Here is a 56,513-nt window from a genome sequence, read left to right as displayed (position 1 = left end):
ACGCCATGGAGCAAGCGGCACCGAATGCCCGTGAGCGTTTGTCAGCATTTTTTCGCGCGTCGTTCTCGGCCGAACTGCTGGATCCGCAACTGCTGGATGCCTGGCTGGCATTCTGGGGTGCGGTAAAGACCGCCGAAGCGATCAACCTCGCCCATGAGCATTCCTATGGCGAATATCGCAGCGAATTGCGCCAGGTGCTCTACGATCTGGCTCGGCAAGAGGGCTGGGAAGCCTTCGATGCCGACCTTGCCGCCATCAGCCTGAGCGCGCTGCTCGACGGCTTGTGGCTGGAGTCGGGACTCAACCCCGGCACCTTTACCCCGAGCCAGGGCATCCAGATCTGCGAAGCCTGGGTCGACGGTTTGCAGGCGGGCGGGCGCCAGCGTTTCCGGCTGCAGACAGAGGGCTGTTGATCGTTCGTTCAGCAATGGCTACTCTCTGCCGCTGAAGCTGGAAAACTCTAATAAGAAACGCGCCCTTCGGGCATATGCAGGACACCAAGCGATGACTCCTCGGGTACTGATCGTCGACGACGATCCGCTGATTCGCGAACTCCTTCACGCCTATCTTTCCCAGGAAGGCTATGACGTACACTGCGCCGCGACGGCGGAACTGGCCGAAACCTTTCTGGCGACCAACGCTGTCGACCTGGTGATGCTGGACATCCGCCTTCCGGGCAAGGATGGCCTGACCCTGACCCGCGAGCTGCGGGTGCGCTCGGAAGTCGGGATCATCCTGATTACCGGGCGCAACGACGAAATCGATCGCATCGTCGGCCTCGAATGCGGCGCCGATGACTACGTGATCAAACCCCTCAATCCACGTGAACTGGTGTCTCGGACGAAGAACCTGGTGCGTCGGGTTCGCCATGCCCAGCTGCAGCAGTCGACACCGGCACCGGTGCAGCCACGTCAGGTCAAACAGTTCGCTGCCTGGGGATTGGATACCGATCGCCGGCGCTTGATCGATCATGCCGGTGGCGAAACCTTACTGACCCATGGTGAATTCCAGTTGCTCAGTGTGTTTCTGCGCAACAGCGGGCATACCCTGAGCCGCGATCAGTTGATGGATCAGATCCGCAACCGTGAATGGGTGCCCAACGACCGCTCCATCGACGTGCTGGTCGGGCGCTTGCGGCGCAAGTTGCATGACGATCCCGCCGAGCCGCAATTGATCATTACCATCCATGGTGCCGGCTATCTGTTCACCGCCAGCGTGGCTGCCTGAATTCTATGTGGCGGCTGCTCTGGTTACTTCTGGCACTGGCGGGCACAACGGCTGTGGCGAGCGAGAAAATTCGTTATTGCGATTATCCGGTCTACCCGCCGATTTCCTGGAGCGACGGCAAGCAGGTGCGCGGCCTGGCGCCCAGCGTGGTGAAGAGGTTATTTGGCAACCTGGGCTACGAGGTCGAGATCGTCGTGCTGGGCAACTGGAAGCGCTGCCTGCTGGATGCCGCCGAAGGCCTGGTCGACGTGGTCCTGGCCTACAGCACGGCGCAGCGTGAACAGAGCATGCGCTTCTCGACGGTGCCGGTATTGCGCGAAGAGGTTGCGGTGTTCATCAACCGCCAGCACCCGGTGAAGTTCGAACGGCTTGAAGACCTCGGCAATTACCGCGGCGGCCTGCTGTTTGGCGAAAGCTATGGCCTGGACTTCGATCGCTTCGTCGCCCGGCACGGCAATATCGAATGGGTGTCCGACAGTCGCCAGAACTTCGGCAAGCTGATTCGCGGCAGGATCGACTTCATCACCCAGGAGCGGCGCACCGGGCAGCTGCTTGTGGAAAACCTGCCGGGCGCCGCGGACATCATGGCCTTGCCCAATTCATTGAGCGTCGACTATTTGCGGATCGCCGTATCGCGTCGTTCTGCGCTGGCCGAGCGCATGCCGGCGATCGACGCCGAACTGCAGCGGATGGTCGACGCGGGCGAGATCGAACGCTGGCTCAACGAAAGCGAAGCCACCTATCGCGACATGATCAAACTGCCGGCGGACGCACAATGAGCCGCGCCAGTCCTGGCGGCCTGTTACGGCGCTTGCTGCTGTTCATTCTGCTGTTCAGCCTGTGCTTCACCATCCTCGCCAGCACCGTGCAGCTGTATTTCGAGTACCGCCGTGAAATGCGCGATATCGATTCGCGCATGGAGTTGATCCGCGCGGGCTACCTGGCAAGCCTGGAGCGCAGCCTTTGGGATCTCAATCAGGAGCAGTTGAATGTGCAACTACGCGGCCTGGTGGACTTTTCCGATGTGGCCCGGGTGCGTTTGCGCAGCCCGGATTTCGACCTGCTGCAAGGCAGCGCCGCGCCGGTCGGCCCGCTGCGCATTGAGCGTTTCCAGCTGAATTATCAGCCACCGGCCGGGCCGTCACGGCATTTGGGTGAGCTGGAAGTCAGTATCGACCTGGGCGCGGTGTATCGCCGGTTGTACGCCACCGGGCTGACCAGCCTGTTATGGATGAGCGTGTTCCTCTGCGGTCTGGCGGTGGCGCTGTCGGGGTTATTTTACCGGCTGGTGACCCGGCACTTGCAGGTCATGGCCGACTTTGCCCGGCGCATCGCCGCCGGTGACTGGCACGAGCCATTGCGCCTGGACAAAAGCAGCACCGGCAGCGAAGACGAAATCGATACCGTGGCCCACGCCCTGGATGACATGCGCCGGGCGATTCTCAGGGATATCGACCGCCGCGAAGGCGACCGCCTGGCACTGCAGGACAAACGCGACGAATTGCAGAAAATGGTCGAGCGGCGCACGGCCAGTCTGTTGCGCGCCAAGGAGGAGGCCGAAGCGGCCAACCTCGCCAAGTCGCGCTTCCTCGCGACCATGAGCCATGAACTGCGTACTCCACTCAACGGCATTCTCGGCATGGCCCAATTGCTGCGCGGCGCCAGCCTCGACGAACGCGATGGCAAACGCCTGGAAGCGCTGTACAAAGCCGGCGAAGGTCTGCTGGCGATTCTCAACGAAGTGCTGTATTTCGCCCGGCTGGAGGAGGGCGAAAGCCATCCGGAGCGGGTCGACTTCTCTCTCAGGCAACTGCTCGATGAGGTGCTCACGCTGCTTGAACCGCGAGTGCTGAGCAATGGCACGCAACTGCATTGTCGGGTTGATCCGCGGGTCGTCGATCGTTGCCATGGCGCCGAACAGTTTTTGCGTCAGGTGCTGAGCAATCTAATGGCCAACGCCATCAAGTTCACCGAGGCCGGACAGATTACCGTCGAAGTCGTGCTACTGGCGGCGGGCGACCAGCCCGCAGGGCAACGCCTGCGGTTCAGCGTGACCGACAATGGCATCGGTATCGCTGCGTCGGTACAGGAAAAGATCTTCGAGCGTTTCACCCAGGCCAGCGAAGACGTGACCCAGCGTTATGGCGGTACCGGGCTGGGATTGGCCATCAGCAAACACCTGGTGCAGTTGCTCGGCGGGCGCATCGGAGTCGACAGCAAGGAGGGGCAGGGCAGTTGCTTCTGGTTCGAGTTGACCCTGCAACCGGCCCTGGTCGCTGCCAATCTCGCGCCTGCCAGTGCGCCGACTCAGGCTCTGAACATTCTGGTGGTCGAAGATGTGGCGTTGAATCGCGAGGTGGTCAGTGGCCTGCTGGAACGCGACGGACATCGCGTCAGCCTCGCGGAAGATGCCGAGCAAGCCCTGGAACTCTGCCACAGGCAGTCCTTCGAGTTGATCCTGCTCGATGTGCACCTGCCGGGTTTGAGTGGCGTCGAACTGTGCAAGCTGATCCGCAGCGCACCGGGACCTAATCGACACAGTCGCATTCTCGCCCTGACCGCCAGTGTGCAGCCGGCATTGGTTCGCGGCTACCTGGATGTCGGTATGCAGGGCATTCTCGCCAAGCCGCTGAAGCTGGAAAACCTGCGCCAGGCATTGGCCGGTGAATCACCCATGCCCGAACCTGCGCCGGATACTCATGTGAGGGGCTGGCAACTGATGGACTGGCAGTTACTGCACACCCATCGCAGCTTGCTCGGCGAGCAGAAACTGCAGGGCCTGCTGGGAGTGTTGCGCGACTCGATTGCCCAGCACCGCGTGGCGCTTACTGAGGCGATTGAAGCCGGTGACTGTACCGAGGTTGCGCATTTGGCCCACCGTTTGGCCGGGAGCAGCGATTCATTGGGCTTTCGCGCCTTGGCCGAAGTCTTGCGAGCCCTCGAGGAGGCTGCATTGAGCAACGATACTGCGGCGGTACAGGCACTGGTGCCCCGATTCCATGGGGTGTTGCAGGATTCGCAAGGGGTGCTGGCGGACGTGTTGAGCGCCTGACATACAAAATCGTTACGACTTTTTACAACTTTGATCTTCAGCTTCAACGCGAACTTACATGGCTTTCCAATAATCGGCACAACCGCGCCGGACGCGGTCTTCGAAGCTTATTGGAGATAATAATAATGAACTGCCGTAAAGCTGATCTTTCCCCGCGTGATGACCTCCTGTCATCCGCCGCGCACCTTTCCCAGTCTTGAGAGGTGCCGTCATGAGCGATTCTATCGAACCTAAAGGCATACAGCTGACCCGTGCCTTGAAAAGCCGACACATTTTCATGCTGTCGCTGGGCGGGGTCATCGGCACCGGGCTGTTCATGGGCTCGGGCGTCACTATCAACCAGGGCGGTCCGATGGGGGCAATTCTGGCTTATCTGGTGGCCGGCTTCCTGATGTACCTGGTGATGGTCTGCCTCGGCGAGCTGTCGGTGCAGATGCCGGTGTCCGGCTCGTTCCAGACCCATGCCACAAAGTACATCGGACCGGCCACCGGTTTCATGATCGGCTGGGTGTACTGGATGAGCTGGGCGACCACGGTCGGCCTGGAATTCACCGCGGCGGGCATGTTGATGGTGCGCTGGTTCCCGGACATCCCTATCTGGTATTGGTCGGCACTCTTTGTGGTGGTGTTGTTTGGGCTGAACGCCCTGGCCACTCGCGCTTTCGGTGAAGCGGAATACTGGTTTTCCGGGATCAAGGTGGCGGCGATCCTCGGCTTTATCATCGTTGGCGTACTGGTGATTTTCGGCGCGATCCCACTGACCAGCGGCGCCCCGGCGCCGATGATGACCAACCTGATCGGCGACTCGCTGTTCCCCAACGGTCTGTCGGCGGTGTTCGCGGTGATGATGACCGTGGTCTATGCCTTTCAGGGCTGTGAAATCATGGGGGTTGCCGCTGGCGAAACCGACCAGCCGGAGAAGAGCATCCCCAAGGCGGTGCGCAACGTGGTGTTCCGGGTGCTGATCTTCTATGTGCTGGCCATCGTGGTGCTGTCGGCCATTGTCCCATGGCAACAGGCCGGCTTGATGGAAAGTCCGTTCGTGCAGGTGTTCGACATGGTCGGCATTCCTTACGCCGCCGACCTGATGAACTTCGTGATCCTCACCGCGATTCTCTCGGTGGGTAACTCCGGCCTGTACGCCTCGACGCGGATCCTCTGGGCGATGTCGAAAACCGGCATGGCCCCGAAAAGCCTCTCGCCCTTGAGTTCTCGCGGGGTGCCATTGCGGGCGCTGAGCATCACCCTGTGCTTTGCCCTGGTGTCGCTGCTGACCAGCTTCATTGCCGCCGACACCCTGTTCATGGTGCTGATGGCTGTCAGCGGCATGGCCGGTACCGTGACCTGGATCGTGATCGCCCTGGCGCAATACAAATTCCGTCGCGCCTACCTCAGGGAAGGCGGCAAGCTCAGTGATCTTAAATATCGCGCACCCTGGTTTCCGTTCCTGCCGCTGCTGTGCATCGCCCTGTGCTGCTCGCTGTTCGTGTTCCTGGCGCTGGACGAGACGCAGCGTCCGTCGCTGTATTGGGGCTTTGGCTTTATCGCCATTTGCTACGGTGCTTACTTCGTGACCAATGGCAAACGCCAGGCGGCAATGGCGCAGACACTGCCGACGGTCTAAGCCTGCAAATAAAAAAACACTGTAGGAGCGAGCTTGCTCGCGATGGACTTGAAGTTGACGCGTTTCCTCAGGCAGCACGCGTTAACGTTAACGACCATCGCGAGCAAGCTCGCTCCTACATTGGATCTCCTCGACCTCAAGACCCTCGCAAATAGCCTCGTATTCAGTTGTTCAAAGATGTAACAACTTTTCCGGCGGGTATTCGAAATATCTAATTATTCTCTTTTAAAACAATCAGTTATTTAGGTTTTAAGGCTGTTACAGGCGCCCCGGCCGCAGGATTGCCGCCTTACTGAACAGTCGTTTAGTATGGTCGCCATGTCGCTCCCCCCTCATGCCAAACACAACAATTCGAGGACTCGTATGACTACTCAATCTTCTCTGCTCAGTCAGGTCGAAGCAGGCGTTGCCTGGATCACCCTCAACCGTGCGCCACAGCGCAATGCGCTGGACATTCCGACGCTGAAAAGCCTTCACGCCTTGCTCGATCAATTCAACACCGATCCGGCTGTACGGGTGATCGTGCTGACCGGAACCGGTCGCAGTTTCTGCGCCGGTGCCGACCTCGCCGAATGGGCCGAAGCCGAGGCCCGCGGTGCGCTGGAAAGCTACGGCTGGACCGAAACCGCCCACGCCCTGATGAGCCGTCTGTACAGCCTCGATAAACCGACCATTGCCGCGATCAACGGCACCGCCGTCGGCGCCGGGATGGATTTGACCCTGTGCTGCGACTTGCGCCTTGCCGCGCAGTCCGCCCGGTTCAAGGCCGGTTACACCAGCATGGCCTACTCGCCGGATGCCGGTGCCAGCTGGCATCTGCCGCGTCTGATCGGCACCGAGCAGGCCAAGCGCCTGTTGTTCCTCGATGAACTCTGGAGTGCCGATCGCGCCCTGACTGCTGGCCTGGTCAGTGAAGTCTGCGCCGATGAGCAACTGCTGAGCGTGGCCGGCAAACTGGCCGCGCGCCTGGCCAGCGGCCCGACCTTCGCTTTTGCCCAGACCAAGAAGCTGATGCGTGAAGGCGCCCAGCGCAGTCTGCCGGAACAACTGAGCGCGGAACTCGCCGCCGGTTTGCTCTGTGGTCGCAGTCAAGACGGCGCCGAGGCCTTGCGCGCGGCGATGGAAAAACGCCCGCCGGTCTTTATTGGCCAATAAATGCGGCGTCGCAGCCCACGAATAAAACGATTATCGAAGAGCAGGTAGCGTTATGAATTTCCAGCTGACCCAAGAACAAGAAATGTTGGTGGACGCGGTTCGCAGTTTTGTTGCCAAGGAACTGCTGCCCCATGAAGAAGCGGTCGATCGCGCCGATGAAGTTTCCCCGGAGCTCGCCGCACAGATTCGCGGCAAGGCGCTGGCGGCAGGTTTCTATGCCTTCAACATGCCGGAAGAAGTTGGCGGCGGCGGGCTCGACTACCTGTCCCAGGCGCTGATCGAACGCGAACTGTCCAAAGTGTCGTGGGCGCTGCATGTGTTCGTCGCGCGGCCGTCGAAAATCCTCATGGCCTGCACCGGCCAACAGATTCAGGATTATCTGCTGCCGTGCATCCAGGGTGAAAAGATCGACTGTTTCGCGCTCACCGAACCGGGCGCCGGCTCTGACGCCAATGCGATCAAGACCCGTGCCGTGCGCGACGGTGACGACTTTGTGTTGAACGGCAGCAAACACTTCATCAGCCATGCCGGGCACGCCGATTTCGCGATTGTCTTTGCCGTGACCGATACCTACGAACACAACGGTCGCCAACGCAACGCCGTGACCTCGTTCCTGGTCGACCGAGGCACGCCGGGCATGACCATCCGCCGTGGGCCCAAGTGCGTCAGCAACCGCGGTTATCACACCTACGAAATGTTCTTCGACGACTGCCGCGTACCGGCTTCCAAAGTGTTGGGCGAAGTCGGCAAGGGCTGGGAAGTGGCCAACGCCTGGCTGACCGCCGGGCGAGTGATGGTTGCCGCCAACTGTGTCGGTCAGGCCCAGCGGGCGCTGGACGTTTCGCTGCAATGGGCGGCGGATCGCAAACAGTTCGGCCAACCCATCGGCACCTACCAAGGGGTGTCGTTCAAGCTCGCCGACATGGCCACGCAAATCCGCGCTGCCGAACTCTTGACCCTGCACACCGCCTGGAAAATGGATCAGGGCAGCATGACCGACGGCGAAGCCGGCATGGCCAAGTTGTTCGCCAGTGAAGTGCTCGGTCGCGTGGCCGACGAAGCGGTACAGATTTTCGGCGGCATGGGCTTGATGGACGAAGGTCCGGTCGAGCGTATCTGGCGCAACGCCCGGATCGAGCGGATCTGGGAAGGCACCTCGGAGATCCAGCGTCACATTATTTCCCGCGAACTGCTGCGGCCGCTGCTGCGCTGATCGGGTCGGAGAACGGATATGTCCCAACAGATTCGCGACAACCTTAAACGCCTGCTCGCGCCGCGCCACCTGGCATTCATTGGCGGCCGGAGCATGGCCCGTGCTCTCAAGCGCTGTGCCGAGGGCGGTTATCAAGGGCAGATGTGGCTGGTCAATCCGCAGCACGACAGCCTCGAAGGCGTGCCCTGTGTGCCCAGCGTGGCAGAACTGCCGTGCGGGCCGGACGCGGTATTCATTGCCACCAACCGCGAGCTGACCTTGACCTGCGTCGCCGAACTGGCGGCCAAGGACGCGGGCGGGGCGATTTGCTACGCCTCGGGTTTCGCCGAGACCGGCGCTGAAGGTCAGGCGATGCAAGACCAGCTGCTCCAGGCAGCCGGCGACATGGCCTTGCTCGGCCCCAACTGCTATGGCTTGCTCGATTACCTGCACAGCTCGGCCCTGTGGCCGGTGGCCCATGGCGGCAGGACTGTGGAGAGGGGCGTTGCGGTGCTGACCCAGAGCGGCAACTTCGCCTACAACCTGTCCATGAGTGACCGCTCGTTGCCAGTGGCCTATATGGCTTCAGTCGGCAATCAGGCGCAGCTGGGCATCGCCGAGCTGATGGATGTACTGCTCGACGAGCCCCGCGTCACCGCGATCGGCCTGCACCTGGAAGGGCTGAAGAACGTCCCGGGCTTTGCTCGCGCGGCACACAAGGCGCTGGAAAAAGGTATTCCGATCATCGCGCTGAAAACCGGGGTGTCGCAGATCGGCGCCGAATTGGCCCTCAGTCACACCAGCTCCCTGGCCGGTTCCGATGTGTTGTACGACAGCCTGTTCGAGCGCCTCGGGGTGATTCGCGTCAGTGGTCCGGTGAGTTTTGTCGAAACCCTGAAAGCCGCTGCCTGCGGCAATTTACCGGCTGGCAACAGCCTGATCGCTCTGGCCTGTTCCGGTGGCGATGCCGGGTTGATTGCCGACTATGCCGAACGCAACGATCTGAGCCTGCCCAGGCTCGATGAAAGCCAGCGGCTCGAACTGGATCTAGTGCTGCCGAGCTACGCCAATCTGGTCAACCCGCTGGATTTCACCACGGCGATCTGGGGTGACCGCGAAGCGCTGGACAAGATGCTCGACAGTGCCCTGCGTACTGAAGCCGACGCCGCGGTGCTGGTGCTCGATTACCCCTCGCAAGCCACCGGTGAACGCAAGGAATGTGACCTGCTGCTGGAGCTGTATTGCGCGGCGTTGAGCCGTCACGGCAAGAGCGGTTTCGTCACCTCGGCCTTTCCTGAATTGCTGCCGGCCAGCGCCCGCGAGCGTCTGCATGCTCGCGGTGTGGCGGCATTGCAGGGCGTCGAGGATGGCTTGGCGGCGTGGGGCCGAATCGCCGGTTATCAGCGCAAGCGTCAGGCTTTGCTCGCGCTGGGTGAGTCGGCGCTGGTGCCGCTTTGTCCACAGGCGCTGGAAGGCGAGGGGCAACTGCTCGATGAATGGCAATCCAAACAGGCATTGCGCGCCTTTGGCCTGCCGATTCCGCAAGGCTTGCTGAGCACTCCGGGCGAGGCGTTGAACGCAGCGAATTCGCTGGGTTATCCACTGGTGCTCAAGGCGGTCAGCGCCGAACTGCCGCACAAGACCGAAGCCGGAGCCGTGGCACTGAACCTGCGCGATCCGCAAGCCTTGAGCGACGCCCTGGAACAGATGCGCGCTCGGATCGCCGCCTATGCACCGGGGGTCGCATTCGATCAGGTGCTGCTGGAGCGCATGGCAACCCCGCCATTGGCCGAGTTGATCGTGGGTATCAAGCGCGAAACCGGGTTCGGCCTGGCGCTGGTCATCGGTGCCGGCGGGATTCTGGTGGAACTGCTCAAGGACAGCCGCAGCCTGTTGTTGCCGACCACTGACGGGGCCATTCGCAACGCGCTGCTGAGCCTGCGCAGCGCCGCTTTGCTGCAGGGGTTTCGTGGTCGCGAAGTGGCGGATCTGGACGCGCTGGTGGCGGCGATCCGCGCTGTGGCGGACTACGCCTGTGAAAACGCCGGGCAGTTGCTCGAACTCGATGTGAACCCATTGTTGGTCGGTGCCCAAGGCACCACTGCGGTCGATGCGTTGATACGCCTCGGCCAAGCCTGAGGATCTGAGCATGCAAAGCAAAACCTTGACCGGCGGCCAGACCCTGGTGCGCCTGTTGGCCAATTACGGCGTCGACACCGTGTTCGGCATTCCCGGCGTGCATACCCTGGAGCTGTATCGCGGCTTGCCCGGCAGTGGCATTCGCCATGTGCTGACCCGGCACGAGCAAGGGGCCGGTTTCATGGCCGACGGCTATGCGCGGGTCAGCGGCAAGCCGGGGGTGTGCTTCATCATTACCGGGCCCGGCGTGACCAATGCCGCGACCGCGATCGGCCAGGCCTATGCCGACTCGATCCCGATGCTGGTGATTTCCAGCGTCAACCATACGGCCAGTCTTGGCAAAGGCTGGGGCTGCCTGCACGAGACCCAGGACCAGCGCGCCATGACCGCGCCGATCACCGCGTTCTCGGCGGTGGCCTTGAGTGCCGAGGATTTGCCCGAACTGATCGCCCGTGCTTACGCGGTGTTCGACAGCGAGCGTCCGCGCCCGGTGCATATTTCGGTGCCGCTGGATGTGCTGGCCGCGCCCGTCACGCGTGACTGGAGCAATGAAGTAGTGCGCCGTCCGGGACGCGGCGTACCGGCGGCCGAGGTGCTGGATCAGGCGGTGGCGAAACTGCAGGCGGCCCGCCGGCCGATGATCATCGCCGGTGGCGGTGCGCTGAATGCCGCCCAGGCGCTCGAGGCGTTGAGCACACGGCTGGCTGCGCCATTTTTCAGCAGCGTCGCCGGCAAGGGTTTGTTGCCGCCGGATGCACCACTGAATGCGGGTTCCACCCTGTGTGTGGAACCCGGCTGGGAGCTGATCGCCCAGGCCGATGTGGTGCTCGCGGTCGGTACCGAAATGGCCGACACCGATTACTGGCGTGAACGTCTGCCACTGAACGCCGAGCTGCTGCGGGTGGATATCGACTCGCGCAAGTTCAATGATTTCTACCCGTGCGCGGTGGCCTTGCAGGGCGATGCGCAGCAAACGGTCGCTGCCTTGCTGGAACGTCTGCCGGAATCGGCCCGCGATGCGAGCGCTGCCATTCAAGCAGTCGACACCTTGCGTAAAGCGGTCAAGGCCGGGCACGGCACCTTGCAGTCGATCCATCAGGTGATCCTCGACCGGGTCTCGGCCGAATTGCCGGACAACGCCTTTATCAGCAGCGACATGACCCAACTGGCCTACACCGGCAACTACGCCTTCAGCAGCAAGGCGCCGCGCAGTTGGCTGCACCCGACCGGTTACGGCACCTTGGGTTATGGCTTGCCAGCGGGAATCGGCGCCAAGTTCGGCGCGCCAAACCGGCCCGGATTGGTGCTGGTCGGCGACGGTGGTTTTCTCTACACCGCGCAAGAACTGGCGACCGCTGTGGAAGAGCTGGACAGCCCGCTGGTGGTGCTGCTGTGGAACAACGATGCCCTGGGGCAGATCCGCGACGACATGCTCGGCCTGGATATCGAGCCGATTGGTGTGCTGCCGCGTAACCCGGATTTCGCCGCATTGGGCCGGGCCTTTGGTTGCACCGTGACCCAACCCCAGAGCCTGGACGAACTGCAAGCCGACCTGCGTACCGGCTTCAAACGAAACGGCGTGACCCTGATCGAGCTCAAGCACGCCTGTGCGTTGGTCGGTTAAACCATCAATAAGGAATAAACCCCCATGCGTTTTTCCAATCTGACCCAACGAATCGCCGGTGACGGTGCCGCCGCCTGGGAGATTCATTACCGCGCCCTGGCACTTCAGGAACAAGGCCACGACATTCTGTTGCTGTCGGTGGGCGACCCGGATTTCGATACCCCGGTGCCCATTGTGCAAGCGGCCATCGATAGCCTGCTGGCGGGCAATACCCATTACGCCGAAGTGCGCGGCAAGCGTGCCCTGCGCGAGAGCATCGCCAAACGTCATCGGCAACGCAGCGGCCAACCGGTCGATGCCGATCAGGTGGTGGTGCTGGCCGGTGCGCAATGTGCGTTGTTCAGCGTTGCCCAGTGCGTGCTCAATCCCGGCGATGAAGTGATAGTCGCCGAGCCGATGTACGTCACCTATGAAGCAGTGTTCGGTGCCTGCGGCGCGGTGGTGATTCCGGTGCCAGTGCGCTCCGAGAACGGCTTCCGGGTGTTGCCTGAAGACGTTGCCGCGCGCATTACCCCGCGCACTCGGGCGTTGGCGCTCAATAGCCCGCACAACCCGTCCGGCGCCAGCTTGCCGCGCACAACCTGGCAGGCACTGGCTGAGCTGTGCATTGCCCATGATCTGTGGCTGATTTCCGATGAGGTCTACAGCGAGCTGTTGTTCGACGGCGAACACATCAGCCCGGCCAGTCTGCCGGGCATGGCCGAGCGCACCGCGACCCTCAACAGCCTGTCGAAATCCCACGCCATGACCGGCTGGCGCGTCGGCTGGGTGGTCGCGCCACCGTCACTCGCTGGGCATCTGGAAAATCTCGCGCTATGCATGCTCTATGGCTCCCCGGATTTTATTCAGGACGCCGCGGTAGTCGCGCTGGAGACCCAGTTGCCGGAACTCGAAGCCATGCGCCAGGCCTATCGCCAGCGCCGGGATCTGGTCTGCGAATCCCTGGCCGACTGCCCCGGAGTGCGCGCGCTGAAACCCGATGGCGGGATGTTCGTGATGGTCGACATCCGCGAAACCGGGCTCAGCGCCCAGGCCTTCGCCGACCGCCTGCTGGACCGGCACGGAGTATCGGTGCTGGCTGGTGAAGCGTTCGGCCCGAGTGCCGCCGGGCATATTCGCCTGGGGCTGGTACTGGGCACCGAGCCGCTGCGCGATGCCTGCCAGCGGATTGCTCGCTGCGCCAATGAATTGATGGAGATCCGGGTCGATGGGTAATTACAGCAGGCTGTTTATTGACGGCGCCTGGCAAACGCCTTCCGGTCAGGGCCTGGCCGAGGTGATCAATCCGGCCACTGAAACGGTCGCAGGCTCGGTACCGTTGGGCGATGAGCGTGACGTTGAACGTGCCGTGGCCGCGGCACGAAGGGCCTTCGGTGCATGGTCGCGAACTTCGTCCAGCGTGCGTGCGGCTTATATCCGCGCACTGGTCGAGCAGTTGCAGGCGCGGGCAGACGAGATGGCGCAGGTGATCACCGCCGAGCTCGGCATGCCGGTGCAATGGTGTCGCTCGGTGCAGGTCGAGGGGCCGATTGCCGGGTTGGAACAGTACATCGAAATCGCCGGGCTGATGGATGAGGTGCGCGAGGTCGGCAACTCTTTGGTGATTCGCGAACCGGTCGGTGTCTGCGCCTTTATCAATCCGTGGAATTACCCGCTGCACCAGTTGATCGGCAAACTCGCGCCGGCGCTGGCGGCCGGCTGCACGGTGGTGGTCAAGCCGAGTCAGGAAACCCCGTTGCATGCCTTCCTGCTGGCGGAGATGATCGAGGCCATCGGTCTGCCGGCCGGGGTATTCAATCTGGTCAGCGGGCCCGGGTCCAAGGTCGGTGAAGCCTTGGCCAGACACCCGGATGTCGACATGATCTCGTTCACCGGCTCCACCGGCGCCGGCGTCCGCGTGGCCCAGGCGGCAGCCCCTTCGGTCAAGCGGGTCTGTCTGGAGCTGGGAGGCAAGTCACCATTGCTGATCGGCGAAGATGCCGATCTGGCGGCGGCGGTACGCTACGGCGTGCAGGACGTAATGATCAACTCCGGGCAGACCTGCACTGCCTTGACCCGCATGCTGCTACCCGCCAGCCGCTATGCCGAGGCGCTGGAGCTGGCCCTGGCAGAGACGCAAAAGCTGCGCATGGGCGATCCGCTCGACCCGCAGAGCTTCCTTGGCCCGATGTGTTCTGCGGCGCAGCGTCGGACCGTGCGCGACTACATTCAAGTCGGTCAGCAAGAGGGCGCGCGGCTGCTGTGTGGCGGTGAAACGGCTGACGAGTTCGAGCGCGGCTTTTACCTCAAGCCAACACTGTTTGCCGACGTCGACAATCGGATGCGCATCGCCCAGGAGGAAATCTTCGGCCCGGTGCTGTGCCTGATCCCCTATGCGGATGAAGCCCAGGCCATACAAATCGCCAACGACTCGCCGTTCGGCTTGTCCAGCGGCGTATGGGCCGGAACCACTGAGCGTGGGCTCGGGCTGGCGCGGCAGATGCGCGCCGGGCAGTGCTTTATCAACGGCGCGGCGTTCAACTATCAGGCGCCATTTGGCGGCTACAAACAGTCAGGTAATGGTCGCGAGTGGGGTGAAGAAGGGCTGGCCGAGTTTGTCGAAGTGAAGGCGATGCAAGTGTGATCTCGCCATGAGCGTGCGCGGGCCGCAGGCCTTTATGGCGTTGTACCTGGCCACCTTGCTGCTGCAGGTGGCGGCGGGGTTGCTCAATTCCTGGGTCGCCTTGCGCATGGTGGCGCTGGGCAATAGCGGGTTGGTGATTGGCTCGTTGATGGCGGTGAATGCCCTCGGGCTGGTGGTCGGCGGGCTCAGCGGCTACTGGCTGGTAGCCCGCCTGGGTCACGTGCGGGCCTTTGCCTTGTGCGGTGCGCTGGCGATCGCGGCAAGCCTGGGCCATGACTTCAGCAACGGGTTGGCACTCTGGCTGCTGTTACGGTTTCTGGTCGGGCTGGCGCTGATGACCATGTACATCGTGCTGGAAAGCTGGCTCAACGAGCAGGCCCCCAACGGGCAGCGGGGCAGGGTGCTGGCCTGCCGCGGAACAGCGTTACACCGCAGGCCCGGCTACGACCGCTGGGGTTTGTGCGACGAATTCCCCAGGCGCTGTTGACGATCCTGCTGACTGGGCTGCTTTCCGGAGCCTTCCATGGCCTGGCACCGGTTTACGCCAGTCAGCAAGGGCTGGATCCGGGGTCGGCCAGCTCCTATGCCGACCGCATGCACCTGCAATATCGTGGGTGTCCGCCATCCCCCCGTAGCAGCTGCCGCAGGCTGCGATCTTTTGATCTTGGCGATTGTGCTATCCACCGAAAAGATCGCAGCCTGCGCCAGCTGCTATGTATGGGGCCAAATCAAGCTCTATCGCGGTTTTCCAATGGGGTATCAAAGGCCACGAACAACTGGTCGGCGGTGATGCTTCCAAGATCCAGGCGCATGTTGTTTTCCAGCATGGCGAACAGCCGGGTGAACACTTCGAAGACCTTGCAATGGTCTTCCATGCCGGAGAACGGGTTGTCGATTTTCTCGGCGATCAGCGAGCTTTCCTGCACCGCGTCATAGACCTCGCGCAGGGTGATTTCATTCGCGGGCCTGGCCAGGGTCAGCCCGCCCTTGGCGCCGCGCCAGGACTTGAGAATGTCGGCCTTGACCATCTGCGAAACCAGGTTGCGCACCCGTGTCGGGTGGGTCTTTACCCACTTGGCAATCGTTTCGGTGCGCAGCTTCTGCGGTGCGTTGGCGGCAACGAACGACAGGATGTAAGAAGCGGTGATCAATCGGGTCGACTGGCTCATGAGGCGAAAGGCTCCCTGTAAAAACCGGATTATTCCATCGATGAAAAATACCCGTCAGGGCGTGGAATTTACGTTGTGAAGTCGTTAATGTATTTGTTACGGTAACAATTATGAATACTAGCAGCTTCGGTAAATCTTCGAATCATTTTCTCTGCGACTAATCAGGGGCAAATGCAATGAGCGATAACAAAAACAAGATTACTCAAGCAATCCATGACTGCAACCTTCCTCGTCGGGATTTCCTCAAACACAGCGCCGCCGCCGGGCTGGTGGCCGCTGCGTTTTCCATGGGCCTGCCGTTCGGAGCCTTCGCCCAGGAAGCCACGCCCAAGCCGGGTGGCGTGCTGCGCCTTGGCCTGGCGGGTGGCAGCACCACCGACTCGCTGGATCCGGGTTCCTGGAGCGACACCTTCACCTTCGTCGGCTTCTCGGCGGTGTACAACACCCTGAGCGAAATTGCCGTGGATGGTACGGCGATTCCCGAGCTTGCCGAGAGCTGGGAGTCGTCGCCGGATGCGCGGATCTGGACCTTCAAACTGCGTCAGGGCGTGACCTTCCACAACGGTAAGAGCCTGACCGTCGAAGACGTCGTAGCATCGATCAATCACCACTTGGGCGAGAAATCCACCTCGGCGGCCAAGACCGTTCTCGGGGATGTCGCCCAGGTGCGCGCACAGGGCAGCGACTCGGTGGTCTTCGAGCTGCATTCGGGTAACGCCGACTTCTCCTATGTGGTGGCCGATTACCACTTGGTGATCATGCCGAGCAAGGATGGGGTTGCCGATTGGCGAGCCGGGGTCGGCACCGGCGGTTACCGTCTCAAGGCATTTGATCCGGGCGTGCGCATGGCACTGGAACGCAGCCCCGATTACTGGAAACCCGGCCGGGCGCATTTCGCCAGCGCCGAATTGATCGGCATTGCCGACGGCGCGGCGCGGGTCAATGCGCTGGTCACCGGGCAAGTCGATGTGATCAACAAGGTCGACCTGAAAACCGTGGCGCTGCTCAAGCGCAATCCGAATCTGGTGATCGAAGAAACCAAAGGCGCGCAGCACTACACCTTCCCGATGCTGTGCGACAGCCAGGACTTCAAGAACAACGACATCCGCCTGGCGATGAAGCACGCCATCAACCGTGAAACCTTGTTGGCCTCGGTGCTGCACGGCTATGGCCTGGTCGGTAACGATCATCCGATCCAGCCCGGCAGCCGCTTTATCAATACCGCGCTGGAGCAGCGCAGCTATGACCCGGACAAGTCGCGTTTCCACCTGCGCAAGGCCGGCGTCGAGTCGCTCAAGGTCCGCCTGCAAGCGTCCGACGCTGCTTACACCGGTGCGGTGGACGCCTCGGTGTTGTTCAAGGAGCAAGCGCGCCAGGCCGGGATCGATATCGATGTGGTGCGCGAACCGGCGGACGGCTTCTTCTCCAATGTCTGGATGAAGCAACCCTTCACCACCTCGTTCTGGTACAGCAGCCTGACCGCCGACCGCATGTTCAGCATCGGTTACGCCAAGGGTGCTGCCTGGAACGAAACTCACTGGGACAACGGGCGCTTCAACCAGCTGCTGAACGCCGCCCGGGGCGAGATGAACGATCCGCTGCGCCGCGAGATGTACAACGAAATGCAGGCGCTGTGCCGTGACGATGGCGGGGCGATTGTGCCGTTGTTCGCCAGCTCCGTCGCCGCCCGGTCGAACCGCGTCAGCCATGGCGGACTCACCGCGCCTTACGGCGAACTGGATGGCTTGCGGGTCATCGAGCGCTGGTGGCAAGCCTGAGCATCTGATCGTTGATGGCCGGCCTGCACGCAGGTCGGCGATCCCTGCGCCATCTCGGAGGATTCTGCGGTGAATAGTATTTTCAAGCTGCTGTTGCAGCGTCTGGCCCTGGGCCTGTTGTCGCTGTTTGCGGTGTCGGTGATTATTTTTCTGGCGGTCGGCATGCTGCCGGGCGATATCGCCCAGGCCATGCTCGGCCAGTCGGCGACGGCCGAAACCGTGGCGGCCTTCCGTGCCCAATTGGGGCTGGACCTGCCGCCGTTAACCCGCTTCGTGCAGTGGATCTGGCAGCTGCTGCAAGGTGACCTTGGGGTCTCGCTGGCCAACCAGCGGCCGATCGCCGAGCTGATCGGTGCACGGTTGGGCAACACCCTCAGTCTCGCGGCACTGGCGGCGCTGGTTTCAGTTCCATTGGCGCTGGTGCTGGGAATGCTCGCGGCCTTGTATCGCAACAGCTGGTTCGACCGCCTGCTCAATACTACGGCGCTGAGCGCGGTGTCGTTCCCGGAATTCTTCGTCGCCTACCTGCTGATACTACTGTTCGCGGTGAAGCTCAACTGGTTCCCGAGCATTTCCAATCTGGCGCCGGATGCGTCCTTCGGCACGGTGCTGGAACGCTCGGTGCTGCCGGTGGCGACCCTGAGCCTGGTGGTGATCGCGCAGATGATGCGCATGACCCGCGCGTCCTTGATCAATCTGTTGGCCAGCCCCTATATCGAAATGGCCCGGCTCAAGGGTATCAGTCAGTCACGGATTATCTTCCGGCATGCCTTGCCCAACGCGCTGGCGCCGATCGTCAACGTGGTGGCATTGAACCTCGCGTACCTGGTGGTTGGCGTGGTGGTGGTCGAGGTGGTGTTCGTCTATCCGGGCCTCGGTCAGTTGCTGGTGGATTCGGTGGCCAAACGCGATATTCCGGTGGTCCAGGCTTGCAGCCTGATCTTTGCCGCGACCTACATCCTGCTCAATACCACGGCCGATGTGCTGTCCATCGCCAGCAATCCACGCCTGATGCATCCGAAGGGGTAGAACATGAGCCTGCTCAAAGAACTGGCCCGGGCACCGCTGAGTGCGAAGTTCGGGATTCTGGTCATCGTTGTGTACATCCTGGTGGCGCTGTTCGCCCCGGTACTGGCGCCCTATGGCGAAACCGAAGTGGTCGGCGAGGGTTTTGCCCCCTGGAGCGGGCAGTTCCTGCTGGGCACCGATAACCTCGGTCGCGACATGTTCAGCCGGTTGGTGTATGGCGCCCGCAACACCCTGGGCATCGCCTTTCTGACCACGGTGCTGGCGTTTCTGCTCGGTGGCTTGAGCGGCTTGATCGCGGCAATCAAGGGTGGTTGGGTCGATCAAGGCTTGTCGCGGGTGGTGGACATTCTGATGGCCATTCCGCAACTGATTTTCGCCTTGCTGATTCTCAGTGTGGTCGGCACCACGGCCACCTCCCTGGTGCTGGTGATCGCACTGCTGGATGCCACCCGGGTGTTTCGTCTGTCACGGGCGGTGGCGATGAACGTGGTGGTTCAGGACTTCGTCGAGGCGGCGCGGCTGCGGGGCGAGGGCCTGTGGTGGCTGGTGACCCGTGAAGTGTTGCCCAACGCCGCCGCGCCGTTGATTGCCGAATTCGGCCTGCGTTTCTGTTTCGTCTTTCTGTTTATCAGTGCGCTGTCGTTTCTCGGTCTGGGCATTCAGCCGCCGACTGCCGACTGGGGCAGCATGGTCCGAGACAACGCGGTGCTGATCACCTTCGGCGACATCAGCCCGCTGCTGCCAGCTCTGGCGGTGGCGTTGATTACGGTAAGCGTCAACTTCGTCGTCGACTGGATGCTGCACAAATCCAGCGGCCTCAAGGAGTGCTGAACATGCACAAGCCAACGCGCAACAATGACCAGCCGCTGCTGGAAATCCGCGACCTGCATATCGAAGGTCATTACGAAGACGCCTGGCATCCGCTGATCAAGGGCATTGACCTGACGCTGCAACGCGGCGAGGTGCTGGGCCTGATCGGCGAGTCGGGTGCCGGCAAGTCGACCCTGGGCCTGGCAGCCATGGGCTATGCCCGCGACGGCTGCAAGATTACCGGCGGCTCGGTGCGCTTCGACGGCATGGAACTATTGCAAGCCAAGCCCGAAACCCTGCGCAAACTGCGAGGCCTGCGCATCGCCTACGTGGCGCAAAGTGCCGCGGCGTCCTTCAACCCGGCGCACCGTCTGATCGATCAGCACGTGGAGACGGCAGTCAACAATGGTGGCATCAGCCGCGCTCAGGCCGAAGCCGAGGCGGTGGAGTTGTATCGGGTGCTGCGCCTGCCGAATCCCGAGCAGATCGGCCAGCGATATCCGCATCAGGTGTCGGGCGGGCAACTGCAACGGGTGATGACCGCCATGGCCATGGCCTGCCATCCGGACCTGATCATCTTCGATGAACCGACTACCGCCCTCGACGTCACCACCCAGATCGAGGTGCTGGCGGCGATTCGCGACGCGGTGGCGCAATTCGGCAGCGCCGCGATCTACATCAGCCATGACCTGGCCGTCGTCGCGCAAATGGCCGACCGGATCATGGTGCTGCGCCATGGCAAGCTGGTGGAGGAGGCCGAGACCCGCAAAATGCTCTGCGACCCCCAGGAGGATTACACCAAGTCACTCTGGGCGGTGCGCAGCTTTCGCACCGAACCCAAGCCGTGCCCGCAACAGGAAACTCCATTGCTGGAGCTGCGCCAGGCCTGTGCCAGCTACGGTCATCAGCCAGTGTTGCACGATGTCTCCTTGAGTCTGTATCGCGGCCAGACCCTGGCAGTGATTGGTGAGTCCGGCAGTGGCAAAAGTTCTACCGCGCGGTTGATTACCGGCCTGCTGCCGCCGACTTCCGGTCAGGTGCTGTATGGCGGCGAACCGCTGCCGGCGGACTTCCGTCAGCGCAGCAAGGAACAGTTGCGCCGAGTCCAGATGATCTACCAGATCCCGGACACCGCCTTGAATCCTCGTCAGCGGATCGTCGACATCATCGGTCGGCCGCTGACGTTTTACCTCGGCCTGAAGGGCAAGGCCCTGCGCGCAAGGGTCGCCGAGTTGCTGGAAATGATCGAGCTGGATCCGGCGACGTTCATGGAGCGTCAGCCCCGTGAGTTGTCAGGTGGGCAGAAGCAACGCATCTGCATTGCCCGGGCGCTGGCGGCCGATCCGCAGTTGATCATTTGCGACGAAGTGACCTCGGCACTCGATCAACTGGTGGCAGAAGGGGTTCTGAAGTTACTCAATCGTATTCAGCAGCAGCTCGGCGTCGCTTACCTGTTCATTACCCACGATGTCGCCACCGTGCGAGCGATTGCCGATGAAGTGGTGGTGATGCAGCGCGGGAGGGTGGTCGACCACGGCTCCCGCAGCGCGATTTTCACCCCGCCGCATCAGGACTATACCGGCCTGCTGTTTTCCTCCGAACCGGAGATGGACCCGGACTGGCTGGATCACCTGCTCGCTCAGCGCGCTGGCCAACCTGCGCCTTCCAAGCTTGAAATTGTCTAAGGAATTGCCATGAAAGTATTGATCGTCCACGCCCATCCAGAGCCAAACTCTTTCACCGCCGCCCTGCGCGATCAAGCGGTAGAAACCTTGAAGGCTCAGGGGCATGAAGTGCAGGTCAGTGACCTGTATGCGATGAACTGGAACCCGGTGGCCAGCGCCGAGGACTTCTCCTCACGGGAGAATCCCGACTATCTGGTCTACGCCCTGGAGCAGCGTCTGGGCGTTAAAAGCCAGTCGCTGGCGGCGGATATCCAGCAAGAACTGGACAAGCTGCTGTGGGCCGACCTGCTGATCCTCAACTTCCCGATCTTCTGGTTCTCGGCGCCGGCGATACTCAAGGGCTGGATCGACCGGGTACTGGTATCGGGGGTCTGCTACGGCGGCAAGCGTTTCTACGATCAGGGCGGGCTCAGCGGCAAGCAGGCGCTGGTGACGGTGACCCTGGGCGGCCGTGAACACATGTTCGGCGACGGCGCGATTCATGGCCCGCTGGAAGACATGTTGCGACCGATCCTGCGTGGCACGCTGGCCTACGTCGGCTTCGAGGTGCTGGAACCGTTCGTTGCCTGGCATGTGCCCTATATCAGCGACGAGGCGCGCAAGGACTTCCTGCAGAGTTATCGGCAGCGCCTGGAAAACATCGCCGATGACCGGCCCATCGAGTTCCCGCGCCTGTCGCAGTTCGATGAGGCGCTTTATCCTCTGGTCGAGAAGGCTTGAGCGGTCACCCGTATGAAGAAAATGCTGCGAGCCTCGGGTTTGCAGCAAACTTTCGGGTGGTAAGCTGGCCTGCGCACCGGAACAGCGAGCAATCCATTGAGCACGAAAATAATCACGAAGGAGGGCCATGAGGCCCTGAAAAAGGAGCTGGATTACCTTTGGCGGGAGAAACGCCCCGACACCACCCGCAAGGTCACCTGGGCGGCTTCCCTGGGCGATCGAAGCGAGAACGCCGACTATCAGTACAACAAGAAGCTGCTCAGGGAGATCGACCGTCGCGTCCGTTACATCCGTAAGCGCCTGGAAGATATGCGGGTAGTGGAGTACTCACCCGAGCAGGAGGGGCGAGTGTTCTTTGGCGCCTGGGTCGAGATTGAAAACGAAGGCGGTGAAACCAAGCGCTTTCGCATAGTCGGCTATGACGAGATTTATGAGCGCATGGATTACATCTCCATCGATTCGCCCATGGCTCGTGCATTGCTGAAGAAAGAGGTCGGAGACGACTTCGTTGTGCCGACACCCCATGGCGACATGGAGTGGTGGATCAACAAAATCGAATACATCAAATAGATTGCCGTTCGGGCCGGCGCTCAGGGAGCCCGGCCCGAACCAGTCAACCCTCGCGCAACACGGTCAGCGGGCTGGCGTTCAAGGCCCGTCGCGTGCCGAACACCCCGGCACCGCCCACCAGCAGCGCGCCGATCACCGGCAACAGCAGCAACCACGGATGCGGGTGCCAGGGCAGATCGAACGCAAAGCGGTAAAGCACCAGGCTCACCAGCTCCGAACCGAGGGCTGCCAACAGGCCGCTGACCGCACCCAGCAGACCGAACTCGATACGCCGCGCCTTGACCAGCAGTTGCCGCTCCGCACCCAGGGCCCGCAGCAATGCGCCTTGGCGAATGCGTTCATCGAGGGTTGCCTGCAAGCCGGAAAACAGCACCGCCATGCCCGCCGCGAGCACGAACAGCAGCACGTATTCCACCGCCAGGGTGACCTGGGCGAGGATACTGCGCAGCTGCGCGAGCAAGGCTTCGACCTGAAGAATGGTCACCGCCGGGAACGCCCGCGACAGGTCGATGATCTGTTGGTCGTGTCCGGCGGCCAGATAGAAGCTGGTCAGGTAGGTCGCAGGCAGATCCTTCAAGGTCCCCGGCTGGAAGATCATGAAGAAGTTGGGCTGGAAGTTGTCCCAGTTGACCGTGCGCAGACTGCTGACCACAGCTTCGCGATTGACCCCGCCGACGGTGAAGATCATGTGATCGCCGAGTTTCAGCTTGAGGCTTTCGGCCACTTGGGCTTCGACCGAAACCCCCGGTACCTCGCCCGAAGGTTGTTGCGACCACCAGGCGCCTTCGGTGATGGCGTTGCCCGTCGGCAGCTCGGCCGCCCAGGTCAGACTCAGATCGCGCTGAATCGCGCGGTCGCCGCTGGATTCCTTGCTGACGATTTGCTGCACCGGTTCGCCATTGATGCTGATCAACCGCCCCGGCACCACGGGATAAAGTGGTGCCGAATTTGCGGAAAGCCCGATCAAGCGCTGGGTGAAGGCTTCTTTGTCGGCCGGCAGGATATTCAGCGCGAAATAGTTGGGAGCGTTTTTCGGCAACTGGTTCTGCCAGGTGTCCAGCAACTCGCCGCGAAGCAGGGCGATCAAGCCCATCGAAAGTAGAATCAGACCGAATGCCAGGGATTGACCGGCTGCCGCCAGCGGATGGCGCAGCAACTGGCCCAGCCCCAGGCGCCACGGCAGCGGCGCGCCCGCCAGCAACCGGCGCAGGCTTTGCAGTAACAGCAACAACAGGCCGCCAAGCACCAGTGCGGCAACCACTCCGCCGCCGAGCAAGGCGAAGGTCAGCAGCAGGTCCAGACTCAACCGCCACATGATCAGCGCCAGCGCCGCCAATGCCGCGCCATAGACCATCCAGGTGCTTGACGGGATAGGTAGCAAGTCCCGACGCAATACCCGCAACGGCGGAACACGCCCCAGGGCGGCCAATGGCGGCAGGGCAAACCCTGCCAGGGCGACCAGTCCGGTGCCGATCCCGGCGAATGCCGGCAGCAGGCCGCCCGGCGGGACATCGTTCGGTAGCAGGTCATGCAGCAGGTAGAACAAGCCGTGCTGGGCCAGCCAACCGAGCAGTGCACCACAGAGGCTGGCCAGCAGCCCGAGCACGGTCAACTGTACGCTGAACAACAGCATGGTTTCCCGGCGTGACAATCCCAGGCAGCGCAGCAGGGCGCTGGCGTCGAAGCGTCGGGTGGCGAAACGCGTGGCTGACAGCGCGACCGCCACGCCGGCCAGCAACACCGCCACCAGGCTGGCCATGTTCAAGTAGCGTTCGGCTTTGCCCAAGGCTCCGCCGATCTGCCGATTGCCGTCGCGGGCGTCCTGCAATCGCTGGTTGGCGGCAAGGCCGGGTTCGATAGATTTTCGATAGGATTCCAGCTCGGCTGCCGCACCGCGCCAGAGTTCACGGTAGCTGACCCGGCTTCCAGGTTGCACCACTCCGGTGGCTTCGAGGTCAGCCAGATTGATCAGTACCCTTGGCGTCAGGCTGTAGAAGTTGCCGGCGCGATCCGGCTCGTAGGTCAGCACCCGGGTCAGGCGCAGGGTTTTCACGCCGACATCGATGCTGTCACCGATCTTCAGATTCAGCGCCGGCAACAGCCGGGCCTCGGCCCAGGCTTCACCGGGTTTCGGGCCGCCACCGACGGCTTCCGGAGCGTAAGGGGCATCGGCACTTTTGAGCTCGCCGCGTAACGGGTAGGCGTCGTCGGCGGCCTTGACACTGGAAAGCTGGATGCCATTGTCCGTGGCGATGACGCTGGAGAACTCGACCACCTTGGCATGTTCCAGCCCCAGCTCGATGCCGCGTTGAACCTGTTCCGGCCGCGCTGGCGAGCTGCCCTCGAGCAGCAGGTCGGCGCCGAGAAATTCGGTCGCGCGCAACAGCATGGCGCCGTTCAGGCGAGCGCCGAAATAGCCGATGGCGGTACTCGCCGCCACCGCGACCAATAAGGCGAAGAACAGCACCCGCAGTTCGCCGGCACGCGCATCGCGCAGCAATTGGCGGATGGCGAGACTGAACAGACGTAACAGCGGCAGACGTGCCATCAAGGCTCCAGTGGGACGACCAGCAGGCCGGCTTCAAGGCGGATCTGGCGCCGGCAGCGATGCGCCAGGCGTTCGTCGTGAGTCACCAGCACCAGGGTCGTGCCGCTTTCTTTGTTGAGTTCGAAGAGCAAGTCGCTGATGCGCTCGCCCGTGTGGCTGTCGAGGTTGCCGGTCGGTTCATCAGCGAACAGCACGGTGGGCTGCGCGGCAAACGCGCGGGCAATCGCCACCCGTTGCTGTTCGCCACCGGAGAGCTGGCGTGGCGAATGACTCAGGCGTTGTCCCAGACCGACCCGCTCAAGCAGCTCTTTGGCCCGCTCGCGGGCGTCCGAGCGGCCATCCAGTTCCAGCGGCAGCATGACGTTTTCCAGGGCGTTGAGGCTGTCGAGCAGCTGGAACGACTGGAAGACAAAGCCGACATGCTCGGCCCTGATTCGCGCGCGCTGATCTTCGTCGAGGGTGCTCAAGGCTCGACCGGCAAGCACCACTTCGCCGCTGCTGGGCAGATCGAGACCGGCCAGCAGGCCGAGCAGGGTGGATTTGCCGGAACCGGAGGCGCCGACGATGGCCAGGCTGTCGCCCTGGTTCAGTTCCAGGCTGAGTTCGTGCAGGATGGTCAGTTCACCTTCCGCGCTGGGAACCACTTTGCTAAGGTTGCGCGCTGTGAGAATGCTTGCGCCCATGGAGAGTCCGATGCGTGTATGGTTTTTGAGTGCTGGCCTGGCCCTGATGTGCATGGCCCAGAACGCAGCGGCGGGTACTGTCCTGATCGTTGGCGATAGTATCAGCGCGGCTTTCGGCCTGGATACCCGCTTGGGCTGGGTATCCCTGCTCGAGCAGAGGCTCAGGAGCGAAGGTTTCACCGATAAAGTGGTCAATGCCTCCATCAGTGGTGATACCAGCGCCGGTGGCCAGGCACGCCTGCCAGCGCTGCTTGCAGAGCATAAGCCGCAGCTGGTGATCCTCGAGCTGGGTGGCAACGACGGCCTGCGTGGTCAGCTCCCAGCGCAATTGCAACAAAATCTTGCGTCGATGATCGACAGCTCCGTTGCCAGCGGTGCCAAAGTGCTGCTGCTCGGCATGCAGTTGCCGCCTAATTATGGGGTGCGTTACACCCAGGCTTTTGCCGAGGTGTACCAACAGCTCGCCAAAGAGAAAAACATCCCGCTGGTACCGTTTTTTCTCGAGGGGGTGGGCGGCAATCCCGAGCTGATGCAGGCCGATGGCATTCACCCGGCGGCAGTGGCCCAGGACAAGTTGCTGGAAAATGTCTGGCCGACGCTAAAACCGCTGCTTTGACACTTTTCTACAGGCAAGCTTTCGGCTAAGGTGGCGCCCCGATTTGGAGACCCCGATGCCACGTCCCGCCTGGTCCCTGTTTGCCTACCAACTGATCGAGCCTGATGAGCAGCTGGATCTGTTCGCCTGCCAGGAAGTCCGGGTGCATCTGGTGAAGCGTCAATTGGAACTGGGCGGCTCGGCGGACCGTACGCTGTGCGGCACTTTGTTGCCGGCCCAGCCACGCTGGTCGAGTGTCGACCGTAGGGTTTTCCAGGACCAGCGCCTGTGTTCGCTGTGTCGGGCAATCCTCGAGTCACAGAAGCGCGGCACTTCGCCGATCTGGCCGGAATTGCGTTTCGAGCTGTAACCGGGCGCAAAGATCTCGGCCTTATCCGGCACTTCTACCGCGTGTGTGCAACCCGAACCTCGTCGCCTCGGCTCCCGAAGCGGTGGACGGCGGTGTACAATCCTTTTTTTTACCCGTTGATCATGCGAAGGATTTTCCGGATGTTGCCGCGTTTTCCTGCCGTCACCCGCTGCCTGTCTCTTGCCGCACTGTGTGTTGCCGGCCCCGTTGCAGCCCTGGAGCTGCCATTACCACCACCAGGCGAAGATATCGTCGGTCAGGTGCAAGTGGTCAAAGCCAAGTACGAAGATACCTTCGCCGACCTGGGCACGACCTACGACCTCGGCTATCTGGAAATGGTTGCGGCCAACCCGGGTATCGATCCATGGTTGCCGGGGGCGGGCACCGAGGTGGTGCTGCCGACGCGCTTCATCCTGCCGCCGGGCCCTCGTGAAGGCATCGTGATCAACCTGGCTGAATACCGCCTGTACTACTACCCCAAAGGCCGGGATGTGGTTTACACCTATCCGTTGGGCATCGGCCGTGAAGGCTGGGGCTCGCCGATAGCCCACACCAGTATCGTGGCGAAAACCCCGAACCCGACCTGGACCCCTCCGGCCTCGATCAAGGCCGAGCACCTTGCCGATGGCGACCCGTTGCCAAACGTCGTACCGGCCGGCCCGGACAACCCGCTGGGGCCGTTCAAGTTCACCTTGGGCACTCCGGGGTACCTGATCCACGGTTCGAACAAGAAGTTCGGCATCGGCATGCGTACCAGCCATGGCTGCTTCCGCATGTTCAACAATAACGTGCTGGAGATGGCCGGTATGGTGCCGGTGGGCACTCCGGTGCGCATCGTCAGCGATCCGTACAAATTCGGTATCAGTGGTGGCAAGGTCTATCTGGAAGCGCATACGCCGCTGGATGACAGCGGCAATCCGTCGGTCGTCGACAAGCACACCGCGGTGATCAATGCCTTGCTCAAGCGCGAAGACCTGGCCAATAACGTGCGCATGAACTGGGATGTGGTGCGTGATGTGGTAGCCGCTGAAGATGGACTTCCAGTAGAGATTGCCATACCGGGCACTGCGCCCATGGTCACCAGCGCGCCGATCGATCTGCAATAGTCACGGCTTGAAAACAGCCCGCCGCAGCTTCACAGCTATGGCGGGTTTTTTTATTGTCGACAGAAATGCCGGGCAATAAAAAAGCCGACCCAAGAATGGATCGGCTTGATAACAATCCCGAGGGACTATTACTTGCGGCTAGCTTTTTCCAGCATGCGCAGGGCACGCTCGTTAGCTTCGTCAGCAGTCTGTTGTGCTTTTTGAGCAGCAGCCAGAGCTTCATCAGCTTTACGATAGGCTTCGTCTGCACGAGCCTGGGAGCGAGCTGCTGCGTCTTCAGTAGCAGTCAGACGTGCTTCGGTTTCTTTAGAGACGCTGCTGCAACCGGTAGCCAGAACTGCGGCCAGAGCCAGAGCAGAGAATTTCAGAACGTTGTTCATCGTGTTCCCCTTCAAGGACTTTCTATTAATAGCTATCTCTCAGAGTGAGGAAACAGCCGGCGTACATACTACCCATTACTTGTAGTAAGTAAACTGAGTTAGCGCAAGAAGCAGTAAAAATTCTAATCCCTGATTCTTTTTCGAGCAACTATTCATTAGGCTGTATAAAAAGTATGCAGCTGCGATGCCCACGGTGCGCGAGCCGCGTCATTGTCTAGCATAAGCTGGCGCTGCTGTCCGATGTTGTTTCAGATTGTTGGTGAAAGTCGGTCTTTATTGATCGGTCTACACTTTTGTTCAGAATCTGCGGGGCGCTTCACGTATCTTTGTTCGAGTAGAGGTGACTTTAAGAAGGGGCGTTCGTCTTAAGACTCAACATCCGGCAATACAGGCTATCGACCAGGAAATCCCGGGTCGGGCCGCCTCTACGCGATACCGGGCTGTACCCGCGAAAGCTGCGCAATGATGAACGCGCCTTGAGCAATTTCAACAATGGTGCCTACTATTTGAAACGTGCTCGGCTGTGCGAGATTGGTAAGCTCTTCTCGGTGTCCAGACAGGCACGGGGTGGCGTAGATGTTCCTTCGCCGGAAAAACATCGGTAAGGTAGGGGTCAGAATTCAAGACCCGCGAGGAGTAGTGATGAGCGAGGCGTTGTCCATCCACCATGACCAGGCCGGTCATCAGTTCGAGACCAGTGTGGACGGTCATCGTGCCTACCTGACCTATATGGACCTGGGTAAGCAGACCCTGGACATCTATCGAACGTTCGTGCCCAACGCCCTGCGTGGTCGCGGGATAGCGGCTGCGCTGACTGAACAGGCGCTCGAGTATGCGGAGCAAATGGGCTACACAGTGATTCCGTCGTGCTCCTATGTGGAGCGCTACATGGAGCGCCACCAGCGGCACGCCGCGAAACTCTGATCCGGCACACCGGTAATCCCGGGCCCGCCTGGCAATGCGGTTTACGTTGCGGCATGGGATCCAGGGTCATTGAGCTCTAAAAGCGCCCCGAGCCTTGTTGGTCCGGGGCGTTTTTTTATAAAAAAAGCATTGTCCTCGCCGGCGTTTTAACCAAGGTATGGCTGCACCACTGGGCAGGCGAGCAAATGTGGTCTGCACCTGCGAGTCTGAGCGTTTTCCCACGCCACGGCGCTGCCGGATCGACCTTGACCATCCTGAAAACGACCTTGGCGTAGCTTTTTGCCATTATTCCGACGCCAGAGACTTGTGCTCAAGGGCAACCCATTGCGAATCTGCATCAATAGAAAATGGCCTTTGCGCCATTGGGCATTGGATGGGGACTGAGCGCAATGATTTCGGCCGTGCAAGGACGTTTTGCCAACCTCGGTATGGCAAAAAAACTGGGTGTCGGGTTTGCTCTGGTGTTGCTACTGACGGCCTTGGTGGCGGCCATCGGTGTATGGTCCCTGCAGACCATCAGCCAGCGCTTCGATGGTCTTAAGCAAATGTCAGCACTCAACAGTAGCCTGCTAAAAGTGCGCTTGCTGGAGCAGGACTATGCCTTGCATGGAGATCCGAAAACCGTTGATGCCTTACATGAAGGCGTTGACGGCCTGATCGCGCTGGCGACGCAACTCAAGGCGCAGTCGACCAGCAACGTGCCGGTGATGAACGATGTCGAACAGGCGCTTGCTGCCTATCGCAAAAGTTTCGATGAGTTCGTCGAACTGGCCCAGTCCAAGGACCTGGCGCTGGAAATGGCCAGTTGGTCGGTTTCCAGTGTCGCCAATAACCTCGATGTGCTCCAGGCCGGTCTGGCCGATGATGGCGCCTATACGCTGAAAGAATCCCAAGGCAAGGAGGGCGCCGAGTTTATCGAGCAGGCCAATCAGGTCAGTCAGGTCTCCCGGTTGATGCTGCAGGCAATGAACGAAGCGCGGGTGCGCCTGGATCAGAGCCGCAAGGGCGAGGACGAGAGCGCAGGGCAAGGCAAGATCGAACAGGCTACGCAGGCGCTGACTCAGGCTGAGCAGCTCAAGACGGCGGTCAAGGATGCGGGGTACCAGACCGTCCTCAACGAAGTGGCTGGGCATATCGCCAGTTTCAGCGAAAAGCTGGGCGAATACACCGGCTTGCTGGCACAAGAGAAACAGGTCTATCTGCAACTGCATGAACGCGCCGCACAGGTGGTCGAGCGGGTCGATCAGGCTTATGCGGCTGAAGACCGGTCGATGCAGGTGGAACTCAAGAACAACTCGATGCTGATTGTCGGCTCGTCGGCATTGGCGCTGCTGGTCGGATTGATCGCCGCCTGGGTGATCACCCGGTTGATCGTTGCGCCACTGCGTAGCGTCATTCATGTTGCGCAACAAATAGCGGCGGGGGATCTCAGCGCGACGGTCGAGGTCACCCGACGTGACGAAATCGGCCAACTGATGCTGGCGATGCAACAGATGGGCGTCGGGCTCAGCAGCATTGTCAGTGGCTTGCAGGCCGGTATCGAGCAGTTGGCGAGCTCGGCCCAATCGCTGTCGGCGGTGACCGAGCAGACCAATCTCGAAGTCAGTAGCCAGAAAGAAGAAACCGACCAGGTCGCCACGGCGATGAACCAGATGACGGCCACTGTGCATGACGTGGCACGCAACGCCGAAGAGGCGGCGCAGGCTGCACAAAAGGCCGACGACAAGGTTGAGAGTGGTCAGCAGGTGGTTCGCCAGAGTATGCAGCGTATAGAGCAACTGGCGGACTCAGCCACCTCGGCCAGCACCAGCATCGAAAGCCTCAGTGCGCAAATACAGAATATCGGCACCGTGCTTGGGGTGATCAAGAGCGTGGCCGAACAAACCAACCTGTTGGCGCTCAACGCGGCCATCGAGGCAGCGCGTGCGGGTGAGCAGGGCAGGGGCTTTGCGGTCGTTGCCGATGAAGTCCGGGCGCTGGCCAAGCGCACTCAGCAATCGACCGAGGAAATCGAGCGGCTGGTGAGCGCCTTGCGCTCGGCGGCGCAGGCTTCGGTGCAGCAAATCCAGAGCAGCGGCGAGTTGGTCAAGCTGGCGGTCAGTGATGCCTTGCAGACCGAAAGCGCGCTGGGCAGCATTGCCGCTGCAGTGTCGTTGATCCAGCAGATGAACCAGCAGATCGCGGCGGCTGCCGAAGAGCAAAGCTCAGTGGCCGAAGAGATCAACCGCAGCGTGACCAGCATCCGCGCCAGTGCCGACCAATCGTCACTGGCGATGCAGGGCAACGCCGCATCCAGTGTCGAACTGGCACAGTTGGGGGCAGAGCTGAAGGGGATGGTTGGGCATTTCCGGCTGTAAGGCGCGAGCGTCGATGCCGGTCAGCGAGGTGTTGGCTGCCTGCCAAAAGATCGCAGGCTTCGCCAGCTCCTACGCCGACTGCGTCCATCCGCCATTTCGCGGATGGATGCCAATCCCACCGTAGGAGCTGCCGCAGGCTGCGATCTTGGCGATCTCACCCACGAGGACGTCCGCTGAGGTCAGACACCGTAACCGCTTAGTCGTATATCGCTTTCTTCTTCCAGTCAGCATCGGCCTCAACGGTCTTCAGGCCTTCAGTCAGCTCGTTGACTTCATCTTCCGCCGGCTGAATGTTGGTCAGTACCATCGAGTTGGCTCGCGCCAGCAGTTTCTCCAGATGCTTGAGTTGCTCGGAGTAAGCCACCGGATCCGGCTGTTTGCGCAGGTACTGCACGCCACGCTCGAATGCCAGGCGTGCCTGGCCAGGCTGTTCCTGTTGCAGGGCGTGTTGTCCCAGGTTGTTGAAGAACTCGATATGCAGCAGTACCAGGATATGACGAACCTCCTTGACCCAGTGCTTGGCCTCATTGGTTGGCAGAAAACCATCCTGTGCCGCCCGAGTCACCTGGCCGTGCAAGGCCTCCAATAGAAAGCGTACATCCTTGGCCTTGGCTTCGGTCTGGATCGGTGTCGGCGGGTTGCTGACCGGGATCGACTCGCCCTGGGAGACCAGTGCGTTGAGTTCGGCTATCCGCGCCTTTATCGAGGCGTCGGACTTGGTCAGGTGCAGCAAGCGCTGATTGACATTGAGTTCCAGTCGGGTCAGCAGCAGCTTGAGCGCCGGCGTCATCAACTGGCCGGGGAAGGTCTCGGTGATTTCCCCGCAACGGCGCAAGCGATCATTGAGTTCGACCTTGGCACGGGCCTTTTCCAGTTTGTTGTTTTCCACCACATGGTTCATGTATCCAATGGCGATCAGTATTGCGATCCCGGCTATTACCAGCAGGGTGATCATGAGTGGTGTCACCGTTAAGACCTCTTTATATAGGGTTCGCGTGCAAGTCGAGTGTAGTGGCTATGTAAATAAGCGCATAGGTTCGTGCGACGAGTTGAGTCGGGCCGTTGCGTGGATTTGGGGGTTACTTCCTGTATGGGGTACAGATTGCCATCATTCGTAGGCATGGACTATAGCGCCTTGTCAGGTGCCGGAATACAGGCGCCAGATCCTGGGCGCCGCAATGCCTGAAACGGTGCGCTAAAGGACGGCGAAGTCATTGATTTAAATAAATTTATATCTGGGGGTTGACGACCTCCCATTCCATCCATAGAATGCGCGCCACTTACAGCGTAAAGCACAGAGCGAAACGCAGTAAGTAGTGAATGTTGTACGTGTGTCCCCTTCGTCTAGTGGCCTAGGACACCGCCCTTTCACGGCGGTAACAGGGGTTCGAGTCCCCTAGGGGACGCCATTTGCGGGAATAGCTCAGTTGGTAGAGCACGACCTTGCCAAGGTCGGGGTCGCGAGTTCGAGTCTCGTTTCCCGCTCCAATTTTAAACAGCGTTGCTTTCGGGCAGGGCTGAGTGAAACCAGAACCAAGTCTTCGGATGCGGGGCTGGGCACTGGAACACACACCATGTGTTCCGGGCAGCGTGTCCCCTTCGTCTAGTGGCCTAGGACACCGCCCTTTCACGGCGGTAACAGGGGTTCGAGTCCCCTAGGGGACGCCATTTGCGGGAATAGCTCAGTTGGTAGAGCACGACCTTGCCAAGGTCGGGGTCGCGAGTTCGAGTCTCGTTTCCCGCTCCATTTTTACAAAAACGCCGCTCTTTGAGCGGCGTTTTTGTGTGTGCGTTATTTGTCCCCGGTTTGAACGCGACACTATAAAAAAGGCCCGCAAGCTGTGCTGAGCGTGCCTTCTGCGTGGCGTGTCGAATCACAGCGACAGAATTAAACGCCCGGCGAACAGAATCAGGATCACGCCCATGGTCCGTTCGAACCAGTGGCCCATGCGCATGAACAGTAATCGCACCCGGGCGCTGGAAAAGAACAGCGCGACGATGACGAACCACAGTGCATTCACAAAGCACATCCAGACCCCGTAAAGCGCCTGAATCTTCAGCGGAGTCGAAGCGCTGATCACCGTGGTGAAAATCGCCAGGAAAAACAGCGTGGCCTTGGGGTTGGTGGCATTGGTCAGGAATCCGGTCATGAAGGCTTTGGGCAAGGTCTGGTGTTCCAGTTGCTCCGGCAGGGCAGTGCCGCCTTCGACCGCGGTTTTCGCTTTGCTGCGCAGCAGGCTGATACCGAGATAGAGGATGTAGGCGCCACCCACGACCTTGGCGACGCTCAGCAGCCAGGGCGTGGTGTGCATCAGCGCGCCAACCCCGAGCAAGGTGTAAAGCACATGCACCGAAATGCCAGCACCTATGCCGATGGCCGTGCACAGGCCGACTACTCGACCGTAACGCACGCTCTGGCGGATGGTCACCGCAAAGTCCGGCCCGGGGGCGACCACCGCCAGAAAGTGGATTGTGGCTAATGCGAGAAACTCGCCCAGGTAGTTCGAAAGCATTTCAACTCCAGTAAGTAAGGGGTGAAGTGTTACCCCGATAGCCGACAAAAAAAGACAGGCTCAAGCGCGGGTCGGATACACCCGCAGTGACCGAGTGCATGCGCCGCGAATTGAACATGATGAAGTCGCCCGGTTCCGGGCGAATTTCCAGCGAGGGAGGGCCGAGCAGCTCGGGGTCGATGCCATAGCTGTCGCCGCGCATTTCATCGAATCGATCCGCTGAAATCTCGTCCTCCCAGATTTGCAGTGCACCGCCTTCGGGCGGCATATTCAGGTAGACGTTGCAGGCCAGTTGCGCCTCCAGGCTGTGGGCCTGAACGCTGTCGGGGGCGTCCTTGGCGAAAATGTCATGGTGGGCAAGGAAGCACACGCCAGGTTTCACCACCCGTGACAGGCCGACATACATCTTGCGCCCGTAGATATTCTGCAGGTGCGCCCCGACTGGCCAACACTCATCGAGCATGCAGCGCAGGGTGTCGACCGGTGAGGCGTAAGGGGCGCAGCGCGTGCGCAGTTCCGCGATGTTTGACGCCGCGCGTTGAAAGTAGTCTTCGATCAGCTGCGGTTGGTTTTGCGCTTCGTAGAACGCCATGCCTATGCGGCCAATGCTGGGGGCGTTGAGATAGCCCTCGAAGCCGGGAGCGAGAATCTTGTCGCCGATCCGGATCGCCTGGGGTTTTGGCAGAAAGCCTTTGAGGCGAATGGCGAGCACTTCTTCATGGGCAAGTTTTTTTATGCACGTCTCATCGAGACGCTCGACGTCAAGCATCATGTTCAAGGTCCATCTATCAGATTGGTGATCAATTCCGCGCCCCCTGGGGCTATCCCTGCTCCAGGCGATTAGTTGCGCGGCATCGTCCGAGGGGTCAGTCCACGCTGTAGTGAACGGTTAGCGTTCCCTTCTTTTGCGAGAGGGAAGTGATCTTGACCGTGCCCAGTTCCTGCAGGCGCCGTACATGGGTGCCGCCGCAGCCGTAAGCAGGCAGCTCGCCGAAACCGATTTCGCGGGAGCCCTCGCGCAGGGAAATCAAGCGTGGCAGGTCATTGGCGATCCATTGATTCACGCCGTTCTGGATGGTCTCGAGGTCAAACTCCCGCGGGCTTTCTCCTGGCTTGAAGGACACCCGTCCTTCGCCGGGCCAGTGGTGGGCTTTGATCGGAGTCCAGCCGAGGGTTTCGGCGAAGTGGCCGATCAGGTGGCCAGCCGAATGCATTCGGCTGTTGAACTGGCGGCGCTGTTCATCCACTCGAATCTGGACCATTCCCACATTTACCGGGTGGCTGACGTAATGGACGATCCGGTCCGGGTCCTGGGCGACTCGTAATACCTGGCTTTCGCCGATCCAGCCGGTATCAAAGGGCTGCCCGCCGCCCTGGGGGTGAAAGAGTGTCGCGCGCAGGACCACTGCAAATACATTCTCACAGGGCGTGCATTCCAGGACTTCCACGTTGGCTTTGAGGTCATCGCTATGGAAAAAGAGGCGCAGCGTCATATTTTCCATACCCTTGTTGAATTTCTGTTTTTTATTATAAGGAGGGAGGAATTGCGTGATAATCCATTCAAACATCAATGGACTTTTGCGCCGTGAGCATAAATCTACCGCTGCCCTTGTTGGGTGAAATGGCGATTTTCGTCAAGGTTGTCGAGACGGGCAGCTTCTCGGAAGCGGCCCGGCAAATGGGCTCGTCACCGTCTGCGGTGAGTCGCAGTATCTCGCGGCTGGAGAAGGCCCTGGCCACTCGACTGCTGCAACGCACCACCCGCAAGCTGCGGCTCAGCGATGGTGGTGAAGAGGTGTTCAAGCGCTGCCAGGAGATGGTCAGTGCGGCCCGGTCGGTGATGGAAATCAGCGGCCAGTACACCGATGAGGCCGAGGGCCTGGTGCGGGTGAGTGTGCCCAAGGCGGTGGGGCGGTTTGTGATTCATCCGTATATGCCGGAATTCTTGCGCCGATATCCCAAAGTCGATGTGGAACTGATGCTCGAGGATCGTCAGGTCGACTTGATCGATGACAACGTCGATCTGGCGATCCGCATCACCGACCGCCCGCCGGCAGGCCTGGTCGGACGCCAGTTGCTGACCATCGACCATTTGCTCTGTGCCACGCCGCAGTACCTGGCGGTACACGGCACACCGACTCATCCCCATGACTTGCTCAACCACAGCTGTATTTATCTGGGCGAAACCCCGAGCGATGCGCGCTGGAAATTCAAGAAGGGCACCAAGGCCGTGACCGTGGGCGTGCGCGGACGTTATGCGGCTAATCACACGGGCGTGCGGTTGGGGGCGGTGCTGGAGCATATCGGGATTGGCAGCTTGCCGTACTTCACTGCGCGCCATGCGCTGGAGCAGGGACTGATCGTGCAGGTGCTGCCAGACTGGAGTTTTCTCGCGTCGTATCACGGCGGAGCCTGGTTGTTGCATTCACCGACGCGCTATTTACCACCGAAGCTGCGGGTGCTCATCGATTATCTGGTGGAGTGCCTGGAGAAGGAGCCGACCCTGAGCAATCCTGCAAAGGCGGCTGGCGCCAAAGATGCGCGAGCGTACGAGTTGCCGGAAAGAGATGGGGTGCTTTAATAGCAAAAATCAAAAGATCGCAGCCTGCGGCAGCTCCTACAGCGGGATTGGTGTACACCCGCAAAATGGCGGATGGAAGCGGTCGAGGGGATTTGTCTGCACCCGCAAAATGGCGGATGGACGCGGTCGGCGAGCTGCCGAAGGTTCGGGCCGCGTTCGGACGATCTTTTGATCTTCAGCAATAAAAAAGGCCCGCCGGTTTAAACCGTGCGGGCCTTTTGCGTTACCGATCGTGGATCAGTGCTTGCTGTCCTGATTCGACATCGACAGCAGCTGCTTTTCCTGGTTCCAGTCGAAGGGTTCGTCGTTTTGTTCGGCTTCATAACGACGATCTTCAAGGGCCTGGTACAGGTCGATCTCGTCGTCGGGCATGAAGTGCAGGCAGTCGCCGGCGAAGTACCACAGCAGATCACGTGGCACCAAGTGGGCAATCTGCGGATAACGGGCGATGACCTGGCAGAGAATGTCCTGGCCCAGGTATTGGCTTTCGATCGGATCGACCGGCAGTTGCAGCATCAGTTCATCGAAGCGTTCGAGGAACAGCTCGTGGCTTTCTTCCGGAACCTGTTCGGCTTCACCCAAGGCGACCAGGATGCTGCGCAGGTGTGCGAGCAGGGCGAGAGTGTGGTCGAGCATAACGGGAGTCCTCTAGAACTTAAGCAAAACGGGCGCCAGAGTATATAACTCCGGCGCCCGCTTTTCATAATTGAACAGCTGTACGGGTTGGCTTAGCGGATTTTGCCCTCGCCGAGCGTCAGTTGCTCCTGGGTAAAATCATCGACATCAATGACTTTGCGCCGCGCCGCTTCTGCCTCGCGTAAAGTCTGGGCTTCACCCGGTTGCAAGACGCCAGCCTCCAGCGCGGCATCGATCACAGATTCCCCGGCGGCGGACTTGACCTGGCCGCTTTTGAGGGCTATTTGCAGTTTCTTCTGTAGCGGTTGCGCGGCACTCAGCAGATTGCACGCGTGTTGCAGGGCGCCGACCGGATCGTCCGCCGATTGTGGGCGATAGCAGCCGCCGAGCAACTCTTCGAGGGTCGGATCGCCTTTGGCGCGACCGATCACCGCGGCTACTTCAGCCCCCAGTTTGTCCGACGGGCCTTTGTGCCGACGGCCGAACGGGAACACCACCACCCGCAGCAGACAGCCGAGTACCTTGTTCGGGAAGTTGCTCAGCAGTTCGTCCAACGCTCGTTCGGATTGGCCAAGGCTTTCCTCCATGGCCCAGGCGAACAGCGGATACATATGCTCCGGTGAGTCGAGGTCGTGATAACGCTTGAGTGCGGCAGAGGCCAGATACATGTTGCTCAGTACATCACCGAGGCGTGCGGACAGGCGTTCGCGACGTTTCAGTTCGCCGCCCAGCAGCATCATGCTGAGGTCGGCGAGCAAGGCGAAGGCTGCAGCCTGACGGTTGAGGGCACGGAAGTAGCCCTGGCTGAGCTTGTCCCCTGGTGCGTGTTCGAAGTGCCCGAGGCCAAGGTTAAGCACCAGGGTGCTGGCGGCGTTGCTCACGGCAAAACCGATATGCTTGAGCAGCAGGCCATCGAATTCGTTCAGCGCCTGGTGTTTGTCTTCGCGGCCGGCGAGAGCCATTTCCTCGAGTACGAACGGATGACAGCGAATCGCCCCCTGGCCGAAGATCATCAGGTTGCGCGAGAGGATGTTCGCGCCTTCCACGGTGATGCAGATCGGCGCACTTTGCCAGCTGCGCCCCAGATAGTTGTTCGGACCCATGATAATGGCCTTGCCGCCATGAATATCCATCGCATGGCTGATGCACTCGCGGCCGCGTTCGGTGAGGTGGTACTTGAGAATCGCCGAGAGCACCGAAGGTTTTTCCCCAAGGTCGACCGCGTTGGCGGTGAGCATCCGCGCACTGTCCATCAGCCACGCATTGCCGCCGATTCGCGCCAGTGCTTCCTGAATCCCTTCGAAGGCCGACAGTGGGACGTTGAATTGCTCGCGCACCTGCGCATATTGGCCGCTCACCAGGCTGGTGAACTTGGCTGCACCGGTGCCGACCGCTGGCAGCGAAATCGAGCGCCCGACCGACAGACAGTTCATCAGCATCATCCAGCCTTTGCCGAGCATCTCCTGGCCGCCGATGAGGAACTCCAGCGGGACGAAGACATCCTTGCCGGCGTTCGGGCCGTTCATGAACGAAGCACCCAGCGGCAGATGGCGGCGGCCGATTTCCACCCCGGGGAGGTCGGTCGGAATCAGTGCGAGGCTGATGCCCAGGTCTTCTTCGTCGCCCAGCAAGTGATCCGGGTCATAGGCCTTGAAGGCCAGGCCGAGCAAGGTGGCAACCGGGCCTAGGGTGATGTAGCGCTTTTCCCAGTTCAGGCGCAGGCCGAGGGTTTCCTTGCCTTCCCATTCACCTTTGCAGATTACCCCGGTGTCCGGCATCGCCCCGGCGTCGGAGCCGGCCAGCGGCCCCGTCAGTGCAAAGCACGGAATGTCGTCGCCGCGGGCCAGTCGGGGCAGGTAATGATTGCGTTGTTCGTCGGTGCCGTAATGCAGCAACAGTTCGGCCGGGCCGAGGGAGTTGGGCACCATCACGGTCGAGGCCAGGTCACCGCTACGGGTCGCCAGTTTCATCGCTACCTGGGAGTGGGCATAGGCCGAGAAACCTTTGCCGCCGAATTCCCGAGGAATGATCAGGGCAAAAAAGCCGTGCTGCTTGATATGTTCCCAGGCCTCTGGCGGCAGGTCCAAGGACTGGCCGATCTGCCAGTCGCTGACCATGGCGCAGAGTTCTTCGGTCGGGCCATCGATGAACGCCTGTTCCTCTTCACTCAGTTGCGCTTTCGGATAGGCCAGCAGTTTGTTCCAGTCCGGACGACCGCTGAACAGCTCGCCATCCCACCAGACCGTACCGGCATCAATCGCGTCGCGCTCGGTTTGCGACATGGGCGGCAAGGTTTTCTGAAACCAGCTGAACAGCGGCGCCGTGAAGTATTTGCGGCGCAGGTCCGGCAGCAACAGAGGCGCGGCCACCGCGGCCAGCAGCACCCAGAAAATCAGTAACAGCCAGCCTGGTGCGTGGCTGAAGGCGCCCATCGCCAGCAGGTAGACGGCAACCACGCCCAACGCGGGCAGAGGCGCGATGCGCCGATGTGCCAGATACGCAATGCCGACCACCAGAACCAGTATCCACAACAACAGCATATTTAATCCTCCGTGAAGCCAGGGGCAAAACCACCCTCAGAGCTTAGACGGCATCCGCAAAAAGGGAGGTAAGAGCGATGTGTTTGAATTTGTAGGAAACATCGAATGAAATTTGACGGCTATCTTGATGGCGGACCGTTGAAATCTTCCGCAAACAGAGCAGCAGACGCTGATAATTGGCCGAAACGTCATGTCTGGGTCTCAATAGTGACCATCCCTGGGGAGTGGAGTTCGCCGAGACGTTTCGCGCGCAGACCGATTTGTCTCGCACCTGATCCGGCGTAGACTGCCCCGGCATTCATCTATCTAAGGAGCGGTCATGCTGAAGATCTGGGGTCGGAAAAATTCGTCGAATGTCAGGAAGGCACTCTGGTGCGCCGAAGAGCTCGGCCTGACCTACGAAGCGCTGGATGCGGGCGGCGCTTTCGGCGTGGTCGATACCCCCGAGTACCGTGCCATGAACCCCAATGGCCGAGTCCCGGTCATTGAAGATGACGGGTTCGTACTCTGGGAGTCCAACACCATTGTGCGTTATCTGTGCGCCAAACATGCCCCCGACTCGGTCTGGTATCCGGCGAATCTGCAGGCACGTGCCACTGCCGAAAAATGGATGGACTGGACCACCTCGACCTTTGCCGATCCGTTCCGTCAGGTGTTCTGGGGCGTATTGCGCACCCCGGCGGATCAGCAGGATTGGGTCAAGATTCATGCGGCGCGCGATACCTGCGTCGAGTTGCTGGCGCTGGTCGATCAGGCGCTGGCTGAGCAGCCGTACCTGTCCGGCGAGGAGGTTGGCCTGGGTGATATTCCCTTGGGCAGCTTCATCTATGCCTGGTTTGAAATGCCTATCGAGCGTCCACCGATGCCCCATCTGCAAGCCTGGTACGAGCGTCTGCAGCAGCGCCTGGCCTATCGCAAGGCGGTCATGACCGCTTTGACTTAATACTGACTATCAATACAGGTGACTGTACTTGTGCGGCGTCGACAAGCACCATTGGTCTTGTGCGCCGCCGTTGTATTCCGTGCGGTTCGCCCTTATTTGTAACTTTCTTCCCTTCCTGGTGCATAAATCCGATATGAGTTCCGCTCTGTCCATCCGGCAGCTAACCAAAACCTACGGCAACGGTTTCCAGGCCCTGAGTGGTATCGATCTGGATGTCGCCGAAGGTGACTTTTTCGCCTTGCTCGGCCCCAATGGCGCCGGCAAATCCACCACCATCGGCATTCTCTCGACCCTGGTGAACAAGACCAGCGGCACGGTGAATATCTTTGGTCATGACCTCGACCGCGAGCCCGCCGCGCTCAAGCGTTGCATTGGCGTAGTGCCGCAAGAGTTCAACTTCAACCAGTTCGAAAAGACCTTCGACATCGTCGTGACTCAGGCCGGCTACTATGGCATCCCGCCCAAAGTGGCCAAGGAGCGGGCCGAGCAGTACCTGACCCAGCTCGGTCTGTGGGACAAGCGCGATGTGCCGTCGCGCTCGCTGTCCGGCGGCATGAAGCGCCGGTTGATGATCGCCCGGGCGCTGGTGCATGAACCGCGCCTGCTGATCCTCGACGAACCGACCGCCGGGGTGGATATAGAACTGCGTCGCTCGATGTGGACCTTCCTCACCGAGCTGAACCAGAAAGGCATCACCATCATCCTCACCACTCATTATCTGGAGGAGGCTGAGCAGCTGTGCCGCAACATCGGCATCATCGACCACGGCACCATTGTCGAGAACACCAGCATGCGTCAGTTGCTCAGCCAGCTGCATGTCGAGACCTTCCTGCTCGACCTGAAAAACGATACGAAGGTTGCGCCGCAGCTGATTGGCTATCCGAATCGCCTGGTCGACGGCCACACCCTGGAAGTCCAGGTCGATAAAGCGGTGGGCATCACCGCGCTGTTCGGTCAACTGGCGGCACAGAACATCGAAGTATTGAGCCTGCGTAATAAAACCAATCGCCTTGAGGAGTTGTTCGTGTCCCTGGTGGAGAAAAATCTGGCGAAGGTGGCGGTATGAGTTCCGAGCTACAGCCCAACCTCGTTGCACTGAATACCATCGTCTATCGTGAAGTCCGGCGCTTTACCCGGATCTGGCCGCAGACACTGCTGCCACCAGCGATCACCATGGTTCTGTACTTCGTGATCTTCGGTAATCTGATCGGTCGGCAGATCGGTGATATGGGTGGCTTCACCTATATGGAATACATCGTGCCCGGGCTGATCATGATGTCGGTGATCACCAACTCCTACGGCAACGTGGTCTCGAGTTTCTTCGGCAGCAAGTTCCAGCGCTCCATCGAAGAACTGATGGTCTCGCCGGTTTCGCCGCACACCATACTGATTGGCTACACACTGGGCGGCGTGTTGCGCGGGCTGATGGTCGGGGTGATCGTGACAATGCTGTCGCTGTTCTTCACCGACCTGCAGGTGCATCACCTGGGCGTGACCATTCTGGTGGTGGTACTGACGGCGACGATCTTCTCGCTGCTGGGCTTTATCAACGCGGTGTTCGCGCGCAACTTCGACGACATCTCGATTATCCCGACCTTCGTGCTGACGCCGCTGACTTACCTGGGCGGGGTGTTTTACTCGATCAGCCTGTTGCCGCCGTTCTGGCAGACCGTGTCACTGGCCAACCCGGTGTTGCATATGGTCAACGCCTTCCGCTACGGCATCCTCGGAGTCTCGGATATCAGGATCAGCGTGGCCATCACCTTCATGCTGGTTGCAACGGTGGTGCTGTATGTCGGTTGCGCCCGGCTGCTGGTCAGCGGCCGTGGTATGCGCACGTAGCTGGCGAAGCCTGCGATCTTTTGGTCTTGCTCTTCGGCTTCCCCGGCACCTTCAACAGTCGCATAGGCGCCGAAGATCAAAAGATCGCAGCCTGCGGCAGCTCCTACAGGCGACTCTTCTTGCGCTTCTTCCATTGCCGGCCGACCCACCACCGCCAATAGACCATGGTCAGGCAATAGGCGAGGGCACCCAGCACCAGGCCGGCGACTACCGAGCCGAGCAGGAAGGGTTGCCACAGGGTCGACAACTGCCCGCTGATCCACTCCCAGGTCAACTCGTCAGGCAGGGTTCTGGCGGGCGCGTTCATTAGCCAGGTGCCGACCTGATAGGTGCAAAAGAACACCGGCGGCATGGTGATGGGGTTGGTCAGCCAGACCAGGCTGACGGCAATCGGCAGGTTGCCGCGCACCGAAATGGCCAGAAAGGCCGCCAGCAGCATTTGCAATGGAATCGGTATGAACGCGGCAAATAGCCCGACGGCCATCGCCCGTGCCACCGAGTGGCGATTGAGGTGCCAGAGGTTCGGGTCATGCAGCAGCTTGCCGAGAAAGCGTAAGGACTTGTGTTCCCTGATGCTGTTCGGGTCTGGCATGTAGCGTTTGAATAGGCGCCGGGGCATAGGGCTTCTCGGTCGGTTCAGGCGCTCAGTATGCCCGGATTCTGCCGAAGGCAAATTCAGACTTTGTGACAATTAATAAAACGGAGCGCCTGCAAGTCAGCTAATCCAAGAGGGGGATCGCTCAAGGATAGTTGTATGCGCACAGGGATGTTCGCGCTCGCGCTGGGTCTTCTGGCTTTGCGGTTTTTACCGTGGTTGCCGCCGGTCGGGTTGTTGCTGATGCTGCCAGTAGTGGCGCTGATGCTGTTACCGTTTCGCACTTATCCACTGGCCTTTTTCCTGGTCGGCCTGGCTTGGGCCTGTCTCTCGGCGCAGTGGGCACTCGATGACCGTCTGGCGGCCAGTCTCGACGGGAAAACCCTGTGGCTTGAAGGGCGGGTGACGGGTTTGCCGCAGAGCAACGGTCAGTCCGTGCGCTTCGAGTTGCTGGACGGCCAGTCGCGGCGGGGTGCGCTGCCCCGGCGAATGCGCCTGAGCTGGTACGGCGGGCCGCCGGTCAAGAGTGGCGAGCGCTGGCGTCTGGCGGTCAAGCTCAAGCGGCCCCATGGTTTGCTCAATCCCCACGCCAGCGATGACGAAGCCGGATTGCTGGCCAGACGAATCGGTGCCACTGGATCGGTCAAGGACGGTCAACTGCTGGCCCCGGCGCAGTGGGCGTGGCGGGACCGACTCCGCCAGCGCTTGCTGGATGTCGACGCCAACGGCCGCGCCGGTGCCCTGGCCGCGCTGGTGCTGGGTGATGGCTCCGGTCTGACGGTGCAGGATTGGCGCGTGCTGCAGGACACCGGCACGGTGCACTTGTTGGTGATTTCCGGACAGCACATCGGTTTGCTGGCCGGATTGATCTACGCCTTGGTCGCCGGTCTGGCACGTTATGGCTGCTGGCCTCGAAGTTGGCCCTGGTTGCCCTGGGCGTGCGGCCTGGCATTTGCTGCGGCACTCGGCTATGGCCTGTTGGCCGGCTTTCAGGTTCCGGTGCAACGGGCCTGTGTGATGCTTGGTCTGGTATTGCTCTGGCGGTTGCGCTTTCGTCATCTGGGGGCCTGGTGGCCGCTGCTGCTGGCGCTGAACGGGGTGTTGATTCTGGAGCCCCTGGCCAGCTTGCAGCCGGGGTTCTGGCTGTCCTTCGTCGCGGTGGCGGTATTGATTTTGACCTTCAGCGGTCGGCTGGGCGCCTGGCAGTGGTGGCAGGCCTGGAGTCGTGCCCAGTGGCTGATCGCTATCGGTTTGTTGCCGATGCTGCTGATTCTCGGCCTGCCGGTCAGCCTCAGTGGACCGTTGATCAATCTGCTGGCGGTGCCCTGGATCAGTCTCGCGGTATTACCCCTGGCCTTGCTCGGTACCGCATTACTAGCGGTGCCGTATCTCGGCGAAGGGCTGTTGTGGGTAGCCGGCGGCCTGCTCGACGGGCTGTTCCAGGTTCTGGGCCTGATGGCCGCCGGTCTGCCAGCCTGGGTCCCGCAGGCGCTGCCGATCTGGGCCTGGGTGCTGAGTGCCTTGGGGGCGGTGCTGTTGCTGTTGCCCAAGGGCATACCGTTGCGATTGCTGGGTTGGCCGATGCTGTTGCTGGCCGTTTTTGCGCCAGGAGCAAGGGTGCCTGCGGGTGAGGTGGAAGTCTGGCAACTGGAGGTGGGTCAGGGTCTGGCCTATATCCTGCGAACTCGCCAGCACGCGATGCTCTACGACGCCGGCCCGCGTTTCGCCGAGCACGACCTGGGAGCGCGAGTGGTATTGCCGACCTTGCGCAAGATGGGTGTCCGCAAGCTGGATCTGCTGCTGATCAGCCATGCTCATGCCGACCATGCCGGTGGCGCCGTCGCTGTGCAGCGCGGGTTGCCGGTCAAGCGGGTGCTCAGTGGCGAACCAGGTGACCTGGCCCGAGTGCTGCAGGCTGAGCCTTGTGTGACCGGCGAAAACTGGGAATGGGATGGGGTCAGGTTTTCCCTGTGGCAATGGTCGGCCGCCGGTGACAGCAACCAGCATTCCTGCGTGTTACGGGTCGAGGCCAAGGGCGAAAGTCTGTTGTTGGCAGGAGACATCGACGCCCGCGCCGAGCGGGCCCTGCTCAAGAGTCCCATGGCGCAACCGGTGGACTGGTTGCAGGCGCCTCATCACGGCAGCCGCAGTTCGTCGTCCCGGGAGTTTCTCGAGGTGCTGCGGCCCAAGGCATCGTTGATCTCCCGGGGGCTCGGTAACAGCTTCGGCCATCCGCACCCGGAGGTGCTGCAGCGTTACCGGGAGTTGGGCATTCAGGCCTATGACAGCGTTGAGCAAGGCGCGTTACATTTGCAGCTCGGGGCTTTCGAGGGGCCCCGGGGATTACGCGAGCAGCGGCGCTTTTGGCGTGAGGCACCGCCGCAGATCAGGTAAAGGCTACAAAATCCCATGCGACATACCGTACTTCGGTGCATCGACCCCCTATGTTAGAGTGACCCACTTTTTCGAGGGGGCTGTCACTGTGTGGGAATTGGTCAAATCCGGCGGCTGGATGATGCTGCCGATCATCCTGAGTTCCATTGCGGCGCTGGCCATCGTTGCCGAGCGTCTGTGGACCCTGCGGGCTAGCCGCGTCTCCCCGGATCATTTGCTCGGGCAGGTCTGGGTCTGGATCAAGGACAAGCAACTCAATAAAGACAAGCTCAGGGAACTGCGCGCCCACTCCCCATTGGGCGAGATCATGGCCGCGGGCCTGGCCAACTCCAAACATGGCCGCGAGATCATGAAAGAGTGCATCGAAGAAGCTGCCGCGCGGGTGATTCATGAACTCGAACGCTACCTCAACGCACTGGGCACCATCGCCGCCATGGCGCCGTTGTTGGGGTTGTTGGGTACGGTCCTGGGCATGATCGATATTTTCAGCGCATTCATGGGCTCGGGCATGAGCACCAACGCCGCGGTGCTGGCCGGTGGTATCTCCAAAGCGCTGATCACCACGGCCGCAGGCTTGATGGTGGGTATTCCAGCTGTGTTCTTCCACCGTTTCCTGCAGCGTCGGGTCGATGAACTGGTGGTGGGCATGGAGCAGGAAGCGATCAAACTGGTCGAGGTGGTACAGGGCGACCGTGACGTGGATCTGGCCGAGGGCAAAAAAGCGTGAAATTTCGCCGCAAACCGCGGGAGACGATCGATATCAACCTCGCGTCGCTGATTGACGTGGTGTTTATCCTGCTGCTGTTTTTCGTCGTCACCACCACCTTTACCCGTGAAACCCAGCTGCGCGTCGAGCTGCCGGAAGCGGTCAGCGGCTCGCCAGCCGAGGATCAGCAAGCCAAGCACCTGGACATCGCCATCAGCGCCGACGGCGTGTTCAGTCTGAACAATCAGTTGCTGCCCAAAAGTGACCTGGCCAGCCTGGTAGAGGCTTTGCAGAAGGAATCCGCTGGCGACACCACGCTGCCCCTGTCGATCAGCGCTGACGGCAAAGCCCAGCACAAGGCAGTGATCATCGCGATGGATGCAGCCGGCAAGCTCGGCTTCAGTCACTTGCGCATGACCACCGTCGAGGCGGCGCCGACTCCCTGATGGCACTTTCCGATCGTTTGCTCGCCGCCTGGTATGCCGGCCATCCTGCGCTGAAGGCGTTGCAGCCGCTGGAATGGCTGTATCGACGCGTGGTAATGCGCAAGCGCGTACGTTTTCTGGCCGGTGAGGGTGACATCTACCAACCGCCTGTGCCGTTGGTGGTGGTAGGCAATATCACCGTGGGTGGCACTGGCAAGACTCCGCTGATTCTCTGGTTGATCGAGCATTGCCAGCGCAGCGGTTTGCGGGTGGGCGTGGTCAGTCGCGGATACGGCGCCAAGCCACCGCACCTGCCGTGGCGGGTCGAGGCCGGGCAGGCCGCTGAAGTCGCCGGTGACGAACCGCTGCTGATTGTCCAACGCAGCGGTGTGCCGCTGATGATCGACCCGGATCGCAGCCGCGCCGTGCAGGCGCTGCTGGCCGGCGAGCCACTGGACCTGATCCTCTCTGACGACGGCATGCAACATTACCGCATGGCCCGTGACCTTGAACTGGTGCTGATCGATGCTGCGCGTGGCCTGGGTAACCGGCGCTGTCTGCCGGCGGGGCCGTTGCGCGAACCGATCGAACGCCTGCAAAGCGTCGATGCCGTGCTCTATAACGGCGCCCGGGCCGACCGCGACGACGGTTTTGCCTTCCAGCTCGAACCGACGGCACTGGTCAATCTGCTGACCGGCGAACGTCTCCCGCTGGACCACTTTCCCTCCGGGCAATTCATGCATGCGGTGGCCGGCATCGGCAACCCGCAACGTTTCTTCGACACGCTTGAAACGCTACACTGGCGGCCAGTCCCGCATGCTTTCGCCGACCACGCCGAGTACAGCGTGCAGGCCCTGAATTTCATGCCGCCATTGCCGCTGGTCATGACCGAGAAAGATGCGGTCAAGTGCCGTGGGTTCGCGGCAGCCGACTGGTGGTACCTGGCAGTCGACGCGGCGCCGTCCGAGGCCTTCGTGGCCTGGTTCGATACGCAGTTGATGCGCTTGTTGCCGAATCGTCTTTTGCCTTAACGCTTTTCCAGGGAGTTTTCATGGACACCAAATTGCTCGACATCCTTGCCTGCCCGGTCTGTAAAGGTCCGCTGAAACTCAGTGCCGATAAAACCGAATTGATCAGCAAGGGCGCCGGTCTGGCTTACCCGATTCGTGATGGCATTCCGGTGATGCTCGAAAGCGAAGCCCGTACCCTCAGCACTGACGAGCGACTGGACAAATGACCACAGCCTTCACCGTTGTCATTCCGTCCCGTTTCGCCTCCACCCGCCTGCCCGGCAAACCGCTGCAGATGATCGCCGGCAAGCCGATGATCCAGCATGTCTGGGAGCAAGCCTGTAAAAGCAATGCCCAGCGAGTCGTAGTAGCCACTGACGATGCGCGCATTGTCGAAGCCTGCAAGGCGTTTGGCGCCGAAGTGGTGCTGACCCGTGAGGATCACGTCTCCGGTACCGATCGCTTGGCTGAAGTCGCCACGCAATTGGGTCTGGCCGCCGATGCGATCGTGGTCAACGTGCAGGGTGACGAGCCAATGATTCCACCGGCAGTGATCGATCAGGTCGCAGCCAACCTGGCAGCGCACCCCGAAGCACGCATGTCGACCCTGGCCGAGCCCATCGAAGACGTTGAAACCCTGTTCAATACCAATGTGGTCAAAGTGGTCAGCGACCTCAATGGCCTGGCGTTGACCTTCAGTCGCGCCACGTTGCCCTGGGCCCGGGACGACTTCGCCAAGGGCCGCGAGCAATTGCCGGCCGGCGTGCCTTACCGCCGACATATCGGGATCTACGCCTACCGCGCCGGTTTCCTGCATGACTTCGTCAGTTGGGGCCCGTGCTGGCTGGAAAACACCGAGTGCCTGGAACAATTGCGCGCACTCTGGCATGGCGTGCGGATTCACGTCGGCGACGCAGTGCAAGCACCCCCGGCGGGCGTCGATACCGCTGAAGACCTCGAGCGCGTTCGGCGCCTGCTGGAGGCTTGATGCGGGTTCTGTTTGTCTGCCTCGGCAATATTTGCCGTTCGCCTACGGCAGAAGGCGTGTTGCGCCACAAGTTGCGTGAGGCGGGGCTGGCGGATCAGGTGGAGGTCGCCTCCGCCGGCACCGGCGAATGGCATATCGGCAAGGCGCCGGACAAGCGCAGTCAGGCCGCCGCCAGGTTGCGCGGCTACGATTTGTCCGCGCAGCGCGCCCAGCAAGTGACGCGTGCTGACTTCGCCAGCTACGACCTGATCCTGGCGATGGACCAGAGCAATTTGCGCAACCTTCAGGCCCTGCAACCGGTCAAGGGCAAGGCTGAGCTGGACCTGTTCCTGCGTCGTTATGAATCAGTGGTCGATGAAGTGCCGGATCCTTATTACGACGGCGATCAGGGTTTCGAGCAGGTGCTGGATTTGATCGAGCGTGCCAGCGATTTGCTGGTGCTCGAATTGAAGGGACGGTTATGACCTTGCAACTGCAACCCCAGGTTTCTCTGAAACCGTTCAACACCTTTGGCGTTGATGTCCGTGCGCAGGTGTTTGCCCAGGCCCATAGCGACACTGATGTCCACGAAGCGCTGGCGTATGCGACTGAACAGGGATTGCCGCTACTGGTGATCGGTGGTGGCAGCAACCTGTTGCTCACCGCTGATATTCCGGCGTTGGTACTGCGCATGGCTACCCGAGGCATTCGCCTGTTGAGTGACGACGGCAGCCAGGTGGTGGTCGAGGCCGAGGCCGGTGAAACCTGGCACCCGTTCGTGCAATGGACTCTGGAGCAGGGGCTGTCGGGCCTGGAGAATCTCAGTCTGATTCCCGGCACGGTGGGCGCTGCGCCAATGCAGAACATCGGCGCCTACGGTGTCGAGATCAAGGACGTGTTTGCCGGTTTGACCGCGCTCGACCGTCAGACTGGCGAGCTGCGGGATTTCACTCTGGATGAGTGCAACTTTGCCTACCGCGACAGCCTGTTCAAGCAAGAGACCGGGCGTTGGGTGATTCTGCGGGTGCGGTTTGCCTTGAATCGCGTCGAGCATCTGCACCTGGAATACGGCCCGGTTCGTCAACGCTTGACCGAACAAGGCATCGACCATCCGACTGCCAGCGATGTCAGCCAGGCCATTTGCAGCATTCGCAGCGAAAAGCTGCCTGATCCGGCAGTGCTCGGCAATGCCGGAAGCTTTTTCAAGAACCCGTTGGTGGCCGCGGCGTTGGTCGCCGAGCTTAAACTCGAGTACCCCGATCTGGTGGCTTATCCACAGGCCGACGGACAAATGAAACTGGCGGCCGGCTGGTTGATCGAACGCGCTGGCTGGAAGGGTTTTCGTGAGGCCGATGCCGGTGTGCATCGGCTACAGGCGCTGGTTCTGGTCAATTATGGAGCGGCGACCGGGCTGGAGCTGTTGCACCTGGCGCAACGAATCCAGAAAGACATTGCCGAACGCTTCAAGGTCCAGCTGGAAATGGAGCCCAACCAGTATTGAGCTAAGCTATAAGCTTGGATTCAGAGCCCTGCACACCTTTCCTGGTTGCAGGGCTTTTTTGTTAATGCCGGGAATCTGCGTACTGGCGAGGTGTTGCTCAGTGCCGTGGGCGAGGAGGGTGTATGAACGAACCGATTGGCGTGATCGTGCTCGCCGCCGGGCAGGGCAGTCGTTTTCGTCAGGTCGCCGGGGCGCAGAAGGACAAGCTGCTGACTGACTGCACCAGTCGCGATGGCAGCGTGCGGTCGGTGATCGAGCAGGTGTTGGTCAATCTGCCAGCCAGCCTCGAGAAACGCCTGTTGGTCACCACCGAGGATCGCCCACAAGTGATGCGCATGGCCCAGGCCTATGGCTGCGAGATCGTGGCGCTGGAGTCGAGCGGCATGGGAGACAGCATTGCCGCCGCGGTGGCCGCTTGTCCGCAGCTCGGTGGCTGGCTGGTAATGCTGGGGGATATGCCGTTTATCCTGCCTTCGAGCATCGAACAAGTGTTGGCGAAGATCGAGGACGATTGCATCGTTGTGCCGGTGCACCAGGGGGAGTACGGGCATCCGGTAGGGTTCGGGCGAACGTTTGGTCCGGCGTTGATGGGGTTGTCTGGTGATCAGGGGGCCAAACCGCTGTTTGCCTCGGCCAGGGTGGTGGAGGTGTCGGTGGAGGATCCGGGGGTGTTGTGGGATGTTGATGTGCCAGAAGAGTTGGTCTTTCAATAACAGCGCGATCCAATGTAGGAGCGAGCTTGCTCGCGATGGACGTTAACGATAACGCGTGTTTGCTGAATAAACGCACCGCCCTTGAGACCATCGCGAGCAATCGAGCGTCGACCGGCTGCTCCTACAAAAAGACCAAAAAAAGCCCCGCCTGCATCAGCAGGCGGGGCTTTTTAACAGCCGTTGGAATCAGGCGAGGGGTTTAGGCTCGTGCTCTTTTTCCAGGACTTCAGGTTTTTGCTCTACCACTTCTTCGACGGAACGCAGGTTTTCGTCAAAGGTCGGGGCAGATTCAACGACTGCTGGCTCAGGTGCGCTGTCAGCGACTGGAGCAGGTGCAGCTTGCTCAACCACTTCAGCAACAACCGGCTCGGCAGCAACGACTGCTTCAACTGGAGCTGCAGCAGCGGCCAGTTCGGCTTCTCTCTGCAGACGCTCCTCCTCACGCTTGCGACGACGCACTTCACGTGGATCGTTCGGCGCACGACCGCTGGCGGTCAGGGCGCTTGCAGGTGCGGCTTCAACTACTGGCTCGACTACCTCGGCAACCACTGGCGCTTCAACCGGTGCAGCAACCACTGGTTCGGCGACCACCACTTCAGCGACCGGGGCTGGAGCTTCGACGACGACCGATTCAGCGATCCGGTCGAATGCAGTTGGAGCGTCGTAAGTCGGTTCAAAGGCTTTTTCAGCAACCGGAGCTTCGAAAGCCGGAGCTTCGAACGCAGGTTCCGCGGCGACGGCTGGCTGTTCAGCGACTTCGGCTTGCTCGGCAACATAGGCTTCACGAACCGGCGCCACTTCAACGGCAGGAGCGGCTGGCGCTTCAATCGCGGTAGTGGCTTCGACCACTGGTGCTTCAACCGAAGCAGTTTCCAGGGTAGCGGCAGTGGCGCGTTCTGCTTGCTGATTGGCCTGGGCTTCAGCGGGAGCGCTGATCACAGAGCTGGCAACAGCCGCGGTAACGGCCAGGCCGGCAGCCAGATCGGCGCTGCTTGGTTCGCTGGTGCTGGCTTCGCCGGCTTCGGATTCTTCCGAGCCTTCGATCACATTGCCATTGGCATCACGTTGACGCTCACGACGATTGCTGCGACGACGCTGGCCACGGGAGCGGCGGCGCGGACGATCGCCTTCGGCGTTGTCCTGACCGTCATCCTGCAGTTGCTCTTCGTTTGGCAGCAGCTCTTCTTCGCTGACAGCAGCAACAGGCTGTTCGGCACGAGGCTGACGCTCTTCACGCGGTGGACGCGGTTGACGCTCTTCGCGTGGCGCGCGGGACGGGCGCTCTTCAGCAACAGCAGCAACAGCAGCAACAGGGGTTGGTGCGGTTGGTGCGGCATCCAGAGGCTCGCGCAGTTCACGAACCGGACGCTCTTCACGACCTTCACGACCTTCGCGCGGTTTGCGATCTTCACGTGGAGGGCGTGGCGCACGTTCTTCACGGGGAGCACGCGGTGCGCGTTCTTCGCGAGGGGCTGGGGCTACGGCCGCTACTTCTTCACGGATTTCGCGTGGTGCACGTTCTTCACGAGGCGCGCGCTCTTCACGCGGGGCACGTTCTTCGCGCGGCTTGCGCTCTTCGTCGCGACGACCGTTACGGCTGCGGCTCTGCTGACGACCGTTGCGGCGCTCTTCATTGCGCGGCTGGCGTTCGGTAACCGGTTTTTCAACCACTACCGGCGCTGCAGGTTCTTCCTTGGTCGCGAACAGGCTGACCAGCGACTTCACCAGGCCTTTGAACAGGCTAGGCTCGGGAACGTGGGCGGGGGCAGCAACAGGCGCTACGACTTCAACCGGAACCGGAGCATTGGCGCGTACCGGAGCGGTTTTCACTGCGGCTTCCTGGCGAACCAGGGTGCGGGTGGCGGCGGCCGGCTGAACTTCTTCCACTTCGGCAGCGGCAGCAGCGATTTCGTAGCTGGACTGATTGATGCTGGCTTCCGGGCTGTCATCACGCAGGCGCTGAACTTCGAAATGCGGCGTTTCGAGGTGATCGTTCGGAAGGATGACGATGCGTGCGCGGGTGCGCAGTTCGATCTTGGTGATCGAGTTGCGTTTTTCGTTGAGCAGGAACGCTGCGACCGGGATCGGCACTTGTGCGCGAACTTCGGCGGTGCGGTCTTTCAGCGCTTCTTCTTCGATCAGGCGCAGGATCGCCAGCGACAGCGATTCAACATCACGGATGATGCCGGTGCCGTTGCAACGCGGGCAGACGATGCCGCTGCTTTCGCCCAGGGATGGACGCAGGCGCTGACGGGACATTTCCAGCAGGCCGAAGCGCGAGATGCGACCGACTTGCACGCGAGCGCGGTCAGCTTCCAGGCATTCGCGGACTTTCTCTTCCACGGCGCGCTGGTTCTTGGCCGGGGTCATGTCGATGAAGTCGATGACGATCAGGCCGCCGATGTCGCGCAGGCGCAACTGACGGGCGATTTCTTCGGCGGCTTCGAGGTTGGTCTGCAGCGCGGTTTCTTCGATGTCGCTGCCTTTGGTGGCGCGCGCCGAGTTGATGTCGATGGACACCAGGGCCTCGGTTGGATCGATGACGATGGAGCCGCCGGAAGGCAGTTCGACGACGCGCTGGAAAGCGGTTTCGATTTGGCTTTCGATCTGGAAGCGGTTGAACAGCGGAACGCTGTCTTCGTACAACTTGATCTTGCTGGCGTACTGCGGCATCACCTGGCGAATGAAGGTCAGGGCTTCGTCCTGGGCTTCGACGCTGTCGATCAGCACTTCACCGATGTCCTGGCGCAGGTAATCGCGGATCGCGCGGATGATCACGTTGCTTTCCTGATAGATCAGGAATGGCGCGGAACGATCCAGCGAGGCTTCTTTGATGGCGGTCCAGAGTTGCAGCAGGTAATCGAGGTCCCACTGCATTTCTTCGCTGCTGCGGCCAAGGCCTGCAGTGCGCACGATCAGACCCATGTCGGCCGGAGCAACCAGACCGTTCAGGGCTTCACGCAGTTCGTTGCGCTCTTCACCTTCGATGCGACGGGAGATGCCGCCGGCACGCGGGTTGTTCGGCATCAGCACCAGGTAACGACCAGCCAGGCTGATGAAGGTGGTCAGGGCTGCGCCCTTGTTGCCACGCTCTTCTTTTTCGACCTGAACGATGACTTCCTGGCCTTCGCTCAGGACGTCCTTGATGTTGACGCGGCCTTCAGGGGCTTTCTTGAAGTATTCGCGGGAGATTTCTTTGAGGGGCAGGAAACCATGGCGCTCGGAGCCGAAATCGACAAAGGCAGCCTCAAGGCTTGGTTCGATGCGAGTAATCCGGCCTTTATAGATGTTGGCCTTCTTCTGCTCGCGTGCACCGGATTCGATATCCAGGTCGTAGAGGCGCTGGCCGTCTACCAGTGCAACACGCAACTCTTCGGGTTGGGTTGCGTTAATCAGCATTCTTTTCATGTAGTACCGTCGGTTTCCGGGCTGCCGGAAACGGCGTTCGGCACACACGACTTCTCACGGTCGGTGTCAGGTGCGTAAGGAGTGGTTGGCCACTCCAGTGTCTAGCGAGGTTCGACCAAAGGGGGCGAAGTCGCGACTTACGCGTCCTGCTTGCTGTGGCTACTTAAGCACTCAGTCAGGAGGAGGAATCAGCCATCGACTGTGGACGATATGAAGCGTCTAAATATAAGCCTAGTGCTACACAGTCCGACGGTTGTGCATCTCCACCCTACACGTATCCCTGATAATTCGGGTGCTGCCGCGCGCAGAATCCGCAGCGGGTTGGCATTTACCGTGAGCTCCGAAAGGGGAGGTCACGCATCATGGCTAATTTAGGCGTTGTTTCCGAAGCCTTCGCTCAGGCTCATTCGCGATCGACTGCACTTTGTGAACTGGCCGTGAATATCGGCGTAAAAGGCGAGTTATCACTCTGCTTCTTGCGCTCGCTTCAGGCCTCATGTCACCTGCGCTTGTTACAATCGCGAACCTTCCATAATTGTAGCGAAAGCCCCGTAGGACGGCCTCGCGTCCTGATGAATTGCGATGGTCAGGGCCGGTCGATGACCGTTGGTCCGCTGCCCAGGCCGCTTTTGGCGGCGTTCGCGACTATAGCAGCAATCATTAAGTGCTTCAAATCCATAAAAAATTGTTATCATTCCCGGCATGACGACTACTGCCCCCCCGACCCCCAGCGTCCAGCTGCTTGAGGTCTCGCCGGAATATGCCGGCCAACGCATCGACAACTTCCTTCTTGCTCGGCTCAAAGGCGTGCCCAAGACCTTGATTTACCGCATTTTGCGCAAAGGCGAAGTGCGAGTGAACAAGGGGCGGATCAAGCCCGAATACAAGCTGCAGGCGGGTGATATTGTCCGTGTGCCCCCCGTGCGCGTGCCTGAGCGCGATGAACCGGTGCCTTTGGCTCAGGGTTTGTTGCAGCGCCTTGAGGCGTCGATTGTCTTTGAGGACAAGGCGCTGATCGTAATCAACAAGCCGGCCGGGATCGCCGTGCACGGTGGCAGCGGTCTGAACTACGGGGTGATCGAAGCCTTCCGTCAGCTGCGGCCCGACACCAAGGAGCTGGAACTGGTCCATCGCCTGGATCGCGACACTTCCGGGCTGCTGATGATCGCCAAGAAACGCAGTATGTTGCGCCATCTGCACAGCGCCTTGCGTGGCGATGGCGTCGACAAGCGTTACATGGCGTTGGTCCGCGGCAACTGGGCGGCGTCGATCAAGCAGGTTCGTGCGCCGTTGCTAAAGAGTAATCTGCGTTCCGGCGAGCGCATGGTCGAAGTCAACGAAGAGGGCAAGGAGGCGCTGACGGTCTTCAAGGTGCTGCGCCGCTTCGGCGATTTCGCCACGATGGTCGAGGCCAAGCCGGTCACTGGGCGGACTCACCAGATCCGCGTGCATACCTTGCATGCCGGGCACTGCATCGCCGGGGATACCAAGTACGGTGATGAAGACTTCAGCAAAGAAATTCGCGAGTTGGGCGGCAAGCGCCTGTTCCTTCACGCGTACATGCTGACTGTGCCGTTGCCGGATGGCGGTGAATTGAAGCTGCAGGCACCGGTGGACGATATGTGGGCCAAGACCGTGGAGCGCCTGAGTGCACCCCTCTGATTACAAACTGCTGATTTTCGATTGGGACGGCACCCTGGCCGATTCCATCGGTCGGATTGTCGAGGCAATGCACGTCGCGGCGCTACGATCGGATTTGCCGCAGCGGGATGATTTTGCCGTCAAGGGCATCATCGGTCTGGGGTTGCCGGAGGCGATCCGAACCCTGTACCCCGAGATCGGCGATGCCGAGATGGTGGCGTTCCGCCAGCGCTATGCCGATCACTACATCGCGCTGGAGGCCGAGCCTTCGCCGCTGTTTGCCGGCGTGGTGGAATCGATGGAAGCCTTTCGTGCCGAGGGTTACCACCTGGCTGTGGCCACCGGCAAGGCACGCCGCGGGCTGGATCGAGTGCTCAAATCCCACGGCTGGGAAGGCTATTTCGATATCACTCGCGCCGCTGACGAAACCGCCAGCAAGCCGCATCCACTGATGCTGGAGCAGATTCTCGCCCATTGCGGTGTCCGTCCCGAGCAGGCGTTGATGGTCGGTGATTCTTCGTTCGACCTGTTGATGGCACGCAATGCCGGGATGGATTCGGTAGCGGTCAGCTATGGTGCTCAATCGGTGGAGGCCTTGCGCGCGTACGAACCGCGGCTGGCTATCGATCATTTTTCCGAATTGCACGCCTGGCTGAATCGGCCGGCGAATCAAGATTTGCTGGGGTAGATGGCATGACCGATGAATGGAAGACACCGAGTAAAGCCAGTACTGACGGT

At 60.9% G+C, this 56,513-nt stretch carries 51 protein-coding genes, 4 tRNA genes and 1 pseudogene (2 of these 56 running past the window's edge); 44 read left to right on the top strand and 12 right to left on the bottom strand.

Annotated features, from left to right (window positions below):
* The 12 genes from ACA064_RS23970 to ACA064_RS23915 all read left to right on the top strand — a co-directional run.
* A protein-coding gene (locus ACA064_RS23970) for a TetR family transcriptional regulator C-terminal domain-containing protein (protein ID WP_497670345.1) crosses the window boundary here: on the top strand, positions 1-413 show its 3' portion. It extends 235 nt beyond the left edge of the window; 413 of the gene's 648 nt are visible here — the last part of the coding sequence; the start codon falls outside the window, past its left edge; the stop codon is at positions 411-413.
* Positions 414-504: 91 nt separating this feature from the next.
* Positions 505-1,227, top strand: a complete 723-nt coding sequence (locus tag ACA064_RS23965) for a response regulator (RefSeq protein WP_497670344.1) — start codon at positions 505-507, stop codon at positions 1,225-1,227.
* Between the two features lie 5 nt (positions 1,228-1,232).
* Positions 1,233-2,006 (top strand): substrate-binding periplasmic protein, encoded by a 774-nt coding sequence (locus ACA064_RS23960; RefSeq protein ID WP_497670343.1) that lies wholly within the window; start codon positions 1,233-1,235, stop codon positions 2,004-2,006.
* Positions 2,003-4,279, top strand: a complete 2,277-nt coding sequence (locus ACA064_RS23955; RefSeq protein ID WP_497670342.1) for an ATP-binding protein — start codon at positions 2,003-2,005, stop codon at positions 4,277-4,279. The genes ACA064_RS23960 and ACA064_RS23955 overlap by 4 nt, the downstream gene beginning before the upstream one ends.
* A gap of 211 nt (positions 4,280-4,490) precedes the next feature.
* On the top strand, positions 4,491-5,903 hold the full coding sequence (locus ACA064_RS23950; protein ID WP_497670341.1) for an amino acid permease: 1,413 nt from the start codon (positions 4,491-4,493) through the stop codon (positions 5,901-5,903).
* 363 nt (positions 5,904-6,266) lie between these two features.
* Complete coding sequence (locus ACA064_RS23945) at positions 6,267-7,058, top strand: enoyl-CoA hydratase/isomerase family protein (RefSeq protein ID WP_497670340.1); 792 nt, start codon at positions 6,267-6,269, stop codon at positions 7,056-7,058.
* 52 nt (positions 7,059-7,110) lie between these two features.
* Entirely contained in the window at positions 7,111-8,271 is a 1,161-nt protein-coding gene (locus tag ACA064_RS23940) for an acyl-CoA dehydrogenase family protein (RefSeq protein WP_150806378.1), read from the top strand.
* Between the two features lie 18 nt (positions 8,272-8,289).
* Positions 8,290-10,389, top strand: a complete 2,100-nt coding sequence (locus ACA064_RS23935; protein WP_497670339.1) for an acetate--CoA ligase family protein — start codon at positions 8,290-8,292, stop codon at positions 10,387-10,389.
* A gap of 10 nt (positions 10,390-10,399) precedes the next feature.
* Positions 10,400-12,013, top strand: a complete 1,614-nt coding sequence (locus ACA064_RS23930; protein ID WP_497670338.1) for a 5-guanidino-2-oxopentanoate decarboxylase — start codon at positions 10,400-10,402, stop codon at positions 12,011-12,013.
* Between the two features lie 24 nt (positions 12,014-12,037).
* Positions 12,038-13,228 carry a pyridoxal phosphate-dependent aminotransferase gene (locus ACA064_RS23925; protein ID WP_497670337.1) on the top strand — a complete coding sequence of 397 codons (1,191 nt, stop codon included), beginning with the start codon at positions 12,038-12,040 and terminating at the stop codon, positions 13,226-13,228.
* A complete protein-coding gene (locus ACA064_RS23920) occupies positions 13,221-14,636 on the top strand; it encodes an aldehyde dehydrogenase family protein (protein WP_497670336.1) in 1,416 nt (471 codons plus the stop codon). Before ACA064_RS23925 ends, ACA064_RS23920 begins: the two co-directional genes overlap by 8 nt.
* Positions 14,637-14,643: 7 nt before the next feature.
* Positions 14,644-15,123 carry an MFS transporter gene (locus ACA064_RS23915; RefSeq protein ID WP_497670335.1) on the top strand — a complete coding sequence of 160 codons (480 nt, stop codon included), beginning with the start codon at positions 14,644-14,646 and terminating at the stop codon, positions 15,121-15,123.
* Between the two features lie 241 nt (positions 15,124-15,364).
* Here ACA064_RS23915 and ACA064_RS23910 read toward each other — a convergent pair whose 3' ends face one another.
* The gene (locus tag ACA064_RS23910; RefSeq protein WP_150645353.1) at positions 15,365-15,805 is read right to left on the bottom strand and encodes an Rrf2 family transcriptional regulator; all 441 of its coding nucleotides are present in this window, start codon (positions 15,803-15,805) and stop codon (positions 15,365-15,367) included.
* 176 nt (positions 15,806-15,981) lie between these two features.
* On the opposite strand from ACA064_RS23910, the gene ACA064_RS23905 reads away from it, so the two are divergent.
* The 6 genes from ACA064_RS23905 (at position 15,982) to greB (ending at position 22,397) form a co-directional block, all read left to right on the top strand.
* Complete coding sequence (locus ACA064_RS23905) at positions 15,982-17,583, top strand: ABC transporter substrate-binding protein (RefSeq protein WP_497670334.1); 1,602 nt, start codon at positions 15,982-15,984, stop codon at positions 17,581-17,583.
* A 69-nt stretch (positions 17,584-17,652) separates the two neighbouring features.
* Positions 17,653-18,612, top strand: a complete 960-nt coding sequence (locus ACA064_RS23900; protein ID WP_497670333.1) for an ABC transporter permease — start codon at positions 17,653-17,655, stop codon at positions 18,610-18,612.
* Between the two features lie 3 nt (positions 18,613-18,615).
* Positions 18,616-19,443, top strand: coding sequence for an ABC transporter permease (locus ACA064_RS23895; protein ID WP_497670332.1), 828 nt, complete (start codon positions 18,616-18,618; stop codon positions 19,441-19,443).
* A 2-nt stretch (positions 19,444-19,445) separates the two neighbouring features.
* Complete coding sequence (locus ACA064_RS23890) at positions 19,446-21,107, top strand: ABC transporter ATP-binding protein (protein WP_497670331.1); 1,662 nt, start codon at positions 19,446-19,448, stop codon at positions 21,105-21,107.
* A gap of 9 nt (positions 21,108-21,116) precedes the next feature.
* On the top strand, positions 21,117-21,827 hold the full coding sequence (locus ACA064_RS23885) for an NAD(P)H-dependent oxidoreductase (protein WP_497670330.1): 711 nt from the start codon (positions 21,117-21,119) through the stop codon (positions 21,825-21,827).
* A 96-nt stretch (positions 21,828-21,923) separates the two neighbouring features.
* Positions 21,924-22,397 carry a transcription elongation factor GreB gene (gene greB / locus ACA064_RS23880; RefSeq protein ID WP_497670329.1) on the top strand — a complete coding sequence of 158 codons (474 nt, stop codon included), beginning with the start codon at positions 21,924-21,926 and terminating at the stop codon, positions 22,395-22,397.
* 43 nt (positions 22,398-22,440) lie between these two features.
* On the opposite strand, the gene ACA064_RS23875 is transcribed toward greB, so the two are convergent.
* On the bottom strand, positions 22,441-24,945 hold the full coding sequence (locus ACA064_RS23875; protein ID WP_497670328.1) for an ABC transporter permease: 2,505 nt from the start codon (positions 24,943-24,945) through the stop codon (positions 22,441-22,443).
* Positions 24,945-25,628 (bottom strand): ABC transporter ATP-binding protein, encoded by a 684-nt coding sequence (locus ACA064_RS23870; RefSeq protein ID WP_497670327.1) that lies wholly within the window; start codon positions 25,626-25,628, stop codon positions 24,945-24,947. The genes ACA064_RS23875 and ACA064_RS23870 overlap by 1 nt, the downstream gene beginning before the upstream one ends.
* 10 nt (positions 25,629-25,638) lie before the next feature.
* On the opposite strand from ACA064_RS23870, the gene ACA064_RS23865 reads away from it, so the two are divergent.
* The 3 genes from ACA064_RS23865 (at position 25,639) to ACA064_RS23855 (ending at position 27,699) form a co-directional block, all read left to right on the top strand.
* Positions 25,639-26,244: an arylesterase gene (locus ACA064_RS23865; RefSeq protein WP_497670326.1), complete on the top strand. Its 606-nt coding sequence runs from the start codon at positions 25,639-25,641 to the stop codon at positions 26,242-26,244.
* Positions 26,245-26,299: 55 nt separating this feature from the next.
* Positions 26,300-26,593: a hypothetical protein gene (locus ACA064_RS23860; protein WP_497670325.1), complete on the top strand. Its 294-nt coding sequence runs from the start codon at positions 26,300-26,302 to the stop codon at positions 26,591-26,593.
* Positions 26,594-26,733: 140 nt separating this feature from the next.
* Positions 26,734-27,699, top strand: a complete 966-nt coding sequence (locus tag ACA064_RS23855; protein ID WP_497670324.1) for a L,D-transpeptidase family protein — start codon at positions 26,734-26,736, stop codon at positions 27,697-27,699.
* Between the two features lie 128 nt (positions 27,700-27,827).
* Here the strand turns inward: ACA064_RS23855 and oprI are convergent, their stop codons facing one another.
* The gene (gene oprI, locus ACA064_RS23850) at positions 27,828-28,079 is read right to left on the bottom strand and encodes an outer membrane lipoprotei OprI (RefSeq protein WP_003172710.1); all 252 of its coding nucleotides are present in this window, start codon (positions 28,077-28,079) and stop codon (positions 27,828-27,830) included.
* 642 nt (positions 28,080-28,721) lie between these two features.
* Here oprI and ACA064_RS23845 point away from each other — a divergent pair.
* The 3 genes and pseudogenes from ACA064_RS23845 to ACA064_RS23835 all read left to right on the top strand — a co-directional run bounded on the left by ACA064_RS23845 (position 28,722) and on the right by ACA064_RS23835 (position 31,360).
* On the top strand, positions 28,722-29,003 hold the full coding sequence (locus ACA064_RS23845) for a GNAT family N-acetyltransferase (RefSeq protein ID WP_150806396.1): 282 nt from the start codon (positions 28,722-28,724) through the stop codon (positions 29,001-29,003).
* Positions 29,004-29,350: 347 nt separating this feature from the next.
* Positions 29,351-30,490 (top strand): annotated as a pseudogene (locus tag ACA064_RS23840) (HAMP domain-containing protein); the annotation flags it as partial.
* The gene (locus ACA064_RS23835) at positions 30,479-31,360 is read left to right on the top strand and encodes a methyl-accepting chemotaxis protein (RefSeq protein WP_497674316.1); all 882 of its coding nucleotides are present in this window, start codon (positions 30,479-30,481) and stop codon (positions 31,358-31,360) included. The pseudogene ACA064_RS23840 and the gene ACA064_RS23835, both read left to right, overlap by 12 nt.
* A 196-nt stretch (positions 31,361-31,556) precedes the next feature.
* Here the strand turns inward: ACA064_RS23835 and ACA064_RS23830 are convergent, their stop codons facing one another.
* Positions 31,557-32,327 carry a hypothetical protein gene (locus tag ACA064_RS23830; RefSeq protein WP_497670323.1) on the bottom strand — a complete coding sequence of 257 codons (771 nt, stop codon included), beginning with the start codon at positions 32,325-32,327 and terminating at the stop codon, positions 31,557-31,559.
* Positions 32,328-32,693: 366 nt separating this feature from the next.
* Between ACA064_RS23830 and ACA064_RS23825 the strand changes: the two genes are divergently transcribed.
* From ACA064_RS23825 to ACA064_RS23810, 4 genes are all read left to right on the top strand, one after another.
* Positions 32,694-32,769 (top strand) — tRNA-Glu (locus ACA064_RS23825).
* Between the two features lie 3 nt (positions 32,770-32,772).
* A tRNA-Gly gene (locus tag ACA064_RS23820) sits at positions 32,773-32,848 on the top strand.
* Between the two features lie 104 nt (positions 32,849-32,952).
* Positions 32,953-33,028, top strand: a tRNA-Glu gene (locus ACA064_RS23815).
* Between the two features lie 3 nt (positions 33,029-33,031).
* Positions 33,032-33,107 (top strand) — tRNA-Gly (locus ACA064_RS23810).
* Positions 33,108-33,234: 127 nt separating this feature from the next.
* Here ACA064_RS23810 and ACA064_RS23805 read toward each other — a convergent pair.
* The 3 genes from ACA064_RS23805 to ACA064_RS23795 form a co-directional block, all read right to left on the bottom strand.
* Positions 33,235-33,873 (bottom strand): LysE family translocator, encoded by a 639-nt coding sequence (locus ACA064_RS23805; protein WP_497670322.1) that lies wholly within the window; start codon positions 33,871-33,873, stop codon positions 33,235-33,237.
* A 1-nt stretch (position 33,874) separates the two neighbouring features.
* Positions 33,875-34,645, bottom strand: coding sequence for a 2OG-Fe(II) oxygenase (locus ACA064_RS23800; RefSeq protein WP_497670321.1), 771 nt, complete (start codon positions 34,643-34,645; stop codon positions 33,875-33,877).
* Positions 34,646-34,739: 94 nt separating this feature from the next.
* Positions 34,740-35,366 carry an alanyl-tRNA editing protein gene (locus ACA064_RS23795; protein WP_497670320.1) on the bottom strand — a complete coding sequence of 209 codons (627 nt, stop codon included), beginning with the start codon at positions 35,364-35,366 and terminating at the stop codon, positions 34,740-34,742.
* Positions 35,367-35,458: 92 nt separating this feature from the next.
* Here ACA064_RS23795 and ACA064_RS23790 point away from each other — a divergent pair, with 92 nt between their 5' ends.
* Complete coding sequence (locus ACA064_RS23790) at positions 35,459-36,454, top strand: LysR family transcriptional regulator (protein ID WP_497670319.1); 996 nt, start codon at positions 35,459-35,461, stop codon at positions 36,452-36,454.
* A 237-nt stretch (positions 36,455-36,691) separates the two neighbouring features.
* Here the strand turns inward: ACA064_RS23790 and ACA064_RS23785 are convergent, their stop codons facing one another.
* Complete coding sequence (locus ACA064_RS23785) at positions 36,692-37,090, bottom strand: PA2817 family protein (protein WP_489377088.1); 399 nt, start codon at positions 37,088-37,090, stop codon at positions 36,692-36,694.
* Positions 37,091-37,182: 92 nt separating this feature from the next.
* Positions 37,183-39,630 (bottom strand): acyl-CoA dehydrogenase, encoded by a 2,448-nt coding sequence (locus ACA064_RS23780; protein ID WP_497670318.1) that lies wholly within the window; start codon positions 39,628-39,630, stop codon positions 37,183-37,185.
* Between the two features lie 319 nt (positions 39,631-39,949).
* Between ACA064_RS23780 and ACA064_RS23775 the strand changes: the two genes are divergently transcribed.
* The 3 genes from ACA064_RS23775 (at position 39,950) to ACA064_RS23765 (ending at position 42,415) form a co-directional block, all read left to right on the top strand.
* A complete protein-coding gene (locus tag ACA064_RS23775) occupies positions 39,950-40,573 on the top strand; it encodes a glutathione S-transferase family protein (protein ID WP_497670317.1) in 624 nt (207 codons plus the stop codon).
* Positions 40,574-40,706: 133 nt separating this feature from the next.
* Entirely contained in the window at positions 40,707-41,639 is a 933-nt protein-coding gene (locus ACA064_RS23770; RefSeq protein ID WP_150643852.1) for an ABC transporter ATP-binding protein, read from the top strand.
* Positions 41,636-42,415 (top strand): ABC transporter permease, encoded by a 780-nt coding sequence (locus tag ACA064_RS23765; RefSeq protein ID WP_150643851.1) that lies wholly within the window; start codon positions 41,636-41,638, stop codon positions 42,413-42,415. Before ACA064_RS23770 ends, ACA064_RS23765 begins: the two co-directional genes overlap by 4 nt.
* Before the next feature lie 103 nt (positions 42,416-42,518).
* Here ACA064_RS23765 and ACA064_RS23760 read toward each other — a convergent pair whose 3' ends face one another.
* A complete protein-coding gene (locus tag ACA064_RS23760) occupies positions 42,519-43,034 on the bottom strand; it encodes a DUF2062 domain-containing protein (protein ID WP_497670316.1) in 516 nt (171 codons plus the stop codon).
* A gap of 135 nt (positions 43,035-43,169) precedes the next feature.
* Between ACA064_RS23760 and ACA064_RS23755 the strand changes: the two genes are divergently transcribed.
* The 9 genes from ACA064_RS23755 (at position 43,170) to ACA064_RS23715 (ending at position 50,726) form a co-directional block, all read left to right on the top strand.
* A complete protein-coding gene (locus ACA064_RS23755; RefSeq protein WP_497670315.1) occupies positions 43,170-45,404 on the top strand; it encodes a DNA internalization-related competence protein ComEC/Rec2 in 2,235 nt (744 codons plus the stop codon).
* An 88-nt stretch (positions 45,405-45,492) separates the two neighbouring features.
* Positions 45,493-46,131 carry a flagellar polar localization protein PocA gene (gene pocA / locus ACA064_RS23750; RefSeq protein ID WP_497670314.1) on the top strand — a complete coding sequence of 213 codons (639 nt, stop codon included), beginning with the start codon at positions 45,493-45,495 and terminating at the stop codon, positions 46,129-46,131.
* Entirely contained in the window at positions 46,128-46,556 is a 429-nt protein-coding gene (gene pocB, locus ACA064_RS23745) for a flagellar polar localization protein PocB (protein WP_497670313.1), read from the top strand. The genes pocA and pocB overlap by 4 nt, the downstream gene beginning before the upstream one ends.
* A complete protein-coding gene (gene lpxK, locus ACA064_RS23740; RefSeq protein ID WP_497670312.1) occupies positions 46,556-47,566 on the top strand; it encodes a tetraacyldisaccharide 4'-kinase in 1,011 nt (336 codons plus the stop codon). The genes pocB and lpxK overlap by 1 nt, the downstream gene beginning before the upstream one ends.
* A 20-nt stretch (positions 47,567-47,586) precedes the next feature.
* Entirely contained in the window at positions 47,587-47,772 is a 186-nt protein-coding gene (locus ACA064_RS23735; protein WP_042728811.1) for a Trm112 family protein, read from the top strand.
* On the top strand, positions 47,769-48,533 hold the full coding sequence (gene kdsB, locus ACA064_RS23730; RefSeq protein WP_497670311.1) for a 3-deoxy-manno-octulosonate cytidylyltransferase: 765 nt from the start codon (positions 47,769-47,771) through the stop codon (positions 48,531-48,533). The genes ACA064_RS23735 and kdsB overlap by 4 nt, the downstream gene beginning before the upstream one ends.
* Positions 48,533-48,997, top strand: coding sequence for a low molecular weight protein-tyrosine-phosphatase (locus ACA064_RS23725; RefSeq protein ID WP_497670310.1), 465 nt, complete (start codon positions 48,533-48,535; stop codon positions 48,995-48,997). The genes kdsB and ACA064_RS23725 overlap by 1 nt, the downstream gene beginning before the upstream one ends.
* Positions 48,994-50,013, top strand: a complete 1,020-nt coding sequence (gene murB / locus ACA064_RS23720) for a UDP-N-acetylmuramate dehydrogenase (protein WP_497670309.1) — start codon at positions 48,994-48,996, stop codon at positions 50,011-50,013. Before ACA064_RS23725 ends, murB begins: the two co-directional genes overlap by 4 nt.
* A 122-nt stretch (positions 50,014-50,135) precedes the next feature.
* Positions 50,136-50,726, top strand: coding sequence for a nucleotidyltransferase family protein (locus ACA064_RS23715; RefSeq protein ID WP_497670308.1), 591 nt, complete (start codon positions 50,136-50,138; stop codon positions 50,724-50,726).
* A 186-nt stretch (positions 50,727-50,912) separates the two neighbouring features.
* Here ACA064_RS23715 and rne read toward each other — a convergent pair whose 3' ends face one another.
* Positions 50,913-54,134 (bottom strand): ribonuclease E, encoded by a 3,222-nt coding sequence (gene rne / locus ACA064_RS23710; protein WP_497670307.1) that lies wholly within the window; start codon positions 54,132-54,134, stop codon positions 50,913-50,915.
* Positions 54,135-54,836: 702 nt separating this feature from the next.
* Here rne and rluC point away from each other — a divergent pair.
* The 3 genes in view from rluC to sppA are tightly spaced (at most 5 nt apart) and all read left to right on the top strand, a layout consistent with a single transcriptional unit that may run on beyond the window.
* Complete coding sequence (gene rluC, locus ACA064_RS23705) at positions 54,837-55,796, top strand: 23S rRNA pseudouridine(955/2504/2580) synthase RluC (RefSeq protein ID WP_497670306.1); 960 nt, start codon at positions 54,837-54,839, stop codon at positions 55,794-55,796.
* Positions 55,783-56,463 (top strand): HAD-IA family hydrolase, encoded by a 681-nt coding sequence (locus tag ACA064_RS23700; RefSeq protein ID WP_497670305.1) that lies wholly within the window; start codon positions 55,783-55,785, stop codon positions 56,461-56,463. Before rluC ends, ACA064_RS23700 begins: the two co-directional genes overlap by 14 nt.
* A 5-nt stretch (positions 56,464-56,468) precedes the next feature.
* Positions 56,469-56,513: the 5' end (the start) of a signal peptide peptidase SppA gene (gene sppA / locus ACA064_RS23695; protein ID WP_497670304.1), read on the top strand. It continues 954 nt past the right edge of the window; 45 of the gene's 999 nt are visible here — the first part of the coding sequence; its start codon is at positions 56,469-56,471; the stop codon falls past the right edge of the window.

The sequence above is a fragment of the Pseudomonas sp. LBUM1658 genome (assembly GCF_059716055.1).
Note: the sequence above shows the minus strand (reverse complement) of the source record. Positions and strands in the feature narration are given on the sequence as shown.

What these genes read in the sequence shown, in the direction of transcription:
- ACA064_RS23770 (WP_150643852.1), top strand. Translation starts at nt 40,707, where the DNA reads ATGAGTTCCGCTCTGTCCATCCGGCAGCTAACCAAAACCTACGGCAAC.
- rne (WP_497670307.1), bottom strand. Translation starts at nt 54,134, where the DNA reads ATGAAAAGAATGCTGATTAACGCAACCCAACCCGAAGAGTTGCGTGTT.
- ACA064_RS23940 (WP_150806378.1), top strand. Translation starts at nt 7,111, where the DNA reads ATGAATTTCCAGCTGACCCAAGAACAAGAAATGTTGGTGGACGCGGTT.
- ACA064_RS23780 (WP_497670318.1), bottom strand. Translation starts at nt 39,630, where the DNA reads ATGCTGTTGTTGTGGATACTGGTTCTGGTGGTCGGCATTGCGTATCTG.
- ACA064_RS23885 (WP_497670330.1), top strand. Translation starts at nt 21,117, where the DNA reads ATGAAAGTATTGATCGTCCACGCCCATCCAGAGCCAAACTCTTTCACC.
- ACA064_RS23870 (WP_497670327.1), bottom strand. Translation starts at nt 25,628, where the DNA reads ATGGGCGCAAGCATTCTCACAGCGCGCAACCTTAGCAAAGTGGTTCCC.
- ACA064_RS23800 (WP_497670321.1), bottom strand. Translation starts at nt 34,645, where the DNA reads ATGATGCTTGACGTCGAGCGTCTCGATGAGACGTGCATAAAAAAACTT.
- ACA064_RS23715 (WP_497670308.1), top strand. Translation starts at nt 50,136, where the DNA reads ATGAACGAACCGATTGGCGTGATCGTGCTCGCCGCCGGGCAGGGCAGT.
- ACA064_RS23910 (WP_150645353.1), bottom strand. Translation starts at nt 15,805, where the DNA reads ATGAGCCAGTCGACCCGATTGATCACCGCTTCTTACATCCTGTCGTTC.
- ACA064_RS23950 (WP_497670341.1), top strand. Translation starts at nt 4,491, where the DNA reads ATGAGCGATTCTATCGAACCTAAAGGCATACAGCTGACCCGTGCCTTG.
- ACA064_RS23895 (WP_497670332.1), top strand. Translation starts at nt 18,616, where the DNA reads ATGAGCCTGCTCAAAGAACTGGCCCGGGCACCGCTGAGTGCGAAGTTC.
- ACA064_RS23725 (WP_497670310.1), top strand. Translation starts at nt 48,533, where the DNA reads ATGCGGGTTCTGTTTGTCTGCCTCGGCAATATTTGCCGTTCGCCTACG.
- ACA064_RS23835 (WP_497674316.1), top strand. Translation starts at nt 30,479, where the DNA reads ATGCTGGCGATGCAACAGATGGGCGTCGGGCTCAGCAGCATTGTCAGT.
- ACA064_RS23765 (WP_150643851.1), top strand. Translation starts at nt 41,636, where the DNA reads ATGAGTTCCGAGCTACAGCCCAACCTCGTTGCACTGAATACCATCGTC.
- ACA064_RS23760 (WP_497670316.1), bottom strand. Translation starts at nt 43,034, where the DNA reads ATGCCCCGGCGCCTATTCAAACGCTACATGCCAGACCCGAACAGCATC.
- ACA064_RS23960 (WP_497670343.1), top strand. Translation starts at nt 1,233, where the DNA reads ATGTGGCGGCTGCTCTGGTTACTTCTGGCACTGGCGGGCACAACGGCT.
- ACA064_RS23920 (WP_497670336.1), top strand. Translation starts at nt 13,221, where the DNA reads ATGGGTAATTACAGCAGGCTGTTTATTGACGGCGCCTGGCAAACGCCT.
- ACA064_RS23955 (WP_497670342.1), top strand. Translation starts at nt 2,003, where the DNA reads ATGAGCCGCGCCAGTCCTGGCGGCCTGTTACGGCGCTTGCTGCTGTTC.
- ACA064_RS23930 (WP_497670338.1), top strand. Translation starts at nt 10,400, where the DNA reads ATGCAAAGCAAAACCTTGACCGGCGGCCAGACCCTGGTGCGCCTGTTG.
- ACA064_RS23905 (WP_497670334.1), top strand. Translation starts at nt 15,982, where the DNA reads ATGAGCGATAACAAAAACAAGATTACTCAAGCAATCCATGACTGCAAC.
- ACA064_RS23775 (WP_497670317.1), top strand. Translation starts at nt 39,950, where the DNA reads ATGCTGAAGATCTGGGGTCGGAAAAATTCGTCGAATGTCAGGAAGGCA.
- ACA064_RS23755 (WP_497670315.1), top strand. Translation starts at nt 43,170, where the DNA reads ATGCGCACAGGGATGTTCGCGCTCGCGCTGGGTCTTCTGGCTTTGCGG.
- ACA064_RS23845 (WP_150806396.1), top strand. Translation starts at nt 28,722, where the DNA reads ATGAGCGAGGCGTTGTCCATCCACCATGACCAGGCCGGTCATCAGTTC.
- ACA064_RS23965 (WP_497670344.1), top strand. Translation starts at nt 505, where the DNA reads ATGACTCCTCGGGTACTGATCGTCGACGACGATCCGCTGATTCGCGAA.
- lpxK (WP_497670312.1), top strand. Translation starts at nt 46,556, where the DNA reads ATGGCACTTTCCGATCGTTTGCTCGCCGCCTGGTATGCCGGCCATCCT.
- ACA064_RS23855 (WP_497670324.1), top strand. Translation starts at nt 26,734, where the DNA reads ATGTTGCCGCGTTTTCCTGCCGTCACCCGCTGCCTGTCTCTTGCCGCA.
- ACA064_RS23735 (WP_042728811.1), top strand. Translation starts at nt 47,587, where the DNA reads ATGGACACCAAATTGCTCGACATCCTTGCCTGCCCGGTCTGTAAAGGT.
- ACA064_RS23890 (WP_497670331.1), top strand. Translation starts at nt 19,446, where the DNA reads ATGCACAAGCCAACGCGCAACAATGACCAGCCGCTGCTGGAAATCCGC.
- rluC (WP_497670306.1), top strand. Translation starts at nt 54,837, where the DNA reads ATGACGACTACTGCCCCCCCGACCCCCAGCGTCCAGCTGCTTGAGGTC.
- ACA064_RS23915 (WP_497670335.1), top strand. Translation starts at nt 14,644, where the DNA reads ATGAGCGTGCGCGGGCCGCAGGCCTTTATGGCGTTGTACCTGGCCACC.
- ACA064_RS23935 (WP_497670339.1), top strand. Translation starts at nt 8,290, where the DNA reads ATGTCCCAACAGATTCGCGACAACCTTAAACGCCTGCTCGCGCCGCGC.
- kdsB (WP_497670311.1), top strand. Translation starts at nt 47,769, where the DNA reads ATGACCACAGCCTTCACCGTTGTCATTCCGTCCCGTTTCGCCTCCACC.
- ACA064_RS23785 (WP_489377088.1), bottom strand. Translation starts at nt 37,090, where the DNA reads ATGCTCGACCACACTCTCGCCCTGCTCGCACACCTGCGCAGCATCCTG.
- ACA064_RS23805 (WP_497670322.1), bottom strand. Translation starts at nt 33,873, where the DNA reads ATGCTTTCGAACTACCTGGGCGAGTTTCTCGCATTAGCCACAATCCAC.
- ACA064_RS23795 (WP_497670320.1), bottom strand. Translation starts at nt 35,366, where the DNA reads ATGACGCTGCGCCTCTTTTTCCATAGCGATGACCTCAAAGCCAACGTG.
- ACA064_RS23860 (WP_497670325.1), top strand. Translation starts at nt 26,300, where the DNA reads ATGCCACGTCCCGCCTGGTCCCTGTTTGCCTACCAACTGATCGAGCCT.
- ACA064_RS23925 (WP_497670337.1), top strand. Translation starts at nt 12,038, where the DNA reads ATGCGTTTTTCCAATCTGACCCAACGAATCGCCGGTGACGGTGCCGCC.
- ACA064_RS23865 (WP_497670326.1), top strand. Translation starts at nt 25,639, where the DNA reads ATGCGTGTATGGTTTTTGAGTGCTGGCCTGGCCCTGATGTGCATGGCC.
- oprI (WP_003172710.1), bottom strand. Translation starts at nt 28,079, where the DNA reads ATGAACAACGTTCTGAAATTCTCTGCTCTGGCTCTGGCCGCAGTTCTG.
- murB (WP_497670309.1), top strand. Translation starts at nt 48,994, where the DNA reads ATGACCTTGCAACTGCAACCCCAGGTTTCTCTGAAACCGTTCAACACC.
- ACA064_RS23875 (WP_497670328.1), bottom strand. Translation starts at nt 24,945, where the DNA reads ATGGCACGTCTGCCGCTGTTACGTCTGTTCAGTCTCGCCATCCGCCAA.
- ACA064_RS23945 (WP_497670340.1), top strand. Translation starts at nt 6,267, where the DNA reads ATGACTACTCAATCTTCTCTGCTCAGTCAGGTCGAAGCAGGCGTTGCC.